At 70.2% G+C, this 56436-nt stretch carries 54 protein-coding genes, 1 tRNA gene and 1 pseudogene (1 of these 56 running past the window's edge); 28 read left to right on the top strand and 28 right to left on the bottom strand.

The window, feature by feature from the left end; translation table 11 throughout:
* Positions 1-780 carry the 3' portion of a LacI family DNA-binding transcriptional regulator gene (locus tag ACL00U_RS03540; RefSeq protein WP_042537884.1) on the top strand. Its footprint begins 264 nt before the window's first position, so 780 of the gene's 1044 nt are visible here — the last part of the coding sequence; the start codon falls outside the window, past its left edge; its stop codon occupies positions 778-780.
* Between the two features lie 13 nt (positions 781-793).
* On the opposite strand, the gene ACL00U_RS03535 is transcribed toward ACL00U_RS03540, so the two are convergent.
* Positions 794-1777 (bottom strand): AraC family transcriptional regulator, encoded by a 984-nt coding sequence (locus ACL00U_RS03535; RefSeq protein ID WP_140448392.1) that lies wholly within the window; start codon positions 1775-1777, stop codon positions 794-796.
* Positions 1778-1898: 121 nt separating this feature from the next.
* Between ACL00U_RS03535 and ACL00U_RS03530 the strand changes: the two genes are divergently transcribed.
* Positions 1899-2345, top strand: a complete 447-nt coding sequence (locus ACL00U_RS03530; RefSeq protein ID WP_017886796.1) for a MarR family winged helix-turn-helix transcriptional regulator — start codon at positions 1899-1901, stop codon at positions 2343-2345.
* Between the two features lie 95 nt (positions 2346-2440).
* Here ACL00U_RS03530 and ACL00U_RS03525 read toward each other — a convergent pair whose 3' ends face one another.
* The 4 genes from ACL00U_RS03525 to ACL00U_RS03510 form a co-directional block, all read right to left on the bottom strand.
* Entirely contained in the window at positions 2441-3289 is an 849-nt protein-coding gene (locus ACL00U_RS03525) for a carbohydrate ABC transporter permease (RefSeq protein WP_027464448.1), read from the bottom strand.
* A complete protein-coding gene (locus tag ACL00U_RS03520) occupies positions 3289-4257 on the bottom strand; it encodes a carbohydrate ABC transporter permease (RefSeq protein WP_175470757.1) in 969 nt (322 codons plus the stop codon). The genes ACL00U_RS03525 and ACL00U_RS03520 overlap by 1 nt, the downstream gene beginning before the upstream one ends.
* Positions 4254-5573 (bottom strand): ABC transporter substrate-binding protein, encoded by a 1320-nt coding sequence (locus ACL00U_RS03515; RefSeq protein ID WP_412873831.1) that lies wholly within the window; start codon positions 5571-5573, stop codon positions 4254-4256. Before ACL00U_RS03515 ends, ACL00U_RS03520 begins: the two co-directional genes overlap by 4 nt.
* A 167-nt stretch (positions 5574-5740) precedes the next feature.
* Positions 5741-6757: a LacI family DNA-binding transcriptional regulator gene (locus ACL00U_RS03510; RefSeq protein ID WP_017886800.1), complete on the bottom strand. Its 1017-nt coding sequence runs from the start codon at positions 6755-6757 to the stop codon at positions 5741-5743.
* A 153-nt stretch (positions 6758-6910) separates the two neighbouring features.
* Here ACL00U_RS03510 and ACL00U_RS03505 point away from each other — a divergent pair, with 153 nt between their 5' ends.
* The 5 genes from ACL00U_RS03505 (at position 6911) to ACL00U_RS03485 (ending at position 12049) form a co-directional block, all read left to right on the top strand.
* On the top strand, positions 6911-8143 hold the full coding sequence (locus ACL00U_RS03505; RefSeq protein ID WP_042537758.1) for a sugar ABC transporter substrate-binding protein: 1233 nt from the start codon (positions 6911-6913) through the stop codon (positions 8141-8143).
* Between the two features lie 148 nt (positions 8144-8291).
* Positions 8292-9152: a carbohydrate ABC transporter permease gene (locus tag ACL00U_RS03500; protein ID WP_017886802.1), complete on the top strand. Its 861-nt coding sequence runs from the start codon at positions 8292-8294 to the stop codon at positions 9150-9152.
* Positions 9149-10036: a carbohydrate ABC transporter permease gene (locus ACL00U_RS03495; RefSeq protein WP_017886803.1), complete on the top strand. Its 888-nt coding sequence runs from the start codon at positions 9149-9151 to the stop codon at positions 10034-10036. Before ACL00U_RS03500 ends, ACL00U_RS03495 begins: the two co-directional genes overlap by 4 nt.
* Before the next feature lie 49 nt (positions 10037-10085).
* Positions 10086-10949, top strand: a complete 864-nt coding sequence (locus ACL00U_RS03490) for a ThuA domain-containing protein (RefSeq protein ID WP_017886804.1) — start codon at positions 10086-10088, stop codon at positions 10947-10949.
* Between the two features lie 5 nt (positions 10950-10954).
* Complete coding sequence (locus ACL00U_RS03485; RefSeq protein WP_412874076.1) at positions 10955-12049, top strand: Gfo/Idh/MocA family protein; 1095 nt, start codon at positions 10955-10957, stop codon at positions 12047-12049.
* Positions 12050-12121: 72 nt separating this feature from the next.
* Here the strand turns inward: ACL00U_RS03485 and opgC are convergent, their stop codons facing one another.
* The 4 genes from opgC to ACL00U_RS03465 all read right to left on the bottom strand — a co-directional run bounded on the left by opgC (position 12122) and on the right by ACL00U_RS03465 (position 18087).
* A complete protein-coding gene (gene opgC / locus ACL00U_RS03480; RefSeq protein ID WP_412873830.1) occupies positions 12122-14638 on the bottom strand; it encodes an OpgC domain-containing protein in 2517 nt (838 codons plus the stop codon).
* Complete coding sequence (locus ACL00U_RS03475) at positions 14635-15045, bottom strand: ATP-binding protein (protein WP_017886807.1); 411 nt, start codon at positions 15043-15045, stop codon at positions 14635-14637. Before ACL00U_RS03475 ends, opgC begins: the two co-directional genes overlap by 4 nt.
* A complete protein-coding gene (locus ACL00U_RS03470) occupies positions 15042-17114 on the bottom strand; it encodes a glycosyltransferase (protein WP_412873829.1) in 2073 nt (690 codons plus the stop codon). The genes ACL00U_RS03475 and ACL00U_RS03470 overlap by 4 nt, the downstream gene beginning before the upstream one ends.
* Positions 17115-17301: 187 nt before the next feature.
* Positions 17302-18087, bottom strand: coding sequence for a TetR/AcrR family transcriptional regulator (locus tag ACL00U_RS03465; RefSeq protein WP_412873828.1), 786 nt, complete (start codon positions 18085-18087; stop codon positions 17302-17304).
* Positions 18088-18212: 125 nt separating this feature from the next.
* Here ACL00U_RS03465 and ACL00U_RS03460 point away from each other — a divergent pair, with 125 nt between their 5' ends.
* Positions 18213-19136 carry an NAD-dependent epimerase/dehydratase family protein gene (locus ACL00U_RS03460; protein ID WP_274006970.1) on the top strand — a complete coding sequence of 308 codons (924 nt, stop codon included), beginning with the start codon at positions 18213-18215 and terminating at the stop codon, positions 19134-19136.
* A gap of 70 nt (positions 19137-19206) precedes the next feature.
* Here ACL00U_RS03460 and ACL00U_RS03455 read toward each other — a convergent pair whose 3' ends face one another.
* From ACL00U_RS03455 to ACL00U_RS03445, 3 genes are all read right to left on the bottom strand, one after another.
* Positions 19207-20544, bottom strand: coding sequence for a fibronectin type III domain-containing protein (locus ACL00U_RS03455; RefSeq protein WP_412873827.1), 1338 nt, complete (start codon positions 20542-20544; stop codon positions 19207-19209).
* 316 nt (positions 20545-20860) lie between these two features.
* The gene (locus ACL00U_RS03450) at positions 20861-22669 is read right to left on the bottom strand and encodes a DEAD/DEAH box helicase (RefSeq protein WP_017886812.1); all 1809 of its coding nucleotides are present in this window, start codon (positions 22667-22669) and stop codon (positions 20861-20863) included.
* A 91-nt stretch (positions 22670-22760) separates the two neighbouring features.
* A complete protein-coding gene (locus tag ACL00U_RS03445) occupies positions 22761-23225 on the bottom strand; it encodes a MarR family winged helix-turn-helix transcriptional regulator (protein WP_042537769.1) in 465 nt (154 codons plus the stop codon).
* A gap of 96 nt (positions 23226-23321) precedes the next feature.
* Here ACL00U_RS03445 and ACL00U_RS03440 point away from each other — a divergent pair, with 96 nt between their 5' ends.
* From ACL00U_RS03440 to ACL00U_RS03430, 3 genes are all read left to right on the top strand, one after another.
* Positions 23322-25511, top strand: coding sequence for an MDR family MFS transporter (locus tag ACL00U_RS03440; protein ID WP_412873826.1), 2190 nt, complete (start codon positions 23322-23324; stop codon positions 25509-25511).
* Between the two features lie 76 nt (positions 25512-25587).
* Positions 25588-26175 carry a TetR/AcrR family transcriptional regulator gene (locus ACL00U_RS03435; protein WP_017886815.1) on the top strand — a complete coding sequence of 196 codons (588 nt, stop codon included), beginning with the start codon at positions 25588-25590 and terminating at the stop codon, positions 26173-26175.
* Between the two features lie 357 nt (positions 26176-26532).
* Positions 26533-26955 carry a VOC family protein gene (locus ACL00U_RS03430; RefSeq protein WP_259575718.1) on the top strand — a complete coding sequence of 141 codons (423 nt, stop codon included), beginning with the start codon at positions 26533-26535 and terminating at the stop codon, positions 26953-26955.
* 31 nt (positions 26956-26986) lie between these two features.
* Here ACL00U_RS03430 and ACL00U_RS03425 read toward each other — a convergent pair whose 3' ends face one another.
* Positions 26987-27256, bottom strand: coding sequence for a hypothetical protein (locus ACL00U_RS03425; RefSeq protein ID WP_042537772.1), 270 nt, complete (start codon positions 27254-27256; stop codon positions 26987-26989).
* 94 nt (positions 27257-27350) lie between these two features.
* Here ACL00U_RS03425 and ACL00U_RS03420 point away from each other — a divergent pair, with 94 nt between their 5' ends.
* The 3 genes from ACL00U_RS03420 (at position 27351) to ACL00U_RS03410 (ending at position 31740) form a co-directional block, all read left to right on the top strand.
* Positions 27351-28226, top strand: coding sequence for a DUF808 domain-containing protein (locus ACL00U_RS03420; protein ID WP_262118425.1), 876 nt, complete (start codon positions 27351-27353; stop codon positions 28224-28226).
* Positions 28227-28505: 279 nt separating this feature from the next.
* Positions 28506-29186 (top strand): hypothetical protein, encoded by a 681-nt coding sequence (locus ACL00U_RS03415; protein WP_042537774.1) that lies wholly within the window; start codon positions 28506-28508, stop codon positions 29184-29186.
* A 130-nt stretch (positions 29187-29316) separates the two neighbouring features.
* Positions 29317-31740, top strand: coding sequence for an excinuclease ABC subunit UvrA (locus ACL00U_RS03410; RefSeq protein ID WP_071251563.1), 2424 nt, complete (start codon positions 29317-29319; stop codon positions 31738-31740).
* A 54-nt stretch (positions 31741-31794) separates the two neighbouring features.
* Here the strand turns inward: ACL00U_RS03410 and ACL00U_RS03405 are convergent, their stop codons facing one another.
* The 3 genes from ACL00U_RS03405 to ACL00U_RS03395 form a co-directional block, all read right to left on the bottom strand.
* Positions 31795-31950, bottom strand: a complete 156-nt coding sequence (locus ACL00U_RS03405; RefSeq protein WP_412873825.1) for a hypothetical protein — start codon at positions 31948-31950, stop codon at positions 31795-31797.
* A gap of 235 nt (positions 31951-32185) precedes the next feature.
* Positions 32186-32893, bottom strand: coding sequence for a 5'-methylthioadenosine/S-adenosylhomocysteine nucleosidase (gene mtnN, locus ACL00U_RS03400; protein ID WP_082509451.1), 708 nt, complete (start codon positions 32891-32893; stop codon positions 32186-32188).
* A 57-nt stretch (positions 32894-32950) separates the two neighbouring features.
* Positions 32951-33889, bottom strand: coding sequence for a serine hydrolase domain-containing protein (locus tag ACL00U_RS03395; RefSeq protein ID WP_262118424.1), 939 nt, complete (start codon positions 33887-33889; stop codon positions 32951-32953).
* A gap of 65 nt (positions 33890-33954) precedes the next feature.
* On the opposite strand from ACL00U_RS03395, the gene ACL00U_RS03390 reads away from it, so the two are divergent.
* The 4 genes from ACL00U_RS03390 (at position 33955) to ACL00U_RS03375 (ending at position 36732) form a co-directional block, all read left to right on the top strand.
* Positions 33955-34287 (top strand): hypothetical protein, encoded by a 333-nt coding sequence (locus ACL00U_RS03390; RefSeq protein ID WP_056069193.1) that lies wholly within the window; start codon positions 33955-33957, stop codon positions 34285-34287.
* A gap of 107 nt (positions 34288-34394) precedes the next feature.
* Complete coding sequence (locus tag ACL00U_RS03385; RefSeq protein WP_056069196.1) at positions 34395-35522, top strand: NAD(P)/FAD-dependent oxidoreductase; 1128 nt, start codon at positions 34395-34397, stop codon at positions 35520-35522.
* Complete coding sequence (locus ACL00U_RS03380; RefSeq protein WP_162243005.1) at positions 35522-36544, top strand: arsenic resistance protein; 1023 nt, start codon at positions 35522-35524, stop codon at positions 36542-36544. Before ACL00U_RS03385 ends, ACL00U_RS03380 begins: the two co-directional genes overlap by 1 nt.
* Entirely contained in the window at positions 36541-36732 is a 192-nt protein-coding gene (locus ACL00U_RS03375; protein WP_017886152.1) for a hypothetical protein, read from the top strand. The genes ACL00U_RS03380 and ACL00U_RS03375 overlap by 4 nt, the downstream gene beginning before the upstream one ends.
* A gap of 121 nt (positions 36733-36853) precedes the next feature.
* Here the strand turns inward: ACL00U_RS03375 and ACL00U_RS03370 are convergent, their stop codons facing one another.
* Entirely contained in the window at positions 36854-37456 is a 603-nt protein-coding gene (locus tag ACL00U_RS03370) for a TetR/AcrR family transcriptional regulator (protein WP_412873824.1), read from the bottom strand.
* A 154-nt stretch (positions 37457-37610) separates the two neighbouring features.
* On the opposite strand from ACL00U_RS03370, the gene ACL00U_RS03365 reads away from it, so the two are divergent.
* The 4 genes from ACL00U_RS03365 (at position 37611) to ACL00U_RS03350 (ending at position 41525) form a co-directional block, all read left to right on the top strand.
* A complete protein-coding gene (locus ACL00U_RS03365; protein ID WP_040419100.1) occupies positions 37611-38537 on the top strand; it encodes an alpha/beta hydrolase family protein in 927 nt (308 codons plus the stop codon).
* Positions 38534-39511 carry an SDR family NAD(P)-dependent oxidoreductase gene (locus ACL00U_RS03360; protein WP_017886155.1) on the top strand — a complete coding sequence of 326 codons (978 nt, stop codon included), beginning with the start codon at positions 38534-38536 and terminating at the stop codon, positions 39509-39511. Before ACL00U_RS03365 ends, ACL00U_RS03360 begins: the two co-directional genes overlap by 4 nt.
* A gap of 61 nt (positions 39512-39572) precedes the next feature.
* Complete coding sequence (locus ACL00U_RS03355) at positions 39573-40028, top strand: GNAT family N-acetyltransferase (protein ID WP_152427159.1); 456 nt, start codon at positions 39573-39575, stop codon at positions 40026-40028.
* Positions 40029-40058: 30 nt separating this feature from the next.
* On the top strand, positions 40059-41525 hold the full coding sequence (locus ACL00U_RS03350; RefSeq protein ID WP_017886157.1) for an SDR family oxidoreductase: 1467 nt from the start codon (positions 40059-40061) through the stop codon (positions 41523-41525).
* A gap of 204 nt (positions 41526-41729) precedes the next feature.
* Here the strand turns inward: ACL00U_RS03350 and ACL00U_RS03345 are convergent, their stop codons facing one another.
* Entirely contained in the window at positions 41730-42116 is a 387-nt protein-coding gene (locus ACL00U_RS03345; RefSeq protein WP_412873823.1) for a hypothetical protein, read from the bottom strand.
* A 397-nt stretch (positions 42117-42513) separates the two neighbouring features.
* Between ACL00U_RS03345 and drt3a the strand changes: the two genes are divergently transcribed.
* Together drt3a and drt3b are read left to right on the top strand one after the other, a co-directional pair.
* Positions 42514-43848, top strand: a complete 1335-nt coding sequence (gene drt3a / locus ACL00U_RS03340; protein WP_412873822.1) for an antiviral reverse transcriptase Drt3a — start codon at positions 42514-42516, stop codon at positions 43846-43848.
* Positions 43841-45901, top strand: coding sequence for an antiviral reverse transcriptase Drt3b (gene drt3b, locus ACL00U_RS03335; protein ID WP_412873821.1), 2061 nt, complete (start codon positions 43841-43843; stop codon positions 45899-45901). The genes drt3a and drt3b overlap by 8 nt, the downstream gene beginning before the upstream one ends.
* Positions 45902-46136: 235 nt before the next feature.
* Here drt3b and ACL00U_RS03330 read toward each other — a convergent pair whose 3' ends face one another.
* Both ACL00U_RS03330 and ACL00U_RS03325 read right to left on the bottom strand, forming a co-directional pair.
* Positions 46137-46733 (bottom strand): hypothetical protein, encoded by a 597-nt coding sequence (locus tag ACL00U_RS03330; RefSeq protein WP_412873820.1) that lies wholly within the window; start codon positions 46731-46733, stop codon positions 46137-46139.
* A 487-nt stretch (positions 46734-47220) separates the two neighbouring features.
* Positions 47221-47292 (bottom strand) — tRNA-Gln (locus ACL00U_RS03325).
* 79 nt (positions 47293-47371) lie between these two features.
* On the opposite strand from ACL00U_RS03325, the gene ACL00U_RS03320 reads away from it, so the two are divergent.
* Both ACL00U_RS03320 and ACL00U_RS03315 read left to right on the top strand, forming a co-directional pair.
* Complete coding sequence (locus ACL00U_RS03320; protein ID WP_017886164.1) at positions 47372-47866, top strand: MarR family winged helix-turn-helix transcriptional regulator; 495 nt, start codon at positions 47372-47374, stop codon at positions 47864-47866.
* A gap of 47 nt (positions 47867-47913) precedes the next feature.
* A complete protein-coding gene (locus ACL00U_RS03315; RefSeq protein ID WP_412873819.1) occupies positions 47914-48390 on the top strand; it encodes a VOC family protein in 477 nt (158 codons plus the stop codon).
* A 15-nt stretch (positions 48391-48405) separates the two neighbouring features.
* Here ACL00U_RS03315 and ACL00U_RS03310 read toward each other — a convergent pair whose 3' ends face one another.
* The 8 genes and pseudogenes from ACL00U_RS03310 to ACL00U_RS03275 all read right to left on the bottom strand — a co-directional run bounded on the left by ACL00U_RS03310 (position 48406) and on the right by ACL00U_RS03275 (position 54259).
* Complete coding sequence (locus tag ACL00U_RS03310; protein ID WP_411512263.1) at positions 48406-49761, bottom strand: ABC-F family ATP-binding cassette domain-containing protein; 1356 nt, start codon at positions 49759-49761, stop codon at positions 48406-48408.
* Between the two features lie 23 nt (positions 49762-49784).
* A pseudogene (locus tag ACL00U_RS03305) lies at positions 49785-50253 on the bottom strand (ATP-binding cassette domain-containing protein); the annotation flags it as partial.
* Between the two features lie 204 nt (positions 50254-50457).
* On the bottom strand, positions 50458-50856 hold the full coding sequence (locus tag ACL00U_RS03300) for a PLDc N-terminal domain-containing protein (protein ID WP_042537802.1): 399 nt from the start codon (positions 50854-50856) through the stop codon (positions 50458-50460).
* Positions 50853-51530 carry a hypothetical protein gene (locus tag ACL00U_RS03295; protein WP_412873818.1) on the bottom strand — a complete coding sequence of 226 codons (678 nt, stop codon included), beginning with the start codon at positions 51528-51530 and terminating at the stop codon, positions 50853-50855. The genes ACL00U_RS03300 and ACL00U_RS03295 overlap by 4 nt, the downstream gene beginning before the upstream one ends.
* Positions 51527-51967: a molybdenum cofactor biosynthesis protein MoaE gene (locus tag ACL00U_RS03290; RefSeq protein WP_082509455.1), complete on the bottom strand. Its 441-nt coding sequence runs from the start codon at positions 51965-51967 to the stop codon at positions 51527-51529. Before ACL00U_RS03290 ends, ACL00U_RS03295 begins: the two co-directional genes overlap by 4 nt.
* A complete protein-coding gene (locus ACL00U_RS03285) occupies positions 51964-52476 on the bottom strand; it encodes a MogA/MoaB family molybdenum cofactor biosynthesis protein (protein ID WP_259551823.1) in 513 nt (170 codons plus the stop codon). The genes ACL00U_RS03290 and ACL00U_RS03285 overlap by 4 nt, the downstream gene beginning before the upstream one ends.
* Positions 52473-53000 carry a cyclic pyranopterin monophosphate synthase MoaC gene (moaC, locus tag ACL00U_RS03280; RefSeq protein WP_017886171.1) on the bottom strand — a complete coding sequence of 176 codons (528 nt, stop codon included), beginning with the start codon at positions 52998-53000 and terminating at the stop codon, positions 52473-52475. Before moaC ends, ACL00U_RS03285 begins: the two co-directional genes overlap by 4 nt.
* Positions 52997-54259: a molybdopterin molybdotransferase MoeA gene (locus ACL00U_RS03275; protein WP_412873817.1), complete on the bottom strand. Its 1263-nt coding sequence runs from the start codon at positions 54257-54259 to the stop codon at positions 52997-52999. The genes moaC and ACL00U_RS03275 overlap by 4 nt, the downstream gene beginning before the upstream one ends.
* A 106-nt stretch (positions 54260-54365) precedes the next feature.
* On the opposite strand from ACL00U_RS03275, the gene ACL00U_RS03270 reads away from it, so the two are divergent.
* Positions 54366-55325 (top strand): MTAP family purine nucleoside phosphorylase, encoded by a 960-nt coding sequence (locus ACL00U_RS03270; RefSeq protein ID WP_412873816.1) that lies wholly within the window; start codon positions 54366-54368, stop codon positions 55323-55325.
* Positions 55322-56392 carry an NAD-dependent epimerase/dehydratase family protein gene (locus ACL00U_RS03265; RefSeq protein WP_071251549.1) on the top strand — a complete coding sequence of 357 codons (1071 nt, stop codon included), beginning with the start codon at positions 55322-55324 and terminating at the stop codon, positions 56390-56392. Before ACL00U_RS03270 ends, ACL00U_RS03265 begins: the two co-directional genes overlap by 4 nt.
* Positions 56393-56436 lie beyond the last annotated feature (44 nt).

The following is a 56436-nucleotide window of genomic DNA, read 5'->3' as shown; positions in this document are numbered from 1 at the left end:
CTCCGCGGCATCTCGCGGGCGGCCACCGGCACCGGCTACGAACTGCTCGCCTACGCCGGCCTGATGACCGGCGCCGACCGACCCGGCTGGGAACGCCGGTCGCTGTCCCGACTGTCCGGCACCCTGATCGACGGCGCGATCGTGGTCACCCCGACCACGGCCCTGTCGAGCTCCTCGATCCCCGTCGTGGCGATCGACCCGCACACCGGGCCGGAGGGCCACGCCACCGTCGACGCCGACAACGAAGCCGGAGCCGTCCAGGCCGTCGAGCACCTGCTCGCGCTCGGGCACACCCGCATCGCGCACCTGCAGGGTCGCGCCGACCTGGCGTCCGCCCAGCTCCGGGCCGCCGGCTACCGTTCCGCCCTGACCGCCGCCGGCATCACCGTCGACGAGTGCCTGCTGCGCGACGGCGGCTACCAGGAGGACCAGTCCGCGGCCGTCACCCGGGAACTCCTGGCCCTCGACGACCGCCCCACCGCGGTGTTCGCGGCGAACGACTCGTCGGCGATCGGTGTGCTCCGCGCCGCGGCCGAGGTCGGGCTCCGCGTTCCCCAGGACCTGTCCGTCGTGGGCTTCGACGACGTGCCGCAGGCCTCCACCACGACCCCGCCGCTCACCACGGTGTCGCAGCCGCTCGACGAGCTCGGGTCGCACGCCGTGCAGATGCTCCTGACCATGCTCCGTGGCGAGCCGACCACGGACCACGTCCGGCTCCCCACGACCCTGCGGGTGCGGGCGAGCACCGGCCCGGCGCCGCGACCCACGGCAGGCCGCTGAGCACCCGTCGTCGTCAGCGGCGCAGGGTCTGCTTCGGGTACTCGCCGAACCGGGCCGCGTACGCCGCCGAGAACCGGCCGAGGTGGGCGAACCCCCACCGTCGGGCGACGTCACCGACGACCCCGGCCTGCGGGTCGAGCTCGAGCAGTTCGCCGCGGACCCGGTCGAGCCGGACCTCGCGCAGGTAGGTCAGCGGCGACACGTCGAAGACCCGGCGGAACGACTCCTGCACCGACCGCACGCTCAGGCCGGCGACCTCGGACAGCTCCTGGACGGAGACCGGCTCGGCGGCGTGGGCGTGGATGTACTCCACCGCGGCCCGCAGCCGGGCGTTCCGGGGGAGATCGAGCACCGCGGGCAGGTCGTCGGCCTGCGGCGGGAACGTGTCCAGGAACGCGGTGGCGGCCGACCGCTTGGCCTCGTGCCACGCGTCGGAGTCGGGCCCCTCGGCTCGCAGGGCACGCGACAGCGCCACGAGCGCCTCCTGCCAGCGCTCCGCGGTGTCGGGCTCCGGCACCCGGGTCGGGTCGAACCGCAGCGGCGCCGTCTCGACCTCCAGGTGCTCGTACGCGACGCGGTGCACGTAGTCACGCCCGAAGTGCACCAGCCGCTGGTCGTGGTCCTCGGCCGTGAACACGAAGTCGTCCTCGGGCGGCAGGAGCACGGGGACGTCGCGGCGCAGCTGCATCCGCGCACGCCCGGAGTCGAGCGACGCGGTGCCGCTCGTGATCCAGGTCACGACGTAGTCCGCCCCGACGGGCACCGAGCCACGCACGGCACCGCGGAGCCGCGAACGCCGGATGCTCACCTCGGAGTCGCCGACGGCCGTGTACCGGTACGAGAAGTCGTCGTCGATGCGCCGGACGGACCACCGATCGGCACCGTGGACGGCGGCGAGGTCGCGCTCGGCGGCGTAGGGGTCCCCGCCGGCGACCTCGAACCGCACCGGTTCGCCGGCCCGGTCGGCACCCTGCGGGTCCGGGACGGGGTCAGCCACGGCGCCCTGCTCCCGACGCCGCCACCCGGACCGTTCCACGAACCGCGCTATGTGGATACGCTGGGGTGGTGACTGCGGCGTATCGTGACCCGGACGAGACCCGTGCAGAGGGGGCGCTGTCGTGAGCGATGTCGACCTCGACGCAGCGCTGACCCGGCTCGAGGCCGCGGTCTCCGAACTCCGCGGGCGGCTGCGCGACGAACTCGGCGTCTCCGGCGGCGACCTGACGCTGCTGCAGTTCGTGTCCCGCGCCGAAGCAGCGGGCCGGACCGTGCGCGTGAAGGACCTGTCGAAGCACCTGGGACTCACCGGCCCGGCGGTCACCGGCATGGTGGACCGACTCGAGCACAGCGGACACCTCAGTCGCGTCCCGAACCCCGACGACGGCCGGAGCCGGTACATCGAGCTGACCGATGCCGCCCGCCGCGACTACACGCGCGCGATGGACGGCACGAACAAGCACCTGCACGACCTGATGGCCTCCTTCTCGGAACGGGAGCGGGCCAGGTTCGTGCGGATCATCGACCGCATCGTCGCAGCCGTCGATCTCGGCGCACCGAGCCCCTGACGGCAGGGTACGGGCGGTCAGCGCGACGCTCGGACGAATGTCCAGCATGCGCAGCTAGGTAAGTTCTCTACCTATCTCCGCATGCCGGACACCCGTCACCCCTTGACGGCGCCGGAGGTCAGACCGGACACGATCGAGCGGCGGAACACGAGCACCAGGATCACGATCGGCACCGTGGCGGCCACGCTCGCGGCGAAGATCTGCGCGAACGGCACCGTGAACTGCGTCCCGAAGAGCGCGATGCCGACCGGGATCGTCCGGAACGAGTTCTCGCTGTTGAAGGTCAGCGCCATCAGGAACTCGCTCCACGATGCTGTGAAGGTGAAGACGCCGACCGTGAACAGGCCCGGCTTGGCCATCGGCAGGATCACGCTCAGCACGGTGCGCCACGCCCCGGCCCCGTCGATCTCGGACGCCTCCTCGATCGTCGACGGGATCCCCTGCAGGTAGTTCCGCATGATCCAGATGGCGAACGGCAGGTTGAACGCGACGTACGGCACGATCAGACCCGGGTACGAGTTGAGCAGCCCGAGGTTGCGCTCGAGCAGGTACAGCGGCGTCAGCACCGCGATCGCCGGGAACACCGACAGCATGAGCAACGAGGTCATGATCGCCGTGCGGCCCCGGATGAACCGGCCGGCCAGCGCGTACCCGGCCAGGAACGCCAGCGCGAGCACGATCACCGTGGTCGACACCGACACGATGACGCTGTTCACCATGTACTGGCCGAGCGCGTTGTCACGGAAGGCCACCACGAAGTTGTCGAAGGTGAACGACTGCGGCCACACGGTGGGCGGCGACTGCCCGATCTCGGACGCCGGCTTGAGCGACGTCGTGACGAGCCAGTACAGCGGCAGCGCCGTGAGCACCGCGATGACGACACCGCTGACGTTCACGGTGTTGACCCACTTCCGCCAGCCCTTGCGCACACGTTGACGGGGCATCAGTCGTCCCCTCCCTTCGCCTGGTTCCGGAACGCCCGGAGGAACAGCAGACACCCGGCCGCGACGATGATCGCGGTCGAGGTCGCGATCGCGGCGCCCGGACCGATGTTGATGTCCTGGAAGAGCACCTTGTAGCCCATGATCGCGAGCGACTGGGTGGCGGTGCCCGGTCCGCCGTTCGTCAGCACGAACGGCAGGTCGAAGACGCCGAACGCCTGCAGGATGCGGAACAGCACCGCGATCGTCAGGGTCGGGGTGAGCTGCGGCAGCACCACGCGCCAGAACGTCTGCCAGGTGCTCGCGCCGTCGAGCTCGGCGGCCTCGTAGTGGTCCTCGGAGATCTGCACCAACCCGGCGAGCAGGATGATCGCGACGAACGGCGTCGTCTTCCAGATGTCCGCGACCATCAGCCCGGTGATCGCGGGCACCGGTTCACCGAGGATCACCGGAGCGTCCCCGAACAGACCGAAGAACCACGTCGCGACGCCGTAGGTGCTGTCGTAGATGTACTTCCACAGCTGCGCGTTGACGATGGTGACGAGCGACCACGGGATGAGCATGAGCGCGAGCATCCAGCCGCGGGTGGCCCCGAGCCGCTCGAGCACCAGCGCGACGAGCATGCCGAGCACGAGCTCGACCGAGACCGTCACCACCGTGTAGAGCACCGTGAACCCGAGCGCCCGGTACCAGTCGGCACTCTGCAGCAGGGCCGCGTAGTTGTCGAACCCGAACGACTGGATGGTGAAGCCCTCGTAGCCGACCTCGACGTCCGCGAAGCTCAGGACGACCGAGTACACGACCGGGAAGATCGTGACCGCGGCGACCACCAGGAGCGCCGGGGCCGCGAAGCCCCACGCACCCCGCGAGCGGATGCGGTCGAGACGCGACCGCCCCGTCGGCCGGGGCGGCGGATCGACGCGCCCCGTGCCTCCAGGCCGTGCCGGCCGTGTCGCGGTGCCGGCGCTCACAGCGCTGCTCCCTGCAGTGCCAGCGAGATGGCGGAGGCCATCGCGCTGGTGCCGCCGTCGACGGACGCCTGCCCACCGAGGATGCTGTTGCCGTTCTGGTAGATGCCCTGCGACACCTTCGGGTAGTAGGCGGTCGAGGTCGGGCGGGGCACGAGCGTGATGCCCGCCGCCGTGTCGTAGGTGGGACGCTCCTGGCGCTTCGCGTCCTCGCTGACGAGCGAGGTGCTCCGCGCCGGCAGGACGCCGCCCTCGCGGGTCAGGAACTGCTGCGCGGTCTCGCTCGACATCCAGCGCGCGAAGGTCAGTGCCGCCGCGGGCTCCTGCGTGTGCGGGTTGATGTAGTTCCCCCACCCGCCGATCGTCGAGTGGTGCTCGTCCATGCCGTCGAACGTCGGCCGGGCGGCCAGACCCACCTTGCCGGCGACCCGGCTGTCCGGACCGTTCGCGATCCCCCACGCGTACGACCAGTTGCGGAGGAACGCCGCACGGCCGCCGGAGAACGCGTCGTTGGTGTCCTGCTCCTGGTACGTCAGGGTGGCCCGCGGCGACGCCCCCTCGGTGATCAGCGAGCGCATGAACTCGAAGGCGCGCTTCGTCTCGGAGCTCGTCGTCTCGGGCTTGGTCAGGTCGTCGTTGAGCAACGACCCACCAGCGTCCGCGACGAACTCGGTGACGTTGCAGGTCAGCCCCTCGTACACGTCGCCCTGGAACGCGAACCCGTAGCTGACGTCACCGGTGTCGACGAGCTTCGCGGCGGTCTCGCGCACTTCCTCCCACGACGCCGGCACCTGCAGGGAGTGCTTCGCGAGCAGGTCCTTCCGGTACAGGAAGAACGACTCGTCGATGTAGAGCGGGAACATGTAGTACGTGCCGTCGACGCTCGCCGCGAGCCGGAGCCCCTCGGGGAACTGGTCGAAGAAGTCCTCACCGACGAGCTGGTTCACCGGGGTCGCGAGCTTGTTCTTCGCGAACTGCCCGGGCCACGCGACGTCACCCAGGTAGACGTCCGGCGTGCTGCTGCCCGCCGCGATCTGGGTCGTCAGGCTGGTCCGGTTCGTGTCGGTGTCGCTCGGGGCACTGACGATCCGGACCCGGATGTTCGGGTGCTCCTTCTGGAACTCCGCGATGAGCCGACGACGCAGGTCACCCCCGTCCTTCGAGGCGACCTGGCCGGCCCACCAGCTGATCGTCGCCTCACCCTCGGGCGGTTCGGTGGGCCAGTCCTCGACCCGCGTGCGCTCGGGTCGGGTGGAGCAGCCGGCGAGCAGCAGCACCCCCGCTCCCCCGAGCATGAACGTCCTCCGGTCGATGGCCATCCGTCCTCCTCGACGTGTGGTGCTGCGAACCTGTGCATCCACACAACCAGGCGGAGCCTGGGCTGTCCGCAGGGATCTGTCGCTTTCGCTGGTGGCTCCGTGGGGCCGGGGCCGACGGCCTGGAGGCGCGTGGCAGGGACGACCCGCGCCTCCGGACCGGCGGGTGGTCAGGCCGGGGCGGGGGCCGTGGACTCGGCGATCCGCAGCGTGCACGGCAGCAGGAAGTGCGGCAGGTCCTCCGAGGTGCCGTCGAGCTGCTCGATGAGGGCGTCGGCGGCCCGCACGCCGAGCTCCGGGCCGGGGGCGACCATCGTCGACAGCCGCGGGTAGTGCTGGTCCGCGTTCGCCTCGGACGACGCGATGCTGAGCACCGAGACGTCCTCGGGGACCCGCCGCCCGGCGGTGTACAGCCCGACCAGGACGCCGGCGGACGAGTCGTCCTTCATCACGAGCACAGCGGTGACGTCGGGGTCCGCCGCGAGCAGGTCACTCGTGGCCTGCCGGCCGCCGTCACTGCCGGGCCCCGCCGTGACGATCGTCCCGGTCAGTCCGCGCTCGAGCATCGCCTGCCGGAACGTCGACTCGACGCGCAGGTGCGGTGCGTACCCGGCCATCGGGGTGCCCTCGAGGTCCTCGAGGACGAGCCCGAACCGCCGGTGCCCGAGGGCCTGGAGGTGGTCGAGGCTGTCCTCGATCGTCGTCTCGAAGTCGATGTCGACGAAGGGCAGCCCGCTGCTGTCGCGGGTCCGGCCGATCAGGGTGAACGGCACGTCGAGGTCGGTGAGGACGGCGACGCGGGGGTCGTCCATCCGCACCTCCATCAGGATGACGCCGTCCACGAGTCCGCCCGAGACGAGGTCGTCCAGGTCGTCGCCGGCGGGGTCCACGGGCCAGAGCACGAGGTGGTACCCCCGCTCGGACGCACGCTCCGCCGCGCTCATGAAGAACTGCGAGGTGGTCGGGCTGAAGCGGTTGCCGGTGGTCGGGAACAGCAGCGCGATGATCCGGGTGCGTCGGCTCGCGAGCGCACGGGCGACGACGTTGCCACGGAACTTCAGCTCGCGCATCGCAGTCCGCACCCGCGCCGTGGTTCCGGGAGTCACGTACTTCGTCCCGTTCACCACGAAGGACACGGTGGCGATCGAGACCCCCGCCCGATCGGCGACCTGCTGCATCGTGGCCATGCCGCTGATCCTAGCGCTCGCCGTGTCAGAAAAGCGCTTTACAGGTGAAGCGCTTATCTGTTAGCTTCTCGCCCCAGGAGCACAGCGACGATGACGTCAGCGGCCTCGTCGATGCGTGCCTGTCCCAGCATCCGTCAAGAGAAGAGCTCTGCAATGAAGCAAAGATTCCCCTCCCAGTCGCGCCGGACCCGCGCCCTCGTCGGCGCCGTCGCCGTGCTCGCCACGGTCCCCCTGGTCCTGTCCGGGTGCTCCGGCTCCGGATCGGCCTCGTCGGGCGGCAGCAAGGCCCTGACGATCGAGGACTACTACGACGCGAACTACAACCCGGTCTACAAGCAGTGCGCCAAGGAGGTCGGCGCGACGGTCACGATCAACCACGTCGCCGGCGCCGGCCTCATCTCGAAGGTGCTGCAGCAGGCGTCGTCGAAGACGCTGCCCGACGTCCTCATGCTCGACAACCCCGACGTGCAGCAGATCGCGTCGTCTGGTGCGCTGTCCGACCTGTCGGCCTACGGGCTCGACGCCGACGGCGACGTCCCCGGCGTGAAGGCGGCGAGCACCTACAAGGGCAAGCTCTACGGCCTGCAGTCGAACACGAACTCCATCGCGCTCTACTACAACAAGAAGCTGCTGGCGGACGCCGGTGTCCAGCCGCCCAAGACGTGGGACGAGCTCAAGGCCGCCGCGAAGCAGCTCACCAAGGGCTCGACCTACGGCTTCGCGATGAGCAACATCAACACGTACGAGGGCACCTGGCAGTTCCTGCCGTTCTTCTGGTCGAACGGTGGTGACGAGAAGAACATCGCCACCGCGGACGCCACCCAGGCCCTGCAGCTCGTCGAGGACCTGCAGGACGACGGCTCGATGTCCAAGAGCTCGATCAACTGGGCCCAGGCGGACGTCAACAACCAGTTCCTGGCCGGCAAGGCCGCGATGATGATCAACGGCCCCTGGCAGCTCCCGGCGCTCAACGAGAAGAAGAGCCTCGAGTTCGACAGCGTCCCGATCCCGACACGCACCGGCGAGGCCACGGTCGCACCGCTCGGCGGCGAGGCGTTCACCGTCCCGCAGACCGGTGACAAGGACAAGATGCAGCTCGCCGGCAAGTTCGTCGGCTGCCTGCACACGCAGAAGATGCAGAAGGCCCTGTCCGAGGTGAGCGGCAACGTGCCGACGAACCTCGAGGCCGGCGCCGCGTGGGCGAAGGACCACCCGCAGGTCGCGTCCTTCGTGACCACGGTGCAGACCGCTCGCGCTCGCACCGGTGAGCTCGGACCCGACTGGCCCAAGGCCGCCACGAAGATCTACACCGCCGTCCAGCTCGCCCTCACCGGCAAGGCCAGCCCCGAGGCAGCGCTCAAGCAGGCGCAGTCCCAAGAGCAGTAGTCCACGGGGAGCCGGCCGACCGGTCGGCTCCCTCCGGCGACGAGGAAAGGACCCCGGCGTGAGCGCCTCGACACAGACACGACCATGGACGATCCCGCCCGTGACGACACCCCGACCCGGGCAACGACGAGCCCGGTTCCGATCCGGCGTGACCCGATGGCTCTTCGTGGTGCCAGCGGCGGTCTTCGTGGCCGTCTTCTTCGGCTACCCGGTGGTGAAGAACATCGTCATGTCCTTCCAGGACTACACGACGGCGACATTCTTCACCGGCGAGGCCCCCTGGGTGGGACTCGCCAACTACATCTCGGTGTTCCAGAGCTCGGTGTTCACGACGAGCCTCGTGAACACCGCGCTGTTCACGGCGGGCTCGATCATCCTGCAGTTCGTCATCGGGCTGAGCCTGGCGCTGTTCTTCCGCCGGCACTTCCCGCTGTCGGGCTTCCTGCGGGGACTGCTGCTCCTGCCGTGGCTGCTGCCGCTCATCGCGTCCAGCGCGGTGTGGAAGTGGCTGCTCGACCAGGACAGCGGCGCGCTCAACCAGCTCCTCGGTGTGGTCGGCATCGCCCCCGTGCCGTGGCTGGTCAGCCCGAGCCTGGCGCTCATCGCCGTGATCGGCGTCAACGTCTGGCTCGGCATCCCGTTCAACACGACGATCCTGTACAGCGGTCTGCAGTCCGTGCCGCCGGAACTCTACGAGGCCGGCTCGCTCGACGGCGCCACCGGGTTCAAGGCGTTCTGGTACATCACCTGGCCGAGCATCCGGTCGGTGGTCAGCGTCGTGATCGTGCTCGGGGTCGTCTACACGTTGAAGGTCGTGGACATCATCCTCGGCTTGACCGGCGGCGGCCCGGCCAACTCGACCCAGACCCTGGCCACGAACGCCTACCACCAGTCGTTCATCAACTTCCAGTTCGGCATCGGAGCCGCGGTCAGCAACGTGCTCATCGTCGTCTCGTTCGTCTTCGCGATGGTCTACATCGCGATCTCACGGAAGGCGGTCGACGAATGAGCGTCGGACTCGCGAACCAGACCGTCACCGCCACCCGCGCGATCACCACCAAGAGCGCCCGTGCCCCCCGGCCACGCGGTTCGGCGAAGGGGATCCCGTTCACGATCCTCGGCTGCGTGTTCCTCGCGATCATGGTGTTCCCCGTCTACTGGATGGTGAACACCAGCCTGCAGGCGACGTCCGGGGCCGCCACGGCCACGTGGTTCCCGTTCTCCCCCACCTTCGCCGGCTACCAGGCCGCGTTCGCCCAGCAGGGGCAGAACTTCGTCTCGAGCATGATCATCGGACTCGGCACCGTCCTGCTGACGCTCGCCATCGCGACACCGGCCGCGTACGGGCTCGCACGGTTCCGGATGCGCGGCGGCCGGGTGTTCCTGCTCGTGCTGCTGATCACGCAGATGATCCCGGCGATCGTCATCGCGAACGCGCTGTACACGCTGTTCAACAACATCGGGCTGCTCAACAGCTACGTCGGGCTGATCCTGGCCGACAGCGCGGTCCAGGTGCCCTTCGCCATCCTGCTCATGCGGGCGTTCATGGAGTCGATCCCACCGAGCCTGGTCGAGGCGGCACTCGTCGACGGCGCCAGCGACTTCCGGGCGTTCGTGTCGATCGTCGTGCCGATCAGCCGGAACGCCATCGTCACCGCGGCGCTCTTCACGTTCCTCGGCGCGTGGGGCGACTTCCTCATCGCACTGACCCTGACGTCGACGACCGCGGTCCGACCGATCACGCTCGGCATCTACAACTACATCGGCTCGAACGTCACGGACTGGGGCCCCGTCATGGCGACCTCGGTGCTGGCGTCCCTGCCCGCTGCCGTCCTGCTGATCTTCGCGCAGAAGTACATCTCCGCCGGTGCCCTCGGCGGTGCCGTCAAGTGACGGCACCGGACCGAAGCCGCCACGCATCCCAGCCAGAAAGGCACACACCATGACCACCACCCCGCTCCGCATCACCGTCTGGGGCGAGAACGTCCACGAGCAGGTCGAGCAGCACGTCGCCGAGCGGTACCCCGACGGCATGCACGGCGCGATCGCGGACGGCATCCGCGAGCACCTGCCCGAGGCCGTCGTCCGGACCGCCACCATGCAGGAACCGGAGCACGGCCTCACCGACGAGGTCCTGGCGGACACCGACGTGCTCACCTGGTGGGGGCACGCCGCACACCAGGACGTCGACGACGCCGTGGTCGACCGGGTGCACCGGCACGTGCTCTCCGGCATGGGGCTGCTCGTGCTGCACTCCGGCCACTGGTCGAAGATCTTCGGCAAGCTCATGGGCACCACCTGCACCCTGCGGTGGCGCAGCGAGCACGACCAGGAGCTCGTCTGGACCGTCAACCCCCAGCACCCGATCACCCGCGGGGTGCCGAACCCGATCGTCATCCCCGAGCAGGAGATGTACGGCGAGTACTTCGACGTCCCGACGCCCGACGAGCTCGTGTTCATCTCGGGCTTCACGGGCGGCGAGGTGTTCCGGAGCGGCATGACGTACCGCCGCGGCCTGGGGAAGATCTTCTACTTCTCCCCCGGTGACCAGGACTTCCCCGTCTACCACCACCCGGACGTCCGCCGGGTGATCGCGAACGGCGCCGAGTGGGCACGGCCGGAGCGCGAGCGCGAGATGCCGACGCTCCGCCGCTACGACCTGGGCGAGTACTTCGACGGGCAGCACTACCGCGGCCCGTTCGACGACGCCGAGCCGGAGACGGCCGCCCCGGCGGCCGCCGAGCCCGCGGTCACCGAGCCGGCAGCCAGTGCGCCCGCTGCCGAGCGCGACGGGGCGCAGGCGTGAGCCCCTTGCGCGTCCTGCAGGTCGGCGCCGGCGGGATGGGGCGGGCCTGGCTCGCCACCGTCGCCGCCGACCCCGAGGTCGAGCTGGTCGGCATCGTCGACCTCGACCTCGACGCCGCGCGTGCCGGCGCCGCACACGCCGGCGACCCGTCGATCCCGGTCGGCACGGACCTGACCACGCTGGCCGCCGAGACCGGGGCCGAGGCCGTGCTCGACATCACCGTGCCGGTCGCGCACCACCCGGTCACCATGCAGGCGCTCCGGGCCGGGCTCCCCGTGCTCGGCGAGAAGCCCGCCGCGCAGACCGTCGCCGAGGCGCTGTCGCTCGCGGCAGCCGCCGAGGCCACCGGCCAGCTGTTCATGGTGTCGCAGTCCCGCCGCTACAACGACCAGCTCGTCGCGTTCCGGCAGCACGTCCGCGACCTCGGTGTCGTGGGCGGGCTGAGCACCCGGTTCGCGAAGGCACCGCACTTCGGTGGCTTCCGCGAGGAGATGGACGACGTCCTGCTGCTCGACATGGCCATCCACGCCTTCGACTCGGCGCGGTACGTGCTCGAGCGCGATCCGGTGTCGGTGTACTGCGAGTCGTGGAACCCGTCGTGGTCCTGGTACCGGGGCGACGCGGCCGCCGCCGCCGTCTTCACGTTCGAGGACGACGTCCGCTACGTCTACGACGGCTCCTGGTGCGCGCCGGGTGCGGAGACCTCGTGGAACGGCGACTGGCGCGCCTCCGGAGCCGCCGGCACGGCACTCTGGGACGGCGACCACGACCCGTCGAGCGACCTCGACGGCACACCGGGGTCCCCGGTCACGGCACCGTCGGTGGGACACGAGATCGCCGGGTCGCTGGCGTCCTTCGTCCGGGCCGTCCGCTCCGGCGAGGTGCCGGACGGCGAGGTGCACGGCAACGTCATGAGCCTCACGATGGTCGACGCCGCGATCACGTCGGCGCGCAGCGGGCGCCGGGTCGTCATCGACGAGGTGCTCGAGCAGGCACACCGGGACGCCCTGGACACCGAGCAGGACGACGCGGTCCGCGACCGCCTGGCGGCGTGGGAGTCGGTCCGTGGCGCGCTCCGTGCGCGCCTGCCCGCGTCCTGAGACGCGACCGCAGGACGGACGGGAGGCCCGTGGCGACACCGCCACGGGCCTCCCGTCCGTCGGAGCGCGCGATCAGCGCGGGATGACGGAGAACAGGAACTTCTTGCGGACCATGTACCAGGCCAGCAGGATCAGCGCCGTGTGCACCACGAACCCGATCCAGAAGTCGCCCCACGGCACACCGGGGATCGACGCGATCGCCAGGGCGAAGAACACCTGCCAGACGAACACGTACAGGCTCGCCTGCCCGAGCGGGATCCAGAGCCAGCCGATGGCGGCGGCGATGGGCTTCCAGAACACCGTGAGGATCGCGTAGGACACGACCGCGAAGAACGCGATGTCCGCCAGGCGGCCCCACTGCAGGTCCACCCGCTGGTACGCCGTGTTGTACAGCGACTGGTACATCTCGGCCGGGAACGGCACCGGGGTGAACCCGAAGTGGTCACCGGCCCAGACGTAGACCAGGAACGCCGCGTACCCGCCGACCGCGATGCCGACCAGGACCTTGCCGAGCCGCCCGGTGAGCGCGCCGACGATCTGCCGCCGGTAGTACCCGAGCACGAGCCCGTGGGTGAACACGACCTGCCAGGTGAACAGGGGGAACACCGCCTCGAACTGCGAGTTCAGCGGGCGGAAGTCCGGGTTGAGCGCCTGGAACACGTAGAGCGCCCAGCTGGCGGCGAGGAGCGCCCACCAGAACCCGCGGCGGATCACCCAGATGAACGCCGGGATGAACAGGCTCAGCACCACGAACAGCCCCATGATGTTGAACGGCCACGGCCCCATCTCGAGCAGCAGGAACTGCCGGATCGCGTACCAGGGCGGCGGGTACGCGAGCAGCTGCATGACGTTCGGGTACAGGTCGTAGACGCGTCCCTCGGCGTCGACCCCACCGAGGCCGGTGCCCCGGTCGGTGAAGGTCGTGATGGCGTCGGTGTTCAGGAACGGCACGAAGCTCAGCACGAACACGACGGCGATCACCACGAGCGTGACGACGTACTGCTTGCGTGCGCGCTTCCACGCCCCGATCGCCGCAGCCCACTCGCCGAACTTCTTCACGGCGAACGGGTACGTCATGCCGAGCACCATGCCGGACAGGAACACGAACATCTCGGCGCCGGTGATCGCCCCGACGGCGTGCAGCGTCAGGTACGAGTACGGTCCGCCGATCTCGATGTGGGTGATCACCACGGCGAGGATGATGAACCCGCGGAACAGGTCGAGGCGCAGGTCACGGCCTGGCTTGCCGTCGTCGGGGTAGCGCCAGCTCGGCAGCAGCCGCCCGAAGACCCCGCTCAGCAGGAAGACGATCGCCAGGCCCGCGGCCAGCCAGACGATCCACGCCATCTGGTCGCCGCCGGTCTCGTACTCCTGCGAGATCGCGGCGTTGCCCTGCTGCACGGTGACGCGGTCGGTGACCGGTCCGAAGGCGAAGTCCCCGGACCGCTCGAGGTCGGCGCGGAAGGCCTTCGCGACGTCCGGGTCCGCGGTGAGTCGCCAGTCGGCCACGCGGTTGCCGGCTTCGGGCTCGCGGCGCTCCGCCTCGAGCACGGTCATGCCCCGGATCAGCGGACGCTCCTGCACGGCGGCGAGCACCTGCCGCCACCAGCTCCGCTTGACCTGGAGCTCGGCGTCGCCCTGCAGCTCCCGGTTGTACAGGGCTCCGGTGTCGAGCAGCATCGGGCGGTCGTCGGCCACCGCGAACCGGTCGTAGAACGTCTCCGACTGGGGTTGGTCGTAGCCCCAGTCCTCGTCGAACCGCGACTCGACCTCACCGCTGCGGGTGAGTGGCACGGCACGACCGGCGGCCTCGGTCGGGTCGCCCTTGCCGTACGAGAACATCGACAGCCCGACCCAGTCGACGGCCTCGGCCCCCGGCCAGTAGGGGCCGTACGGGTCGTCGGCACCGGTGAGCTGTCCGTCGCCGTTGGTGTCCGCCTTCGCGACGTCGATCACCGACAGGTCCCGCAGCCGCCCGGCGGACTCGCCGAACGGGTAGCCGGCACCGTACCCCGGGGACCACACCATGAGCGCGTCCGACGCGCCCGCGTGCACGGTCGTGGCGAGCGCCCGGAACGCCCGGACGAACTCGGTCGGCTGCTGCCCCCACCGGACCCACGTGCCGTTCATCTGCGGTGCGAACCGGACGAGCACCTGGGTGTCGTACTGGTCGTGCAGGTCCTCGAACACGGAGTTGACGGCGCGTGCGTCCCCGGTGTCGAGCGACCGCAGCCTGCGGTCGGGTTCGAGGCTCACGACGAGCACCGCACCCTGGGTCGCCGCCGCGCGCGCCGACCGGAGGAGTTCCTGCTTGGCCGGGCCGTCGAGCGGGTAGTCGACGGAGACGCCGTACATCGACGGCGTCGCGCCGAGCCGTCCCTCGTAGCCCTCGGGCGAGTCGCTCGCCCAGTCGAGGTCGGGGCCGAACCACGTCGAGCCCCCCGCCGGCTCGACGGCGGCGGCCCGCTGCACGGGTGCCGCCGACGCCGCGGACGCCGCGGACGCCGCGGACGCGGGCAGCGCACCACCGAGCAGGAGCGTGGCGATCGTGACGAGGAGGGCGAGAGCGCGGGCCACCTGCTGCTTCACCGGTCGCACGCGAGGATCCAGACGTTGTGGCCGGACTCGTGCCGGTGCTCGAGCCGGTCGAGCGCGGCGATCGCGAGCGCCAGCCCACGCCCGCTCTCCTGCTCGACGTCGGCCATGGTGACGGCGCTCAGGTCGATGTCGACGGGCATCCCGTTGTCGGTCAGCACCGCGGTCAGGGCCTGGTCGGTGGCCTGGAGGCGCACGGAGTACCGGCGCCCGGTCCCCCGGTCGGCGCGGACGGTGTGCTCGACGATGTTCGCGGCGACCTCGGCCAGGGCGGTCTCGAGTGCGAAGCGGAGCCGCACGTCGTCGATTCCGAGCCCGTCCCACCACGCGGCGAAGCGGTCCTGCACCTCGTTGAGGGAGTCGGGCGTCGCGGCGACCTCGAACGTGGTCTCGGTGCTCACAGGGGCCCTCCGGCGGTGCTCGACTCGTGTTCGGACTGTGCGGGGGTGGCCGGGCCGCGGTACCGGACCGCGCGGATGACGATGCTGAAGATGAACAGGTCGAAGACGACCCACGCGGTGTTGACGAGCGGCGCGATCCCCTCGGCCTGACCGGTCAGGTACCGGATGACGATCATCACCAGGGCGGCGACCAGGGCACCCATCGCCCAGAGCTGCGGCTTGACCAGGTCCCACCGCGGCTTCTGCTCGGTCTCGTCGCGCACCTTCGGGGTGACGCGGAACCCGAGCGGCTTGCCCCGGAAGACGTTCTGGAAGGCGCTGGTCACCGACTCGATCCAGATCGGGAACAGGGCGAGCGAGTACTGCTGCCCGCGCCAGGTCGGTCTGCCGGCGGCCACCACCCAGAACAGCAGCTGGTTGCACACCAGGAACGGGATGAGCCGGGCGAAGAAGTCGACGCTGTAGGCCTGCACGGGCACGACCCCGAACGACAGGCAGAGCACCGGCGCCGCGATGTAGACGATCGCGGCGAACCCCGACAGGTAGCTCCACATCGTCGAGAAGTACATGAGCCGCTGCCCCCACGACAGCCCCTTCTGCACCAGGGGGTTCTCACGGAAGAACACCTGCATGGTGCCCTGCGCCCAGCGCAGTCGCTGCACGAGCATCGTCGGCAGGTCCTCGGGGGCCAGGCCCGTCGCCAGGATCTCGTCGTGGTACGCCGACTTCCAGCCGAGGCCGTGCAGGCGCATCGCGGTGGCCATGTCCTCGGTCACCGAGATCGTCGCCAGCGGCATGATCGGCTGGGCCTCGTCGTCACGGTTGACGTCGAGGGCACGGGCGAGCACGGCGATCGACTCGATGGCGGCGACCGGCGAGGCCTCGCGCCGCCCGAGCACGTCGAGGGCGGCGTCGTCGAGTCCGGCGAAGGTGTTCGCGTCGGTGGACATCGCCGCGAGCTCCTGCAGGTCGTTCCGCACCGATTCGAGGTCGGCGGCGGCGAACCGGAACGCGATGGCGTCGATCCCCCGCTGGAACGCGTAGGTCACGTCGCCCAGGGGTTCGCCGGACCGGACCTGCTCGCGTGCGCGGTCGACCACGCCCTCGGCGTCGTCGAGGGCATCGAGCACGCGCTGGTCGGTCTCGGTCTCGCGGGAACGGGCGAGGAGCTTGCGCGAGGTGGCGAGGGTGCGCTGCACGGACGCCTCGACCTCGGCCACGTAGCGCGAGATGCCGAGCTGCATGAGTGCCTCACGCCGCAGGATCGCGTTCGACCCGCAGAAGAACGCGGCGTTCCAGCCGTCCTTCGACTGCTGGATCGGGCCGTAGAAGAGCGGCGCCTGGCTGCCGAAGGGGTCGGCAGCGGGGACGTTCTCGAACCACTGCGGCGTCTGCACGAGCGCCATCTGCGGGTCCTTGAAGTAGCCGAGGGTGCGGTCGAGGATCGCCGGGTCCGGCACCTGGTCGGCGTCGAGGATGAGCAGGAACTCGCCCTGGGTCGCGAGCAGGGCGTTGTTGAGGTTGCCGGCCTTCGCGTGCCGTGGCCGGTCCACCCAGTCGGCGCCGCGCGTGATGACGCCGATGCCGAGCGCTTCGGCCGCCGCGCGCATCTCGGGGCGGTTGCCGTCGTCGAGGATCCAGGTGGTGTGCGGGTGCGTGATCGCCTTCGCCGCGCGGGCGGTGCGCTCCACCAGGTCGACCGGCTCGTTGTAGGTCGTGATGAAGACGTCGACGGTGACGTCGGTGGACGGCTTCGCCGGCGGTTCGCCGCGCTCCCGGAGCCGCCAGGCCCCGAGCGCGAAGAGCAGCGAGTCGATGACGCTGTAGGTCTCGGCGAGGATCAGCGGCACCGCGATCCACCACGAGTGCCAGTTCACCGAGGCCGCCCAGCGCCACACGATGTAGTTCACCCCGGCGAGGGACGCCAGGAGCGCCACGGTCCGCACGGTGACCAGGCGCCGGCGGGCCGTTCCGGTGGTGAGTCGGCGGCGGTCCTGTCGGCTGACGTCGAGCGCGGTCACCGGGTCGCCCCGACCGTGGTGCCGTCGCACGTGCTGCGTCGCAAGCATGCCTCCTGATCCGCGGGCCCCGGCCGCAGCGCACGCCCGAGAGTGGTTCCGTCCGGCAGCTGACCCGGGGGCCACCGTGCCGGTCGTCCGCTTCGGTCGTCGGGCACGACCTGGGCGTGACGACCTGTCTACCGCACGGGTGGGGAGTCTGTCAGGTTGCTCACCCGATCTGGGGACAGCACGCGCGTCAGAACGTGGCGGTGAACCCCAGGTCGTCGGCCAGGCGTGCGATGACCTGGTCGAAGTACGCCGCACCGTCGGACACGGACCCCACGAAGTGCCCGAAGAGCTCGAACGAGATCGTCCCGAACACCGTCGTCCAGGCCATCAGCGTCCGGACCAGGACCTCGTCGGGCAGGGAGATGCCGAACGAGCGCAGGGTGGCGACCCCGTCCGCGACGGCGGGACCGGCCACCCCGGGAGCCGCCGTGGGCGCGGTGGGTGATCCGGGCCTCCCGGCCGTCCCCGGCGTCGACGTGACGGGCGAGCCCGACGTACCCGATCCGCCCGACGCACCCGACGCACCGGGCGCACCGGAGCCGACGGCGTCCGCGACCACGCGCACCAGGGCGAGCGTCGTCCGTGTCGCGGGTGCGACCGTCTCGCGCGGCGCGGCGTAGCCCGGTACCGGCGAGCCGAAGAGCAACGCGAAGTCCCCCGGGTGCGCGATCGACCAGTCCCGGATCGCCCGGCACATCGCGACCCAGCGCGCCCCGGCATCGGGTCCGGCTGCCGCACCGGCGGCCTCGACCGCGGCACCGAGCTCGTCGTAGTCGGTGATGAGCAGGGCGGTCAGCAGGTCGTCGCGGCTCGGGAAGTACCGGTACACGGCCGACGAGACCATCCCGACGTCACGGGCGACGGCACGCAGGCTCAGGGCCGCCGGACCTTCGTCGGTCAGACGGGTGCGTGCCGCGGCCAGGATGTCGGCCGTGACCGTCTGCCGTGCGAGCGCTCGGGCGGTGGGTGCCATCCGTCGATCCTGGCACGAGAGAGCAGCGCACACAAAGGAGAGCAGTGCTCTTGCTTTTCCGCGCAGGAGCGGTCATGCTCGCTTTCGAGAGCACTGCTCTCGCATCGACCAGGAAGCAGGAGACCATGTCCCACCACATCGTGATCGGCGCCGGCCCGGTCGGCCGCCACGTCGCCGGACTCGTGAACGCTCGGGGCGACCGCGTCACCGTCGTCTCCCGCTCCGGGCGCAGCACCGGCGTCGCCGGGGTCGAGCACCTCGCGCTCGACGCCTCCGACGCCGACGCGCTCACCCGCGCCGCCGAGGGAGCGGCCGTCCTGTACAACTGCGCGAACCCCGGCGACTACACGCAGTGGGAACGCACCTGGCCCCCGCTCGCCGCAGCGCTGCTCACCGCGGCCGAACGGACCGGTGCGACGTACGCCATCACCGGGAACCTGTACCCGTACGGCCCGGTCGACGGACACATGCGCGCCGGACTGCCCGACGCGGCCACGGACCGCAAGGGCGTGCTCCGGGCGCGGATGTGGGCCGACGCCCTCGCCGCGCACGACGCGGGCCGGATCCGCGCCGTCGAGGTCCGCGCCTCGGACTACCTGGGGCCCGGGATCGGCGCGAACGGGCACGTCACGCGCGTGCTGCCGGCGGCACTGCGGGGCCGGGCGGTGTGGATGGTCGGCCGCACAGACCTGCCGCACACCTTCACCGACGTGCTCGACGTCGCCCGGACCCTCGTGGCCGCCGCCGAGGACGAGAGCGCCCACGGCCGCACGTGGATGGTGCCGAGCAACCCCGCGCGAACGCAGCGCCAGGCCCTCACCGACGTCCTCGCGGCGACGGGGAAGCCCGCGGTGCCGGTACGCCGGATGCCCGCGGCCCTGTTCCGCGTCGGCGGGCTCGTGTCGCCGATGCTGCGCGAGCTGGCCGACCTGACCTACCAGTGGACCGCGCCGTACGTGGTGGACGACGCCGAGAGCCGCACCCGCTTCGGCATCGAGCCGACCCCGTGGGACGAGGTGTGCCGCCGCACGGCCGCCGGCGTGGCCTGACCGCGAGCCACACACGGAAGGGGGTAGGAGGCACCATTGCGTCCCACCCCCTTCCGCCTCGCACCGCCGGTCAGATCACCAGCAGCCTCGAGTACTGCGCCACGTCGAGCTGCTGCGCAGCTCCACCCGCGGCGGGGACCTTCCACAGCCCGACCGAGGGGCCGCTCTCGATCGAGACGAACACGTCCCCGTCGGCGGAGGCGGCACCCAGGTGCTCGCCACGCGACCCGGCGGTCAGCCCGGTCACCGGCACGGTCGACGTCCCGCCGCTGCCGACCACGAGCTTGTCCGGGATGCCGCGGTCGATCGTGCACCCGCCCGGCCGGTACTCCGACGGGGCGGGGCAGAACTGCGCCGACTGCAGGAGCGAGAAGCCATCCGCGTTCGCGGCGGCGTAGTCGAACGCGTACCGCGGTTCGATCTTCGTCAGTTCGGTCGCACCGGGCTTGAGCTGGTACCAGATCCACGACCCGGCGGCACCGGTCGATCGGATGTCGACGTAGACGTTGCCCTGCGAGTCCGCGAGCACACCGGCGGGGTAGCCGACGATCATGCCGCTCGGCCCGGTGAACGTGCGGGGTGCGATGCCGGTGCCCTTGACGTACGGCTGGCTGACCGTTCCGCCGAGCACGACGACCTTGCCGTCCGGGGTGACCGTCCAGAAACGCTGATCACTCCCGACGGCTTTGCCACCCAGGTCGAGCACGGTCTTCTGGGTCGAGGTGCCGACCGGCAACTGCTGCACCGCACCGGTCACCGAGTCCACCCAGTACAGGTTGCCCTCGGCATCGGAGCGCAGGTCCGGGGTCAGGTGCAGGCCGGACGCGATGATCGAGATCCCACCGCCGTCGGCCGGGTGCAGCAGGATCGAAGTGCCGTCCGCCGTCGGGGTGAACACGTCACCGTCGGCATTCGCGGCGAAGCCCTCGACGTCCCTCGCGACGACGGTCTTCGCACCGCTGCCGGAGTCCGCGAACCGCACGACGTCACCGTTGCCGTCGAGCCCGAACAGCGACTGCGTCGTCTCCGGCTCGGGTGCGGGTGGTGCCGTCCAGCGCAGCGTGATCGTGCGGCCGGTCCCCCGGTGTCCGAGGGCACGGAGCGAGAACCGGTACGTGGTCGCGGGCGAGAGCTCGTCGAAGCGGTCGGAGCGGGCACGCTGGTGGAGTCGGTCGGCCTGACGGTCGTGCCGGTTCGCGACGGCGGCGACCGCGACCTTCCAGCCCGTCACCTTCGCGCCGTGCTTCGGGCCACGCCACGTCAGCGTGGCGCTGTCCGCGTCGCCGGTGACGCGGACGGCGGTCGGCGCTCCCGGCACCGACGACCAGGAGGTGTGCGCCGTCGCAGGCGCCACACCTCCGAAGACGAGCGCCGCGGCGGCGACCGCGGTGATGAGTGCTCGGTACACGATGTTCCCCTGCCTTCTCCGCGGCTCCCTGCGTCACGGCTCCGGGTATCACAGCACCGTGCCGACCGCAGGGGAACGGTTGCGGGCGGGATGTGCGGTTCCCCGCACCGCAAGATGCCGCCTGGTACCCCCGCACACGCCGTCGTGTTCCCGAGACGCCGCGGAATCCGGCGGCGTCTCGCCGACTCGGCGGCGTGGAAGCGACACGACGGCGTCTCGCGGGCCCGGAACGCGCACCGACGACGGACGGGAGGCACGGTGCCAGCTGGCACCGTGCCTCCCGTCCACAGGGGTCGCGTCTCGGACGCGGCGCGTCTCAGTAGCGCGGCTTGCGCTCCGGACGCTCGTCGCGGTCGTCACGGCGTCCGCCACCACGGCGATCCGCACGGATCTCGATGAGCTTGCCGCTGATCCGGGTGTCGGTCAGGCGGTCGAGCACACCGGGGTCCATGTCGGCCGGCAGCTCGACGATCGAGAAGTCCGGACGGATCTGGATCGCACCGAAGTCGTCGCGGCGCAGGCCGCCTTCGTTGGCCAGCGCACCGACGATCTGGCGCGGCTCGACGCGGTGACGACGGCCGACCTCGATGCGGTACGGGGACATCGGCTGCGAACGGCGCGGGGCGCGGTCGCCACGGTCGCGGTCGCCGCCACGGTCGTCGCGGGCACCGCGGTCGTTGCGGCCGCCGCGGTCGTCGCGGGCACCACGGTCGTCGCGCTCGCTGCGGCGGGCGTCACGCTCCATCTGCGAGCGGAGCGCGTCGTCGGCTGCGGTGAGCAGCAGCGGCGAGTCACCCTGCGCCACGACGGCCAGGGCGGCAGCGACGTCGTCCGACGGGACGTCGTGGTGCTCGACGTAGTGCGCGATGACGTCGCGGAACGCCGCGATCCGGCCCTGGTCCTCGAGCGCCGCGGTGATGGCGTCGTCGAAGCGGGTCAGGCGCGTCTCGTTGACGTCGTCGATGGTCGGCAGCTGCATCTGCGTGAGCGGCTGCTTGGTGTGGCGCTCGATCGCGGCGAGCAGGCGACGCTCACGCGGGGTGACGAAGCTGATCGAGTCACCCGAGCGGCCGGCACGACCGGTACGACCGATGCGGTGCACGTAGGACTCGATGTCGACGGGGATGTCGAAGTTCACGACGTGCGTGATGCGGTCGACGTCGAGACCACGGGCGGCGACGTCGGTGGCGACCAGGATGTCGAGCTTGCCCGACTTCAGCTGGTTGACCGTGCGCTCGCGCTGGGCCTGGGCGACGTCACCGCTGATCGCGGCGGCGGCGTACCCGCGGGCGCGGAGCTTCTCGGCCAGGGTCTCGGTCTCGCTCTTGGTGCGGACGAAGATGATCATGCCCTCGAAGTCCTCGACCTCGAGGATGCGGGTGAGCGCATCGACCTTCTGCGGGTACGAGACCATCAGGTAGCGCTGCGTGATGTTCGCGGCGGTCTTCGTCTTGGTCTTGACGGTGATCTCGGCCGGGTCGGTCAGGTACTGCTGCGAGATGCGGCGGATCTGCGCGGGCATCGTCGCCGAGAAGAGGGCGACCTGCTTGTCGTCCGGGGTGTCGGCGAGGATCGTCTCGACGTCCTCGGCGAAGCCCATCTTGAGCATCTCGTCGGCCTCGTCGAGGACCAGGTACTTCAGCTCGGACAGGTCGAGCGTGCCCTTCGCCAGGTGGTCCATGATGCGGCCGGGGGTACCGACGATGACGTCGACGCCACGGCGCAGGGCGGAGAGCTGCACGCCGTACGCCTGGCCGCCGTAGACGGGCAGGACGTGGACGTTCTTCATGTGGGACGCGAACTGCTCGAACGCTTCGCACACCTGCAGGGCGAGCTCGCGCGTCGGGGACAGCACGAGCGCCTGGGGCTTCTTGCTGCCGGACTCCATGCGGGACAGGATCGGCAGCGCGAAGGCGGCGGTCTTGCCGGTTCCGGTCTGCGCCAGGCCGACGACGTCGCGCCCGGCGAGGAGGGTGGGGATGGTGGCTTCCTGGATGGCGGAAGGGGTCTCGTAGCCGATGTCCTTGACGGCCTTGAGCACAGCGTCGCTCAGGCCGAGATCGGCGAACGTCACCACGGGCCCGTCGTCGAGGGTCTCAGTGGTGGGGGTGGTGTCCGTGCTCATACCACCAACGGTATCTCGAATGCGCGCTCCGCAGGGACGGGAGGCCCGTGGCGGCGCCGCCACGAGCCTCCTGTCCGTCCCCTCGGTCACGTCAGGAGCGCGTGGTGCCGATCCCCAGGACCGTGTCGGCACGGTCGTTCAGCCGCGTCAGCATCTCGGCGAGCGCGCGCAGCTCGTCCGAGGCGAACTCCCCCGTCAGGTCGTCGAAGACCTCGGCGCCGGCGGCGTCCAGCTCGTCGAGCAGCCGCCGGCCGGCGGGGGCGAGCGTGACGAGCGTGGCGCGGCCGTCCGCGGGATCGGGCGACCCGATCAGGTGCTCGGCCTCGATCAGTGAGGCCACCCGCCGGCTGATCACCGGGCGGGACAACCCCGTCGCGTCGGCGATCGCGGTCGCCCGGACGGGGCCGTGGCCGGCGACGGCACGCAGGATCACGCGGGCGGTCGGGTCGAGCCCGCCGCGCGACTCGATGAGCGAGGAGCGCAGGGTCTGCCGGACCCACAGCCGGTCGAGCTGGGATCGCAGGAGTCGCTCTGCGGCACGCCGGTCGTCGGTCACGCGCCAAGCGTAGCGGGCACATTTAGTTGCTTGCCGGAAGCAACAGATGTATCGTTGCGCGGTCTGCAAAGTTTCACAGCCAGAAAAAGGAGTTCGATGACCGCCACCGCACCCGTCTCGGTGCAGCACGGTCGGCACACCGCCGAGGCCCCCGCGGCCTCCGGAGGCGCCGGCCAGCAGCCGCTGATGACCCACCGTCAGATCCTCCTGGTGATCTACGGCCTGATGGCGGGCATGTTCCTGTCCTCGCTCGGCCAGACGGTGTTCGGCACGGCGATCCGCACGATCGGCGACGACCTGCACGGGCTCGACCAGCAGGCCTGGGTGACCACCGCGTACCTCATCACCTCGACGATCGCGACGCCGATCTACGGCAAGCTCTCCGACATCTTCGGCCGCCGTCCCCTCTACATCTTCGGCATCGTCGTCTTCATCCTCGGCGCCGTCCTGTCGTCGATGTCCACCTCGATGCTCATGCTCGCCGCCTTCCGCGCGGTGCAGGGCATCGGTGCCGGTGCGCTGATGTCGCTGCCGCTGGCGATCATGGGCGACATCCTCGCCCCGCGTGAGCGCGCCAAGTACCAGGGGTACTTCCTCGCCGTCTTCGGCATCTCGTCCGTCATCGGCCCGCTCGTCGGTGGTCTGCTCGCCGGTTCCTCCGAGATCCTGTGGATCACCGGCTGGCGCTGGGTCCTGCTGATCAACGTGCCGATCGGTGTCGCGGCGCTGCTCATGGTCATCGTGTTCCTGCACCTGCCGAAGGTGCACGGCGCCGGCGACGCGAAGCCGAAGGTCGACTGGTGGGGCGCGACCGCCGTCATCGTCACCCTCGTGCCGCTCCTGCTCGTCGCCGAACAGGGCCGCATCTGGGGCTGGGGCTCCCCCGCCGCCGTCGCCTGCTACGTCGTCGGTGTCGTCGGGCTGATCGGTCTGCTGCTCATCGAGTCGAAGATGGGCGACGCGGCGATCATCCCGCTCAAGCTGTTCCGCTCGGGCACGTTCTCGATGGCCACCGTCATCGGGTTCCTGGTCGGCTTCGCGATGTTCGGTGCGATGCTCACGATCCCGCTCTACCTGCAGATCGTCGTCGGGCTCACCCCGACCGAGTCCGGCTTCGCCACGCTGCCCCTGGTCGGCGGTCTCATGATCGCCTCGATCACCTCGGGTCAGATCGTCGCCCGCGTCGGCCGCTACCGGATCTTCCCGGTCATCGGCACCGCGCTCGTCTCCGCCGGCTACGTCGTCCTGACCTTCATGTCGATCGACAAGCCGCTCTGGTTCCTGATGATCGGCATGTTCCTCATCGGTCTCGGCCTCGGCTCGGTCATGCAGTCGCTGACCCTGGCGTCGCAGGGCTCGGTGGAGGCCCGTGACATGGGCGTCGCCACGTCGTCCGCCACGTTCTTCCGCCAGATCGGGGGCACGCTCGGCACCGCCGTGCTGCTGTCCATCCTGTTCTCGGTGATGCCGGCGAACATCCTGACCGCGACCGCGAACCAGAAGGACCTCGGTCCGGCACTCGACGCCGCGCTCAACCCGACCGTCGCCAGCGCGAAGGCCAACCAGGGCGCCATGGACAAGATCTGGACGCCCGTCGTCACCCCGCTGACGAAGACCGTGCAGTCACAGCTCGACGCCGCCTCGGCCAAGGCGAAGCAGGCCGCCGACGCCGCGGTCACCGAGCAGGTCACCGCGGCCGTGCAGCAGCAGGTCGCCGCGGGTGCCGTGCCCGCAGCGGCAGCGCAGACCGTGATCGACCAGCAGGTCGCCGCGGCCACGCCGGCCGCCGAGCAGTCCGCACTCGAGCAGGTCGCCGACCAGGCGCACGCCAGCGTGCAGGACGGCACCGTGTCCGTCGACTGGTCGAACGCTGCGCAGCGCTCCTACTGGGTCGACGAGCTCACCCCCGAGCTCGCGAAGAAGATCGACGACGGCAACACCACGAGCGACAGCGCCACCAGCACGAACGACACCTCGTTCCTGACCGGTGCCGACAGCCGCCTGACCCGGCCGTTCATGGCGGGCTTCAACGCCTCGTCCGTGACGATCTACTGGGTCGGTCTCGGCGTCATCCTGCTCGCGTTCGTGCTGACCTGGTTCTTCCGGGTGCCGCCGCTGCGCCAGCGGTCCGCGCTGCAGGAGCAGGCCGACATGTCCGCCGAGGCGCAGCTCGAGGCCGAGGCGGGCGCCGCCGCAGCCGAGGCCGGCTCGTTCACGGGCCCGATGACCGGGTCCGTGCCGACCGGCTCGGGTTCGACCGGATCCGCGCCGACGCACCGTCGGTGACCGACCGGGGCGTCCGCCCGTGCCCCCTTTCCGGGCGGGCGCCCCTCCCACCCACATCGATCCACCAGGAGTCCACGTGATCACCACCCCGGCAGCGGCTGCGGCAACGGAGCCGTGCACGCTGCGTGAACGGAAGAAGCAGCAGACCCGGCAGGCGCTGCACGACGCGGCGCTGACGCTCGTGTCCGCGCACGGGCTCGACGGCGTGACGGTCGAGCAGATCTGCGCCGACGCCGACGTCTCGCCCCGCACCTTCTTCAACTACTTCTCGTCGAAGGCGCACGCGGCACTCGGGCTCGACTCGGTCGAGGTGCCGGAGCGCGCAGCGGCCTGGTTCGCCGAGGCCGACGGGGCCCTGGTCGCCGACCTGTGCACCCTGGTCGCCGCGACCGTGCCGCTCTCGCAGGACCGCAGGCGCATGAAGGAGCTGCTCGTGCTCCGGCCGGAGATGTCGTCGATGGTGATGCAGTGGATGGCCGAGTCGCGCCAGTCCCTGCTCAGCGTCGTCGGCACCCGCACGGACGCCCAGACCGCCCGCACCGCCGTGACCCTGGTGATGTCGGCACTCAGCGAGGTCGCGCACCGCGAGACCGTGCGGAGCAACGAGGAGCTCGCCGACCGGCTCCGTGCGGTCGTGCGCGAGATGGCCGCGCTCGCGTCCTGAGGCGGGGGCGCAGGGCGTACCTGGTCGAATCGGGCGTACCTGGCAGGAACTTCCCGCCAGGTACGCCCGTTTCCGCTTTCCAGCGCAGGCGCAATGGGAAGGAACGTCGCGCCGTGCGCGTGCCCCGGTGCCGGACGGGAGGCCCGTGGCGGCGTCCCCACGGGCCTCCCGTCCGCACCGTGGCCGGGTGCGAACACGCCGTCGTGTCCGCCCGACGCCGGGAAGTCCTCGAGACACCACCGTTTCCGGAGGCGTCTCGACGTGACGACGGCGTCTCCCAGCCGTCGCGCACTCGCACTGCTCGGCTGACGAGCCCTGGGGTTTCCCCAGTCCGCACTCCGGAGTACCTTGCCGGGCATGCACACAACGGGACCCGCGCCGTACTTCCAGTTCGCCGGCACCGCCAGGCAGGCCCTCGAGCACTGGCAGCGGGTGTTCGGTGGCCAGGTGCAGATCGCGACCTACGCCGACTTCTCCCGCACGGACGGCCCGGCCGACGCCGTCGCGCACGGCCAGCTCACCGGCGAGCTGCAGCTGTTCGCCGCGGACGCGAGCGAGGGCGAGGGCGAGGGCGACACCCCGTTCTCGGCGACGGGGCTGCTCTTCTCACTGCTCGGCGCCGCGGAACCGGACGTCCTGCGCCGGTGGTTCGACCAGCTCGCCGAGGGCGGCACGGTCGTCGACCCACTGCAGCAGCGACCGTGGGGCGACTGGGACGGCACCGTCCGTGACGCCTTCGGGGTCGCCTGGCTGATCGGGTTCGAGGACTCGGCGCGCTGAGTCCCGCGCTGAGTCCCGCGCGCAGCAGCGCCTACTGCTGGTCGGACGGCAGCAGCGGCGCCCAGAAGGCGTCGGGGCCATCGGCCTGCACGGCGTCCGGCTCGAACCGGAAGCCGTACTCGCGTACGAAGTCGAGTGCCGCGGCCCGCTCGTCCTCGGCGTCGTCGTGCGCTGCGTCGAACAAGTAGACGCCGTGGCCCATCGCGACACCGGCGTCGCTGATCACGGAGAGGTCCCAGCGGCCCTGCTCGGAACGCTCGATCCGGACGACGGCGGCCTGGGATGCGGTGAAGTCAGCCATGTCGCGAGCCTACGGACGCCCCGCGGCTGGCGTTCAGGATGCTCCGCGGCCACTACGCTGTGCACGGTCACAGGTCAGACGAGTGGAGAACGCATTGTCAGTCGGATTGCTCGCCGTGGTGGACGACATCCTCTCCGCAGCCCTCAAGGCCAGCGCGAAGACCGCGGGGGTCGTCATCGACGACGCCGCCGTCACACCCCAGTACGTGCAGGGCCTGGAGCCCGCCCGCGAACTGCCGGTCGTCGGGCGCATCGCCCTCGGCAGCCTGTTCAACAAGTTCGTCATCATCATCCCGCTGGCCCTGCTGCTGACGGCGTTCGCCCCCGGGGTGCTGCCCTGGCTGCTGCTGCTCGGCGGCACCTACCTGTGCTTCGAAGGTGCCGAGAAGGTGACCGAGTGGTTCGGTGTCCACCACGAGGGCGGGTCCGACGAGGCCGTCACCGAACCGAAGCTCGTCTTCGGCGCCATCCGCACCGACCTCATCCTGAGCACCGAGATCATGCTCATCGCGCTGGCAGGCCTCGACCCCGACCTGGGGCTCTGGCCGACGCTCGGCGCCCTGATCGTGATCGGCCTGGTCATGACGGCGGTCGTCTACGGCGCCGTGGCGCTGCTCGTCAAGGTCGACGACATCGGCCTGCAGATGATGAAGAACTCGGTCCGCCGCACCCGCCGGATCGGTGCCAGGATCGTCCGCGCGATGCCGATGGTCTTCCGGGTCATCAGCGTCATCGGCACCGTCGCGATGCTCTGGGTCGGCGGACACCTGGTCATCGCGAACCTGGCCGAGACGATCTGGCACGGACCGTACGACCTGCTGCACGTGATCGAGCACGCGCTCGAGGCCGCCGGCCCTGTCGTCGTCTGGATCGCCGACACGGCCGTGTCGGCCGTGGCCGGCCTCGTGCTCGGCATGGTCGTCGTCGGCATCGTGCTCGGCATCGGCCGCCTGCGCGGCGGGCAGCACTGACGCGGCTGCGCGACGGACGGGAGGCCCGTGGCGGCCTGGCACCGCGCCTCCCGTCCGGTAAGGCGTCCTGACCCGCAGCAGCCGAAAGGTCACAGAGCGGTAACGACGTCAGATCCGTCCAAACCCTTCGCCAGAGGGTGCCGAATCACCTGCAACGACCGGGAACCACCCGGAGCGCTCACCAGCCGCACACCGCTGGTTCTCCACCCTGCACCAGGGTGTGTTCGGCGCGCACACAGCAGCCGCGCCGAGCGCGACAACAGCAAAGGACTGATCACGATGCGTAAGAGCCTCAAGACCTCCATCACCCTCGCCACCACTGGCGCCCTCGTGCTGGGCGGTGCCGCGTTCGGCATCTCCTCCGCCCAGGCCGCGACCCCCGCCATCCACACGGTGTCCTCGTCGTCGTCGAAGATCCCCGCACCGGTCGCTTCGGTGCCCGAGGTCCTCGGTGGCTCCACCGCCGTGAAGCTCGACTCCGGCTTCACCGACGCCCTCACCTCCCTCAAGCTCACCCCCGGCGTCTCCGGCACCGCCAAGCTCGCCGACGGATCCGTGTCGTTCCCGATCACCGCCGGATCGGTCACCTACTGGTCCCCCGACGGCAACTACCGCCCCTACGTCCAGGGCCTGCTCAACCACGACGACTCCGGCCTGACCCTCAAGGGCGGCGACACCACCGTCACCCTCGAGAACTTCGTCGTGAACCCCGGCTCGTCCAAGCTCTACGGCGACGTCCTGGTCAACGGCAAGGTCGCTGTCAACAACGCGTTCCTGTTCGAGCTGCACGGCGGCTCCCTCAAGCCCCTCCAGCTCGAGGGCGACAACGCCATCCTGACCGGCACCACCGTCCACATCAGCGAAGACGCCGCCGGCCTGCTGAACAAGACCTTCGGCACCGACGCCGTCAAGCGCGGCCTCCTCGTCGGCACCGCCACCATCACCGCACAGATCAAGTAACACCCCGCACCACCAGCACCACGCACGACACGGAGAGTCGCTCCGCCGATCAGGGCGGAGCGGCTCTTCGTCGTTCCCGGTTCCGCCGGCGGCACTGCTTCTCCCAGTGGCCGAGCCTACGATCGAGCGAATGCCCGCTCCTCGCTCGACCAAGACCGACGACCGACCCGGGCCGGACGACTTCATCCGCGTCCGTGGTGCCCGCGAGAACAACCTGCGCGACGTCGACGTGGACATCCCCCGCGACCGGATCGTCGCGTTCACCGGCGTCTCCGGGTCCGGCAAGTCCTCGCTCGCCTTCGGCACCGTCTTCGCCGAGGCCCAGCGCAGGTTCCTGGAGTCCGTGGCCCCGTACGCACGGCGCCTGATCGCGCAGGGCTCGACCCCGCACGTCGACTCGATCACCGGACTCCCGCCCGCCGTCGCCCTGCAGCAGCGTCGCGGCGCCCCGAGCTCCCGCTCCACCGTGGGCACCATGACCACGCTGTCGAACTCGATGCGCATGCTCTACTCGCGCGCCGGTACCTACCCGTCCGGCGCGGACCGGCTCGAGTCGGACTCCTTCTCACCGAACACCGTCGCCGGAGCCTGCCCCCGGTGCCACGGCATCGGGACCGCGCACGAGGTCACCGAGGCCTCGGCCGTGCACGATCCGTCGTTGAGCATCCGCGACGGTGCGATCACCGCGTGGCCCGGTGCGTGGCAGGGCAAGAACCTGCGGGACGTCACCGCGGTGCTCGGCTACGACATCGAGCGCCCGTGGCGTGAGCTGTCACGCGAGGACCGTGACTGGCTGCTCTTCACCGAGGAACAGCCCGTCGTGCAGGTGCAACCGAAGCGCGACCGCGTGGCGAAGCCCTACAAGGGCCGGTTCTGGAGCGCCCGCCAGTTCGTGCTGCACACCCTCGCCGACTCGCAGAGCGAGACGCAGCGCAAGAAGGTGCTGCAGTTCGTCGAGTCCGGCCCGTGCGGGCTGTGCGGCGGAACGGGTCTGACCCGTGCGGCCCTCGCGGTCACGATCGGCGGCCACTCGATCGCCGAGCTGAACGCCCTGCCGCTGACCGGCCTGGCTGACGTCCTGCGCCCGATCGCCAGCATCACCGACGCGGCAGCGGCGACGTCACGGGCGTCGTCCGGCGAGCACACCGAGGTCGCCGTGGCGATCTCCCGCGACCTGCTCACCCGCGTCGACGTCCTGGTCGGCCTGGGGCTCGGCTACCTCGCGCTCGACCGCGCCACGCCGACGCTCTCCCCCGGTGAGAGCCAGCGACTGCGGATCGCGACGCAGCTGCGCTCCGGCCTGTTCGGCGTCGTCTACGTGCTCGACGAACCGAGTGCCGGACTGCACCCCGCCGACGCCGAGTCGCTCGTCGACGTCCTCGACGACCTGCGCGCCGGCGGCAACAGTGTCTTCGTCGTCGAGCACGACATGAGCATCGTGCGCCGAGCCGACTGGATCGTCGACGTCGGCCCCCGGGCGGGCAGCGGCGGTGGCACGGTCCTGTACAGCGGACCGGTCGCCGGCCTGGCCGAGGTCGAGGCCTCGGTCACCCGGCGCTTCCTGGAACCCCGGCAGCCGACCGTCGACCGCGCCGTCCGCGCCCCGATCGGCACGCTCGAGCTCCGTGACCTCACCCTGCACAACCTGCGGGGGCTCGACGTCGACCTGCCGCTCGGTGTCCTGACCGCGGTCACCGGGGTGAGTGGCTCGGGCAAGTCGTCGCTCGTGGGTGGTGTCCTGCCCGGCGCCGCGACGTCGCACCCGATCATCGACCGGGTCGTGCAGGTCGACCAGAAGCCGATCGGCCGCACGCCCCGCTCGAACCTTGCCACCTACACGGGCCTGTTCGACGCGGTCCGAGCCGCCTTCGCCCAGACCGACGAGGCCAAGGCCCGCGGCTGGGGCGCCGGACGGTTCTCGTTCAACGTCGCCGGCGGCCGGTGCGAGGTCTGCCAGGGCGAAGGGTCGGTGTCCGTCGAACTGCTCTTCCTGCCCGGCAGCTGGGCCCCGTGCCCCGAGTGCCACGGCTCCCGGTACACCGCCGAGACGCTCGAGGTCCGGTGGAACGGGGCGTCCATCGCCGACGTCCTCGGCATGACCGTCGACGAAGCGGCGCCGTTCCTGGCGCCGCTGCCCGCAGCCGGGCGCGGACTCGAGACCCTGCGCGAGGTCGGGCTCGGCTACCTGCGCCTCGGTCAGCCCGCCCCGGAGCTGTCCGGCGGCGAGGCGCAGCGCATCAAGCTCGCGACCGAACTGCAGCGCGCGCGGACCGGGCACACCCTGTACCTGCTCGACGAGCCCACCACCGGTCTGCACCCGGCCGACGTCGAGCTGCTGACCGCCCAGCTCGCCCGTCTGACCGACGCGGGCAACACCGTCGTCGTGGTGGAGCACGCGATGGACGTCGTCGCGAGTGCCGACCACGTCATCGACATGGGCCCGTCCGGCGGTGTCGAGGGTGGCCAGGTGGTCGCCTCCGGCACGCCAGCCGAGGTCGCCGCTTCGACCACCAGCCGGACCGCGCCGTACCTGCGGGACCAGCTCGGTCGCTGACGCAGAAGTGCCCGCCAGGATCGCTCCTGACGGGCACTTCGTCGCTGCCGCTGGTTACCGCTGGACCGCTTCCGGCGCGTCGTCGCGTAAGAAGTCGCTGCCGCTGTGCGTGTAGCCGACCTCACCCGTCCGACGCCACTGCTTGCGGACGCGCTTGAAGGTGGTGATGCGTGCTGGTTCGACGCTCTCGTCGCTCGTGTAGGCGCTCATGGCTGATCTCCCTGTGTGATTAACCGTGGTTCCTCGGCCCCCCGAGATGGAGGCTAACGAGCGGTTTCCACCCGGGTTCGCGATCCGTCCCGGAACGTCCGTCGAACGCAGTTCCGCCCGCGGGATGGCCGCGGAACGCGGCTCACGCGACCCACGGGGACGGACGGGAGGCCCGGATCACCGCCGGCAGACCGGCGGGGGCGAGTCGCGCCTCCAGACCGGTGCCCGGGCCGACTCAGGAACGCAGGCCGAGCACCAGGTCGTGGACCACGCGCGCTGCGCGCGCCGCGGCGTCGTCCAGGTGCTCACGGAACTCGGCACCGTCCGGCGCGCAGAGGTCACTGATGCACCGGACCGACACGAACGGCATGTCGTGGACGTGGGCGAACTGCGCGATCGCCGCCGACTCCATGTCGACCGCGGCCACCTCGGGGAAGGCGACACGGAGGGTGCGGGCGCGGCCCTCGGTGACGAAGACCTCGCTGGACCCGATCGTCGCCGACCGCAGTGGCCACGCGATGTCGGCCCCCATCGCGAGCTCGACGAGCCGGGCGTCCGGCGCGTAGCCGGTCGGCATGCCGGGGACCTGGCCCAGGGCGTAGCCGAACGCCGTGGCGTCGGCGTTGAGGTTGACGTACCGGTCGCCGACCAGGACGTCACCGATGGCGACACCGTGCATGAGCCCGCCGGCGGTCCCGACGCTGATGACCGGGATGCCCGGGCCGAAGTCGTGGAAGCCGTGGGCGACCGCGGCCGTGGCGTTCGTGAAGCCGATGCCGCTGCGGCGCACGACGACCGTGGCGCCGCCGATGTCGAGCAGCTGGTGCGGGTCGTGGCCACCGACGGGGCCGTCGAGCACGGGGACACCGCCGAAGAGGTCGGCGAAGGCCGAGACCTCTTCGCTCATGGCCGCGATGATGATCGCGACGGGTTGCTGCTGCACTGACCGATCCTCCCACGCCGGGCGCGCTCGGACGTGCAGGTCGGGTCGTCGGAACCGCTAGCAGCGGGGGACCTGCCGGGACAGCTCGTCGGCGACGAAGGCGGCGAGCGCGTCGGCGCCGGGGTGGTCGTCGGCAGTGACGGTGACGACGGTGCCGGTGTCGGTGTCGGTGCCGGTGTCGCCCTCGGTCTGGTCGAACAGGAGCATCTGGCCGTACGCACCGTGCAGCCGCCAGAGCCGCCCGGGGCCACCCCACCCGGCCATGGCGTACCGCTCGTAGCCGGGGCCGGTGCCCTCGCGCTCGACCCAGTCGGTGTGCATCGCGTCGCACCACCGCGCGCTGACGATCGGCTGTCCGTCGATGATCCCGCCGTCGCGGATCAGGTGTCCGATGCGGGCGAGTTCCTCGGTGCGGAGCGCCAGCCCCTCACCGCCGGCGACGAACCCGTTCGGGCAGCGTTGCCAATCGACGTCCTGGATGCCGAGCGGCGCGAACAGCCGCTCGGAGACGAACGCACCGACGTCGCCGACCCGGGTCTCGAGCACGCGCATCGCCGTGTAGGTGCTGGCGTTCGCGTACTGGAACACCCGGCCGCGGGACGGTCGCCGCAGGAACTCGGCCGCCAGGTCCGGCCAGTCCGTCAGCTCGGTCGCCGACCAGGGCATGTCGATCCCGCTGGTCATGGTGAGCAGGTGGCGGAGGGTGACCCGGTCGACGCCGTCGCCGAGGGCGAGGCCGGTGCCGGTCAGGTACCCGGCGATCGGTTCGTCGACGTCGACCAGGCCGTCGTCGGCGGCGATGCCGGCGGCCAGGACGCAGACGCCCTTGGCGACGGAGTGGACCTCGCGTCGGACGTCGGGGGTCCAGCGGTGCTCGGCGACGTCGTCGGTGTCCGTCGCCCCGGTCCGCGTGCGCACGTGGATGCCGTGTGCGGCGAACCCCGTCGCGTCGACGTGGGCGACGACGGCGTCGAGGATGGTCGCGGCGGTGTGCACACCCCATCCTCTCGTGTCCGAGCGGCTGCGGGCACGGGCAGGGTCCGCCGCGTACCGTCCGGCTCGTGTCCGACGAACAGCCCCGCCGCCCCGATCCCACCCGCGTCGGCGACCAGCCCGCACTCCGCACGGCCTCGGGCTCGAACTGGCTCGTGTGGGGCGCCGTCACGGCCGTGATCGTCGCCGCCGTGATGGTGCTCATGGCGATCCGGGCGCCGGCGATCGGCTGGCCCGCCCTGGTGCTCGTGGCCCTGTTGTTCGTGACGATGGTCGTGGTGCGAGCCGCCGTCCGGCCGAAACGGGCCCGACTCGTCACCCTGGCCGTCCTCGACCTCGGCATCGTGGTCGTCGGGCTGGTGGCGACCCTGGCGGTGCTGTACTCGTCGCCGGTCGGCTGATGCCACGATGGCATGTTGATAACGGTTCTCACTAAGATGGTGCGCATCGGTCACAGCACGGTGGCCGTTCCACCGACGCAGCCACAGCTGCTGGGAAGACCGACCCCATGCCAGCACCACACCCCACCGAGACCCTCGATGCCCTCGTGGTCGGAGCCGGACCGGCCGGCATCGGCACCGGCCTGGCGCTCCACGCCGTCGACGGCCTGCTGTTCGGCGTCGTCGACCGCGGCGTCGTCGGGGACACGTTCCAGCGATGGCCGGAGCACCAGCGGTTCCTGACACCGTCCTTCACCGGCAACGGGTTCGGGGCCACCGACCTCAACGCGGTCCACCCGCGCACCTCACCCGCCTACAGCCTGGCGACGGACTACCCGTCGGGGCCGGAGTACGCCCGGTACCTGCGTGGCGTCGTCGCCGCCTTCCACCTGCCGACCCTGCCGGACACCGAGGTCGAGCACATCGAGCCGGACGACGACGGCTTCCGCGTGGCCACCAGCCGCGGCCCCGTCGTCGCCCGGAACGTGGTCTGGGCCGGCGGCGAGTTCTCGGACCCGACCCTGCCCCGCTGCGCCGGTACGTCGCTCGGGGTGCACGCCTCCGCCGAGACAGCCTGGGTGGCACGGCCCGGGCACGTGGTGGTCGTGGGCGGGTTCGAGTCCGGCATCGACCTGGCGTGCCACCACGTCGAACAGGGGGCGACGGTGACGGTCGTCGACCCGTCCCACCCCTGGGACGCCGGCAGCGGATCGGACCCGTCGTTCCGACTCGCCCCGCGGACCCGCCAGCGGCTCGCCGTCGCGCGGGCCAGCGGACGCCTCACCCTGGTCGACGACGGCCAGGTCACCGGCATCAAGCGGTCCGGCGACGGTTTCTCCGTCGGGGTCGCCGGACGAAGCGCCCTGGTGGCGGACGCACCACCGATCCTCGCCACCGGGTACGGCCCGGGGCTCGGGCCGGCCGCGAGCCTGTTCGACACCCGCGCGGACGGGTGGCCGCTGCTCACCGAGGACGACGAGTCGACCACCACGCCCGGGCTCTTCCTGGCCGGCACAGCGCTCCGGCACGGTGGGCTGCAGTTCTGCTTCGTGTACAAGTTCCGGCAGCGGTTCGCCCACGTCGCCCGCGTCATCGGCGAACGGGCCGGACGTGACTGCGGTGCGCTGCAGGAGTGGGACGACGCCGGGATGCTCACCGACGACCTGAGCTGCTGCGGTGTCGAATGCGCGTGCTGATGCCGGCACAGCGGCCCGCCCGCCCCGCCGGTGCACGACTCTGGGCCACCCCCGCGATCGTCGGCGGTGCCATCCTGCTCGGGTCGGTGATCGGCGGCGTCTCGCCGTCGAGCGGTGACGCCATGGGCTCCGTGGTGGACCTGCTGGTGATCACCCTGGTCGTCGCCCTGTTCGTCGACGTCCCGCTCCACCGCCTGCCCCGGACACCGGGCGCGTGGAAGGTCATCGGCATCGCCTGGAGCATGAACTTCCTGCTCGCCCCGCTCGTCGCCTTCCTGCTGACCCGCGTGGCCCTGCCCGGCCACCCGGCCGTCCAACTCGGCGTGATGCTGTACTTCCTGGCGCCCTGCACCGACTGGTTCCTGGCGTTCACCCGCCTGAGCGACGGTGACACCGCCGTGGGCGCGACCCTGCTGCCGATCAACATGGTCACCCAGCTGCTCCTGTTCCCGGTGTGGATCACGGTCCTCGGCGGCAACGCCGGCATCGATGCCGTGGGAACCGTCGGCACCCTGCTGCAGTGGTTCGTCCTGCCCGTCGCGATCGCCGTGGCGATCCGCCTCGGCATCGCACTGCTGCCGACCGGCACTCGAGCCCGCGCCGCGGCGCTGCCCGGCCGGGCGATCCCGTGGATCGTCGGGGCGATGGTCGCCGGCCTCTTCGCCTCGCACATCCGGCTGCTGCTGGCGAACCTGCCGGTGTTCGTCGCCGTGCTGGGGTGCGCAGTGGTGTTCTTCGCCGTCATGTACGTCGCCGCCGAGTCCGCGTCACGCCTCGCCGCCCTGTCGTACCCGAGGACAGCACTGCTCGCGATGACGACGGCGGCCCGCAACGCGCCCCTGATGATCGGGCTGACGAGCGCCGCGCTCCCCCACCAGCCCCTGGTCACCACGGCGATCGTGGTCGGGATGCTCGTCGAGTTCCCGCACCTGCTCGCGGTGCGGCACCTGCTGCTGCGTCGGCGACGTGGTCAGCGCACCGGGCGACGCCTGCGCGGCACCGCAGCTTGGGGGCACCCGTGACGCACCGGGTCCGGCTCGTCGTCGTGCCGACCGAGCGGCGGGTGATCGAGACCGAGCACGACGACCGGCGGACGGCGCTCCTGCTCGCGCTGGGCCAGGTGCCCCTCGGGTACACGGTCACCGACGTCGACGTGCTGCCGGAGCACGAGGACACCGAGCACGACCCCGCGGAGCCGGGCCGACGCTGAGCGGGGCGCTCCGACGGCGCTGGTACGGCCCGAGACGGTCACGATGCCGGACGGGAGGCCCGTGACGGGCCCGCACCGCGCCTCCAGTCCGGTGCCGGTCGCGACCGGTGCACGTGGCCGGCTACGCGCTGTCGGTCACCGTCGGCTGCGCCTGCCGCAGCCCGGTGACCAGGAGGGTCACGATCGTCCGGACGTCGTAGTCGGGGTCCTGGGGACTCCACGCCACCAGGTCACCGACGGCCCGGAGCAGCTGGTACGGCGGGGTCGGCGCGGCCACCTCGCCGGACGCCCGCGCGGCGTCGAGCAGTCGGCCGAGCACGGGCACGAGCTCGTCGACGAACAGGGTGTGCAGCGCCGTGAAGCCGTCGGCGTCGCCCTCCCAGACGCGCGCCAGACCGTTCTTGGTGCCGAGGAAGTCGACGAACTGGTGCACCCAGCGCAGCAGGGCGGCGAACGGCGTCGGCTCCGAGCCGAGCAGCGCGGGCCCCGCGTCGACCAGGGCCTCGATCTGGTGCCGGTAGACGGCGACGACCAGGTCCGAACGGGTCGGGAAGTGCCGGTAGAGCGTGCCCACCCCGACCCCCGCGGCGGTGGCGACCTCGCGCACCGGTGCGCCGACGCCCGAGGCGGCGAAGACCCCGGCAGCGGCGTCGAGGATCGTGCGCTCGTTGCGCTCCACGTCGCGACGGCGACGCGGCGCGGGGTCGGTCGACGGGGTGCTCATGCCTCGATCATCGCACGACACCGACGCGATGCGGAACAGTGCTCCGCTTCCCCTTGCAATCCGGATCGCTGTTCCGTATCGTTCCGGAACGTCGCTCCGTTTCGGACGACAGTCGCTCCGTCCGCGGGCAACACCGCATCCCGGAAAGGCCCCCATGGCACCCACAGCACCCCGACCACAGGTCATCAGCGTGCGCCCCGTCACACTCCCCGCACCCTCGCGCGGTCAGGACCTCGAGGTCCGGATCACGGCACCGACGACCGGCACGGACCTGCCCGTCATCGTCTTCGCCCACGGCTTCGGCCAGTCCATGACCGGCGGCGACCCCCTGGTCGACCACTGGACCGCGAACGGCTTCGTCGTCGTCCAACCGACGTTCCTCGACGCGAAGTCCTACGGGCTGACGCTCGACGACCCGCGCTACCCGACCATCTGGCGGACGCGGGTCGACGACCTCGAGCGCGTGCTCGACGACCTCGACCAGATCATCGACGCGGTCCCCGGCCTGAGCGGGCGCGTCGACACCGCACGCCTCGCCGCGGTCGGACACTCGTGGGGCGGACAGTCCGTGGGCATGCTGCTCGGGGCCCGCGTCCTGGACGCCGACGGACAGCCGGGCGAGGACCGCACCGACCACCGCGTGCGCGCCGGGGTCCTGCTGTCCACCACCGGGATCGCGCGCGGCGACCTCGTGCCGTTCGCGCAGGAGCACTTCGCGTTCATGAGCCCCGACTTCAGCCAGCTGCACACCCCGTCACTCGTCGTCGCCGGCGACCACGACCAGTCCCAGCTCTCGACGCGAGGCCCGGACTGGTTCACCGACGTCTACCACCTGAGCCCCGGCGCGCGGCACCTGGTGACACTCCACGGCGGCGAGCACCTGCTCGGCGGGATCCAGGACTACGAGTCGACCGCCACCACCGACGAGAGCCCCGAGCGTGTGGACCTCGTCCGCCAGACCACGACGGCGTTCCTCCGGACCGCGCTCGGCCTCGACCCCGACGCGTGGTCGGCGATCGCCGACGCCGTCGGCCCTGCCACCGCCGCCGGCCACATCGAATCGAAGGAGCACCACTCGTGATCACCGACCAGCACCCCCTGCCCAGCGGCTTCACCGCCGCGTCCACCGCCGCCGACGTCCTGCACGGCGTCGACCTGACCGGCCGGAACGTCGTCGTGACCGGCGGCCACAGCCGCCTCGGCCGCGAGACCAGCCGCGCCCTCGCGGCGGCCGGCGCCGACGTCACCGTCGCCTCCCGTGACGTCGACCGGGCATCCGCAGCAGTCGCCCACATCCCGGGCATCCGCGTCGAGGCCCTCGACCTCACCGACCCGTCGTCGGTCGACGCCTTCGCCGCGCGCTGGTCGGCCTCCAGCCGCCCGCTGCACATGCTCGTGAACAGTGCTGCGATGCTCTTCACCCCGGACCGCCGGCTCGACGGCCGCGGCAACGAACTGGCGTTCTCGACGACGCACCTCGGGCACTTCCAGCTCACGCGGGCGCTCCTCCCCGCCCTCCTGGAGGCCCGTGGTGCGCGGGTCCTGACCGTCACCTCCGGTGCGGCGCGGTTCGGGCAGATCCGGTGGGACGACCTGACGTTCACCCACGGGTACGACCCGGTCACCGCGTACGGGCAGTCGAAGCGCGCCAACGTCCTGTTCACGGTGGAGCTCGACCGCCGGTACGCCGGCCAAGGCATCCGTGCCTTCGCCGCGCACCCGGGCGTCATCATCGGACCCGGCCCGCACGACGCCTCGCAGATCGCTTCGTACCGGGAGCAGGGACTGGTCGACGACCACGGGGTGACCGTCATCGACCCCGAGGTCGGCAAGAAGACCGTCGAGCAGGGCGCAGCCACGCTCGTGTTCGGTGCCGCGAGCCTGCTGCTCGACGGCGTCGGCGGGGTCTACCTGAAGGACAGCGACGTCGCCGTGATCGACGACCGGGTCCTGCCCCTCACCGCGGACCGCATCCCGTCGAACGCGAACTCGGCCATGCTCGACGCCGGCGACGCGCGCCGGCTGTGGGAGGTCAGCGAGGGACTCCTGGCCTGATCGCCGTGGGCCGGGTGCCTCGTCTGCTCACTGTTCTCGTCGTCCTCGCTACTGTGTGACGGTGCTGACCGTGCGGATCGAGAGCCCCCGGCAGGACGACGTCCTGCACCTGCTGCAGCAGGGCGACGACTACGGACTGAGCCTCTACCCGGCCGAGAACTACCACGCCCTGGACGTCGACGACCTGGACCAGCCCGACGTCGCGTTCCTGGTGGCGCGTGAGGACGGCACCGCCCTCGGCACGGTGGCGCTCGTCGACGCCGGCGACGGCACCGGCGAGGTCAAGCGCATGTTCGTGAGCGACGCCGCGCGTGGGCTCGGCGTGGGGACGCGGCTGCTCGACGCCCTGCACGACCGTGCCCGCGCGGTCGGCATCGGGACCGTCCGGCTCGAGACCGGCCTGCCGCAGGCCGCGGCCATCGCGCTCTACCGGAAGGCTGGGTACGCGGACATCCCCCGGTTCGGCCCGTACGTCGACGACCCGACGAGCGTGTGCATGGAGCGGCAGCTCGTCTGATCGACGCTGCCTCCCGACGTAGGATCGCGTGTGAGCTCCGAGCACCCCGAACCCAGCGGCATCGACCCCGACGACCTGACCGTCGCGCTCCGGGTGCTCGAGCAGCTGCCGTCGATCGACGAGACGCACCCGGACTTCATCCGGGTGCGCCAGGCCACCGCGAAGATGTTCAAGGCCGTCAAGCGTGCGCACCGGCTCGAGAAGCGCGGCGTCATCGCCGAGGCCGACCGCCGGGTGATCGCCGCCACCGCCACCGGGGCCGCCGACCGGATCGACGACGAGACCCGCGGCGTCCCGATCAGCGCCTCGACCGCGTCGACCACCGCGGGCACGCTGCTGAAGTCGCGCCCCTGCTACATGTGCAAGCAGCACTACACGGTCGTCGACGCGTTCTACCACCAGCTCTGCCCGGCGTGCGCCCGCATGAGCCACGCGAAGCGCGACGCCCGGACGGACCTGACCGGCAAGCGGGCGCTGCTCACCGGTGGCCGCGCGAAGATCGGCATGTACATCGCGCTCCGGCTCCTGCGCGACGGGGCCCACACCACCATCACCACGCGGTTCCCCCGCGACGCGGTGCGCCGGTTCGCGAGCCTGCCCGACTCCGCCGACTGGATGGACCGCCTGAAGGTCGTCGGCATCGACCTGCGCGACCCCGCCCAAGTGATCGGGCTCGCCGAGGACGTGGCCGCCTCCGGCCCCCTCGACATCCTGATCAACAACGCCACGCAGACCGTGCGCCGGTCGACCGGCGCCTACCAGCCGCTCGTCGACGCGGAACTCGCGCCGCTGCCCGACGGACCGCTGCCCGAACTCGTGACCTTCGGGCACACGAACGACCAGCACCCGCTGGCGCTCGCCCGTTCAGTTGCCGCGCACCCGATCCTCGCGGCCGCCGCAGCCCGTGCCGACGAGCTGACCGAACAGGCCATGGCCCCGGGCTCGAGCTCGCTCGAGCGGCTCGCCCTGGGCACCGCGATCGACGCCGGTGGCCTGGTCCCCGACCTGCACGACGAGAACTCGTGGACCCAGCAGGTCGACGAGGTCGACCCGCTCGAGATGCTCGAGGTCCAGCTGGCCAACACCACGGCGCCGTTCATCCTGATCTCGAAGCTCCGCCCCGCGATGGCCGCCAGCACGGGACGCCGCACCTACGTGGTGAACGTCAGCGCCATGGAAGGGGTGTTCGGCCGCGCCTACAAGGGGCCGGGTCACCCGCACACGAACATGGCGAAGGCCGCCGTGAACATGCTCACCCGCACGAGCGCGCAGGAGATGTTCGAGACCGACAACATCCTGATGACGAGCGTCGACACCGGCTGGATCACCGACGAGCGGCCGCACCCCACGAAGGTCCGGCTCGCCGAAGAGGGCTTCCACGCGCCGCTCGACCTGGTCGACGGGGCAGCCCGTGTCTACGACCCGATCGTCCGGGGTGAAGCGGGCGAGGACGTGTTCGGCGTCTTCCTGAAGGACTACGCGCCGAGTTCGTGGTGACGAGCGGCTGACCGGGTCGGTTCCGTCAGTGCTTCGACGCAGCCGCCTCCTGCGGCAGCACCTCGCCGAAACGGAGCAGGAAGTCGCGAAACACTTCGTCGTCGTGTGGCTGCCTTGACGCCGCTAAGTCGAAAGAGGTGTCCCCCTATTCGCGGACGCCAGTGGTGCCGCGGATCGTCCCAATAACGTCTAGCGTTCCCCGGGTTACGGAGATCTGTTCCAACGGCCCTCGGCCTTGCCCCACTCCAAGAGGGTCACGCCGTAGGCAGCACAGGTGTACCGGACATTTCCCTCGTCCTCGGTGTCGCGCATGACGTCAGCGAGAGCGTACGGTGCAGTGACTGCGCCTTCGAGGACTGCCAACACCTCCGGCGGGTTGACAAGCCAGTCCCTACTGTCCAGGTGGTACTGGCGCGTAGGAGGCTGTTCGGCCAGGAGTGACTCCAGCCGCCCTCGCTCCGACGCGACGAAGGCTCCAGCCTGATCCGCTGCCTCCCGAGGATCAACATGGAGATACAACGCGAACAGCACTGTGGCGAGTTCGAGGTCGGCTAGCGGCACGGCGTGCTCTCCAAGGAGCCCCTCGTACATGCCTTCGAGTAGCTAGTAGCACCGAGCCGGGCAGTATGCCGCCTGCTTGCGGCGCTTCCGAAACGTCCGTTGCACGTCGTGGTCAAACATCTCTACCAGCACCGTCAGCCCGGGGATGACACACCGCATCCCCTCGGACCATTAGCGAGCCCCTTGTAAAGCAGCTTGTGACACACCACTGACCACGTCAGTCATCAAACAGCCCGGTTCAGGCGGGGACTGTGGCCACCAAGACCTCGGCCACGTGCCTAGTGCACCTCCTTGCCGGTGACCGCTTCGAGGCGCCCCCGGGAGCAGCAGTCCCCTAGGCTGGCCTGAGGAAGGCTCGAGGAGCTCCGCATGTGCGCTCACCTGCCAACGATGTCGACCACCCGGAAGATCTACAACGCACGCTCCTATGGAACAGTCTTTCTCTACCAGCAACCTCAAGCGCATCTGGGACCTCCAAACTCGGAAGGGCGACGATCGCCTGCTCGAGCTATTTCCTGACGTGAAAGAGGCGTTTCTTAACCGCCGCGATGCGCGCCGAGAGCTTCGAGCGGCGTCGCGCCTGCCTCTGATTGGGGACGCAGAGACGGTTCTTGCGCGAAGAGCCGAAACCGCTTCGAAGTCCGCGGAAGAAGCTCGTGACGCGGCGCTCGCCGACACGAGCGACGCCCTAATCACCGCTGTTGAAGAGCGCAAATTCTCCTGGGGTCTACGCGAGACCGCACCGGTGAACGGACGTCGTACGTTTGCTATAGCTCGAACCCCAGGAGCATTTTTCGCCGAGCAAGTGCTCCAACGTGCCGTCGGCGACATCACCGCACATCGCCCGACTGCGCGCCAAAGTATTATCGCGAACGTCACCCGGGTACTCGATTCAAATATACCGAAGCTGGTCATTCGCACCGACTTCGAACGGTTCTACGAAAACATTGACCATAGAATGCTCAGAAGACGCCTGGCCCAAGACTTCCTCTCCCCGACATTTCGCGGCCTCGTCGAAGCACTCTTACAGGAGACCCACGCGATTCTCGGCACGGACCGCGGCCTCCCGACCGGAGTTGGGCTGAGCGCAAAACTTGCAGAATACTTTCTCGCCGACTTCGATCGCCAGATGTCCGGCATTCCTCGGACCCTGTACTACGGCCGATATGTTGACGATGTTGTTCTTATTCTGGGTGAAGTGAAACACGGTGAGCTTGATGCCGGAACCGAATTGACTCGGATCGGAGAGACGGCGCGGAAAAACGGGCTGAGCCTGTCGTCAACGAAGACCACTGTTGCCCGAACGAGTCCTCAATGGATCCTCGCCCCTTTCGAGTTGTTGGGCTACAAGCTCAGCAGTGGGCCGCGTGCAACGGTCAGCTTGACCGACGGGCGGCAAGATGAACTGAAAAGGCGTATTGATTGTGTATTCTCTTCATGGTCGAACTGCGATCAGAACAATCACGGGAATAGGCGGCTATTGATAGACCGCCTGCGTTATCTCACTGGCAACTTTCGACTCGCAAACAACAAGCGTAACGCCTTTATTGGCATATACTTTTCGAACCCTCACCTGCGCGATGCGGATCTCCTCCAAGACTTAGACCGCCACCTGGCCACGGCCCGCAATGCAGCGATGCTAGACCCGGGACTAGATGTGCTAGTCAAAACAATCACTTTTGCAGACGGCTTCGAGAGCCGTCGGCTACACCGATTCACTTCTCACCAGCTACGACGCGTCAGGAGAGCCTGGGATGCCTAAGCACACGCGTGGTATCCGCAAACACGGAGCCCGTGTACTCCTCAGTGACGTCCTGCCGTACGAACTCCCTCCGAGTTTCAACAATCGCGGGTTTCATGATTTCGTCCAACGAAATCACTTACGAATCAGCGATAGCGGACCTTCGCAGGCGCACGGAGACGACCTCTCACGCATCTTGATGGCTATTACGTTCGGACGGAAACTGCAGTCACAAGGGAGCCCGACCAAAAAAGAGTTGGTAGTCGCTGGCCCGGCGCACCCGATCCCCACCGTGCCCTTTCAGTTCACGGTCCAGCACCGGGCGAACGATTTCCGTACGCTCACAGTCCCCCATCCCGCCGCGCAACTCGAGATCATCGAGTTTTACGATAACAATGCTGACCTCATTCTCTTCCATACGGCCAAGAGCAGCTTCACACTCCGTCGGCCACGTCGGGTTGCTCGCTACTCAGTGATGAGAGATTGGCTTTTCGGGAAAAACCGTCGCGAGCACTTGGATTCAGTGGAGGAAGACGCTCACGAATACGAATGGATTCGATCCTACTTCACCTATGAACAGTATTCGAACATCTACAAATTCTACGACTCCCCTCAGTATCGCGCGTGCGAGCGACGCTTTGCCTACCTCGTCAAAGTAGACGTCGCAAAGTGTTTTGATAGCATCTACACTCACTCCGTAGCCTGGGCGACGGAGGGTCACGAGGTTACAAAGGCACATATCAGCCGCCCACGCGGACAGAAGCCGAAAAAGGGGCGCGAGCCATTCGGGGACGACTTTGACAGACTTATGCAGCGTCTGAATCACAATGAAACCAGCGGCATCACGGTTGGCTCCGAGGTTTCGCGGATCTTTGCTGAGATCATCCTCCAAGCCGTCGATGTCGACGTGCAAAAGGCCCTCGCACTCGAAGGCCTCACTCTTGGCGTTGACTACGAGATTCATCGCTATGTAGACGACTACTTCGTATTCCTCGCGGACGCACACCGTAGGCAGCTCGTGGTAGCGACGCTCGCCGAGAAGCTGCGGGTCTACAAACTTCATCTCAACGCGTCGAAGGAGCAGGGCGAGCACACGCCCTGGCTTTCCCCTCTGTCAGTTGCCAAGCAACGAATCATGATGCTCATGAGCGAGCACATTCACAGTGGAGTGCCGGAGCCCGAAAGCACGTCAGCACTGCCCGCCCCATTCATTCGGACCGCGTCGTTGATACTTGGATATAAGGCAATCCTCCTCGACACAGGCGTTAGCCACTACGATTTAGCAAACTACGCGCTTCTGCAATGTGAGCGACAGCTTGAACGGTTGCTGCGGAGCTCCCGGGAACACATTGGCGCAGCCGCAGTAAGCGAACGCGAAGTGCGAACGCACACTAACCGTGTCGCAACAGCACTGTTGTGTCTGGTCGACTTTGCGTTCTTCGTCTATTCCGGGGCGCCTCGGATGAGCCCCGCGGTGAAGATCGCACGGGTCGTAAGCACAACACTCCGATTCGCGCGAGAGGCTAGCGTCGCTGCGCACGACCGAGAGCGCGTCGAGATGCGGATCCGGAGTGAACTCGTGCAACAGCTACGTCGCGCTAGCCGATCAGAAACGCCGGGAGTCGTCACGGCGACGCTATTGGACTGCCTGACCGACCTCGGGGAGCCTCACGGGTGCACCGAGGACGAGCTCGCGGCATGGTGTGGGTTCGACGTTGCCGAAGGCGCTCTCGTCGCGCCCGCGTCGATGAACGCTCTACTACTGTTCAGCTTGGTGCTGCACATCAAGGATCGGCGCGAGTACCGACGCCTGCGCGCCGAATGCATGCGCTGGGCCCTGACGACGCAAGAGCGGGCAGAGACGGACGCCGAGCGTGCGCTGATCGCTCTCAACCTGCTGACCTGTCCGTGGGTGCCGGGGAGCATTCGCTCGTCCATCGTGCACGCATACGGTTTCACGGCGACCACCCCACGGCCGAGCACGCGTCGGCCACCAAGGTCCTGGAACATCGACTGGTCCGGATTCGACCTCTACGATGCTCTTCAAGCCAAGCGCCTATATGAGGTTTACTAGTACCTGCGCCCAGGTAACGTCCTTCGGGACCCACACACCAGCGCAGAGCGTGACACCTGGTGAATCGCCAGTTCCGGCGTCGCAGACACGTGCATGTGTCGGCGACGCCGGAACGAACTCGCCGCGGCGCTCAGCCTGCTCGTCCGCGTCGAGCCACGTAGCGCGGGCTTGTGCCGCTCGTCTTGACACCTTGGAGCTTTACGCTCCGCAGCGATATGGACTAAGTCCTCAAAGGTCAGCGCTTCCAACTAGTAACACCGTAGCCCGAGGTGCGCTGGATCAGGACGCTTCGCCACCGATTCTGGAACTCACCGTAGAAGCCTCCTACAGGGAGACGAGGCGCGCCGCTGAGGTTCTCGTCGTCGGGCAGGTACATGCCTGGGCCACGGACCGCCGCGAGGTGCCCCTCAAGAAGGCCCACGGCGCGGTAGCAACGCTGACAGTCCCGTGCCGCTTGAAGTATAAAAGTCGCATCGCGAGTCACATGATCGTGGAGCACGAGTTGAAGCCGCGAGCCGGCAATCTCTTCTAGATGGTCGTCCAGATCGAACCGCTCAAGCTCGAGTAGACGAGGCCGGATCACCTTCAGCCACCTGCGGCCAATATCTGGTCCGCCCGCCGCGGCGAGGACGAAGGCCTCTTCTATGTGCCCCGGGACCACCAAAGACCGAACCGCTCTGCGGACCGCCTCGCTTCGCGCGGGCGTCTCAACGCCATTCAACAATCCGAGCGCACGGAGGTCGAACCACACGCCTCGATCTCTAAGAGGGAGCCCCGCGGCATCGAACGCTCGCAGCACCTCACGCTGCACCGTGCCCAGTCCGGTCCCCATAGGGGGAGCGTAACTGCTCGTCGAGCCGTTAAGCGTTGTACGACTCCCTACATCGTTGTGCGTGAGGGCCAAGCGTTGCACGTTGGGGTGTCCGAGCTGACCTGCTGCTGAAAGCTGAGCGATGAGACTTAGAGGAGGCGATCTGTGGCGAAGAAGAGCAAGAGTCAGCGGCGCGGGGCGGCGCTCGGCGCACTGCGAACCGAACACCTCCACGTTGCGCTCGCCGGCCTGAGCATTAGAGTTCCAGCCGCTTTAGCGACAGTCCTTCTTTTATGCGGCTCAGCGTTGATCGCATTGACGGTGTCACTCCTGGCGGCACTCCTGTTTGCTGGTGTAATCACCAGCGCCGACGTTGTCGATATGTTGCAGGCAATTCACGCAGGAACCGTAACTTGGCGCCGATGACGCTCACCATGGATTCGAACCCGGATCTCACGGCTTCGAGCTGCACGGTCGAGGTGAAGCGACCTGACCGGCGTGGTCCCCGCTCCGCCTCCAGGATTCGAACCCGGACCTAACGGCACCAAAGGCCGTCGTGCTGCCATTACACCAAGGCGGAACGCACCCGCAGGTGCTCCTCCATCCTCCCACGACCGACGAGGCTGGCTGTCCGCTCCGGGTTCGGCCAAGATGGAGGGATGCCGCATGAGGACGAGGTCGATCGCATCGTCGCGGCGTGGGGTCGTGAGCGTGCCGACCTCGACTTCGGCCCGCTCGAGGTGCTGTCCCGCGTGGACCGGCTCGCCCGGCACCTGGACCGCGCCCGGCGGACCGCGTTCGACGCGAGCGACATGGAGCCGTGGGAGTTCGACGTCCTGTCGGCCCTGCGGCGGGCGGGTGAGCCGTATGAACTGAGCCCGAAGACCCTGCTGCAGCAGACCCTGGTGTCGAGCGGCACGATGACGAACCGGGTGGACCGTCTGGCGGCACGGGGGTTCGTGGGCCGACGGACCGACCCGAAGGACGGCCGCGGCATCCTCGTCTCGCTGACGAGCCAGGGCCGGGTGGCGGTGGACGCGGCGATCGCAGACCTGCTGGCCGCCGAGCGCGACATCCTGTCCGGGGTCTCCGCCGACGAGCAGGGTCAGTTGGCCGGGCTGCTCCGCCGACTCATCCTGGGTCTCGGGGACTGACCGAAAGCGGGACGCGGGCCGAGCGGACCCGGCGTAGCGTGCGGCGCATGCACGCGATCACCCTCGCCGTCGCCGACGTCGCTCGATCGGCCGAGTTCTACCGCGCGCTGCTCGGCATCGAGGGCAGTGGCGTCATCGGCACCGAGTACCCCGCCACCGAGACGCAGGCCGGCGGCACCACGGCGATGTTCACCCTCGACGACGGGCTGATCGTCAGCGTCTACGCGCGTGACGACATGGCGAAGGACTCCGGCGTGCAGCTGGCCACGGCACCGAGCAGCACGATCGGGCACTTCACGAGCAGTCAGGCCGAGGCCGAGGCGTTCCTCGAGCGGGCGCAGGCAGCCGGCGCCACGATGCTCGAGCCGCCGTACACGCGCCCGTGGGGCATGTGGTCTGGCTTCTTCCAGGACCCGGACGGGCACCTGTGGGAGGTCGTGGCGAACCCCGGCGGTGGAGCCCCCGAGGACGCCACACCGGCGGACAGCGACCAGGACGCGGTCGACCCCGCGTCCGTCGAGTAGTCCGCTCAGTCCGGCTCAGACCCCGAGCAGCTCCGCGACCTCGAGCCAGCGCTCCTCGAGCTGCTCGACCTCGGCCTCGAGCGCACCGAGCTTCGACTGCAGTTCGCCGAGCCCGGCGTAGTCGGACTGGTCGTGCGTCGCGAACTGGTCGAGGAGCTTCTTGCGGTCCGCGCCGACCTTCGCGATCTTCCGGTCGAGCGCCGACATCTCCTTCTCGGCCGTTCGCCGGTCCGCGCCCGACAGGGCGGACGCACCAGCGGCAGTGGACCCGGCCACGGCACCGGCCGAACCGGTCCCGCCCACGGTGTCGGGCCTCCCGGCAGACGCGGCGGCAGCCGCAGAGGCGGTCCCTCCACCGGTGCCGGCCTCGCGCAGACGCATGTACTCGTCCACGCCGCCGGGCAGGTGGCGCAGGTGCCCGCCGAGCACGGCGTACTGCTGGTCGGTGACGCGCTCGAGCAGGTACCGGTCGTGGCTGACGACCAGCAGGGTGCCGGGCCAGGTGTCGAGCAGGTCCTCCATGGCGGCGAGCATGTCGGTGTCGAGGTCGTTCGTGGGCTCGTCGAGGATCAGCACGTTCGGCTCGTCGAGCAGGATGAGCATGAGCTGCAAGCGCCGCTTCTGCCCACCGGACAGGTCCTTGACGGGCGTGGAGAGCTGCTCCGAGGTGAAGCCGAGCCGCTCGAGCAGCTGCGACGGCGTCATCTCCTTGCCGTCGGCGACGTAGCTCGTCTTCTTGCGGGCCACGACCTCGCGCACGCGATCGTCGGCGAACTGCTGCAGGTCGGCGAGCTGCTGGTCGAGCACCGCGACCTGCACCGTCTTGCCGGTCTTCACCCGACCGCTCGTCGGCTGCAGCCGGCCGGAGACCAGGTTGAGCAGCGTCGACTTGCCGGCGCCGTTCGGGCCGAGGATGCCGGTCCGCTCCCCCGGTGCGATACGCCACTCGATGCGGTCGAGGATCTGCGTGCCGTCGAACGAGACGCTCACGTCGAGCAGGTCGACGACGTCCTTGCCGAGGCGCGCGGTCGCCGTCCGGGACAGGGCGACGGTGTCGCGGATCGGCGGGACGTCGTCGATCAGGGCGTTCGCCGCGTCGATGCGGAACTTCGGCTTGCTCGTGCGGGCCGGGGCGCCGCGGCGGAGCCACGCGAGCTCCTTGCGGGCCAGGTTCTGGCGACGCTGCTCGATCGTGGCAGCCTGCCGGTCACGCTCGACGCGCTGCAGGATGTACGCGGCGTAGCCACCTTCGAAGGGGTCGACGACGCCGTCGTGGACCTCCCACGTGTCGGTCGACACGGCGTCGAGGAACCACCGGTCGTGCGTCACGACGACCATGCCGCCCTGGTTCGACGACCAGCGGCGGTTGATGTGCCCGGCGAGCCACTCGATGCCCTCGACGTCCAGGTGGTTGGTCGGCTCGTCCAGGAACAACACGTCCCAGTCGCCGACCAGCAGCCGCGCGAGTGCCACACGGCGACGCTGCCCACCGGACAGCTCGTCGACGCTGACGTCCCACGGGATGTCGGAGACCAGACCGCCGATGATGTCGCGGATCTTCGGGTCACCGGCCCACTCGTGCTCCTCGAGGTCGCCGACGACGGTGCTGCCGACGGTCGCTCCCTCGGGCAGGATGTCGCGCTGGTCCAGGTAGCCGATGGTCAGCCCGCGGCGGTGCGTGACGCGGCCGCCGTCCGGCTCGAGGCGCTGGGACAGCAGTGCGAGGAGGGTCGACTTGCCGTCGCCGTTCCGGCCGACGACGCCGATCCGGTCGCCCTCGTCGATGCCGAGGGTGACGTTGTCGAAGACGACCTTGGTGGGGAACTCGAGATGCAGGTTCTCGGCGCCGAGGAGATGTGCCACGCGTCAAGGGTAGGTGGCGCGGCGGGGTGGTGGGTGCGGGGCGGGTGATTGGAGCGGGTCGTTGGGGCCGACTCGTCGCACGGTGCGCGCTTGCTCGAGTGGTGCGAGGTGGCCCGCTCGGTGCGAGCTTGTAGCGGCACAAGGAGCGCGCAACCTCGCACCAGTCGACAGACCGCGCACGGTGCGTCGGCCTGGAGGGCCGCGTCAGCTCGCGGGAGCGGTGTCGCCCTCGCCCGCGGCTTCCTTCGCGCGCTTCAGGCGGGCCTGCGCCTCCCAGTACTCGATCTCGCGCTCGAGCTCGGCGAGCTCCTGCTCGGTACCGGTGACGCGCTTGGCGCCGTGGGCACTGCGGGCGTCGCCGAGGGTGGCGTAGCGGTCCTCGTGGCGGGTCGGCTCGATGTAGCGACCGTGGTTCCGTTCGCCCGGAGCCCAGTCGTGGCCGATGGCGAACCAGACGATGCTGCCGACGACGGGGACCAGGATCACGAGGATCACCCACGCGATCTTCGGCAGGCCTCGGATCTGGTCATCCGTCTTCGTCAGGATGTCGATCAGGGCGAAGACCAGCAGGATGACGGTGATCCCGGGCAGCAAGACGCTCATGTTCGCGATTCTATGGATCCGCTTGGAGTGTCACCATTCCCCGAACGAGCGTCGTGGTTGCGAAGGTGCACAGGGTCGGCGTCGAGGTACCGGCGTGCGAGCACCGCGGACCGTGCCGTCCATGCGAGCTGCCCCGCGGCGGCGATGCCACCCGCCAGGTAGACGGGCCAGAACGTGACGCCGGAGAACGCGACCGCCGCCCACACGGCGACGAGTCCCACGGTCAGCTGGAGGCCGGTGCCGTCGGCGAGTTCGACGGCTCGAGCCCGCACGATCGCCAGCCGGTCGGCGGGGGCAGCGCGCCGCCCGGTTGCAGCCGCGGTCACCGCGCGCTGTTCGCGTTGCTGCAACGGCGCGAGCATCGGCGCAGGACGAGCTGCCACCCCGTTCCGTCTCCGGCGGATGCCGACCTGCACGGCCTCACTGATACCGGCCACGAAACCCAGTGCGGCGACCGCCGCCGAGAGGGCGAAGCGCGCGTCGGAGCCGGTGGGTAGGACGATCGCCCCGACGCCGAGCACCACCAACACCAGCACGGTCGCCAGGACGAACCAACGGACCTGCAGGACGGCACCCGGGGACTTCGCCGAGACGGCGCGAGCGCGTTCTTCGGCCTCGACCCACCGGCGTTCCACCGCTGTCAGTCCGGCGTTCGGCCGTTCGGCAGATGTCACAGCGCCGCGACCCACTCGTCCGTCCCGTCGGTGAACCGCTGGTGCTTCCAGATCGGCACGCGCTCCTTCACGAGATCGACCAGGGCACCGCACGCCGCGAACGCCTGCGCCCGGTGCGACGACGACACCGCTGCGGCGAGCGCGACGTCCCCGATGCCGAGCGCCCCGACGCGGTGCAGGACGGCGATCCGGACGTCGGGGTGGTCCTCGGCGATGGTCCGGGCGACCGCGGTGATGACGTCGTCGGCACTGGGGTGCCGCTCGTAGTCGAGTGCGGTGACGCCCTTGCCACCGTCGTGGTCTCGGACGATGCCGGCGAAGGTCACCACGGCGCCGTCCTGCTCGGTGGCCACCACGGCTGCGACCTCGTCGACGCTGATGTCGCGGTCGACGACGTCGGCGAGCACGACCCGTGCGGCGGCCTCGGTGCTGCTCACGAGGCGCTCCGCGGGGCGTGGCCCTCGCCGTGCACCTGGGCGACGACGTGGTCGAGCACACCGTCGAGCACGGCGAGCCCGTCGGACACCCCACCGCGCGACCCCGGCAGGGTGACGAGCAGGCAACCGGCGTTCGTGACCCCGGCGACGCCGCGGGTGAGCAGCGCGGTGGGGCCGGCACCCGTGAGCCCGCGTCGACGGATCTCCTCGGTGATGCCGGGTAGTTCGAGGTCGATCAGCCCCGCCACCGACTCGGGGGTCCGGTCGGTCGGGGTGACCCCGGTGCCGCCGGTGGTGATGACCACACGTGCGTCGGCCAGGAGTTCGGCGGTGACGGTCTCGGTGATCGCGCCGCCGTCGGGGACGATGATCGGGTCGCTCGTGGTGAACCCGCGGTCGCGCAGCCAGTCGACGATGACGGGTCCGGTGCGGTCGAGTGCGGGGTCGGCGGCGGCCTGCGTGGACACCACGACGACGGCGGCCCGGCCCCTGGTCGGCTCGGCGGTCATCGATTGCTCCAGTCCCCGGAGCGCCCGCCGTGCTTCTCGAGCACGCGCACGTCCGTGATCACGGCCGCTCGGTCGACGGCCTTCACCATGTCGTACACCGTCAGGGCGGCGACGCTCGCCCCCGTCAAGGCTTCCATCTCGACGCCGGTGCGCGAGGTCGTGCGGACCGACACCTCGATCAGCACGCGGTCGTCGGAGCCGGTGATGTCGACCTGCACGCCGGCGATCGGCAGCGGGTGGCACAGCGGGATCAGGTCGGAGGTCTTCTTCACCGCCATGATCGCGGCGATCCGGGCGGTGCCGACGACCTCGCCCTTGGGCAGCGAGCCGTCGAGGATGCGTGCGACGACGTCGGGGCGGGTGACGACGGTGGCGGTGGCGGTGGCCGATCGGTCGGTGACGTCCTTCGCGGAGACGTCGACCATGTGCGCACTGCCGTCGGCGCGGACGTGCGACAGGCCGTCGGACTCGGCGTCGGCCTGGGCTCGGGACGAGACGGGGTCGGACAGGGACTGCTCGGTCATCGGAGGCTCCAGACGGTCAGGGGGTCGCCGACCTCGACGGTGTCGACGCCGACGGGGACGTGCACCAGGTGGGTGGCGGCGGCGTAGTGGACGAGCAGGTGCGAACTCGGCCCACCGACGAAGTGCACGGCCCCGTCCTGCACCCGGCCGCGACGGACCTGGTGCTTGCCGGCGGGTGACCCGGCAGCGGACGCTGCGGGCAGGACCTGCGTGGGCCGGTCCGCCGTGAGCCCGACGGCCGCGGCGAGCAGGGGGCGCAGGAACACCTCGAACGAGACGAGCGCCGACACCGGGTTGCCGGGGAAGGACACGACCGGAACGGCACGACCAGCAAGAGCGTCGACGCCCCCGCCCGCACCGAACACGACGCTGCCGAACGCCTGCGGCCCACCGGGCTGCATCGCGACCGGCGTCACCGCGAGCCCGCGGGGTTCGAGCGCCTGTCGCACGACCTCGTATGCCCCGGCGCTGATGCCCCCGGTGGTCAGCACGAGGTCGGCCCAGTCCCCCACGGCCGCATCGAGTGCCTGGTCGAAGGCAGCGACGTGGTCGGGCACCCGGACGGCCCGGGAGTCCGCTCCGACCTGGGCCAGGGCGGCCCGCAGCGCGATGCCGTTCGCGTCACCGATGGTCGCCGCGTCGGCATCGGCACCCTGCAGCTCGGACCCGGTCGACACGACGAGGACCCGCAGCGCTCGGCGAACCGAGACGGTCGTCACCCCGGCAGCAGCCAGTGCCCCGAGCAACGCCGGCGTGATCGGAGAACCGGCCGGAGCCAGCTCGGCGCCGGCGGGCAGATCGCTGCCGGTGACCCGCACGAAGGTGCCGGCGGTCAGGTCAGCGGGCACCGTCACCCGGGGCAGCTCGAGCGCCGCCGGGAACGCGCCCGGCTCGGTCGCCTCGACCGGGAACACCGCGTCGGCGCCGGTCGGGATCCGCGCTCCGGTCATGATCGGCGCTGCCGTGCCGGGTTCGAGCGGCTCGGGCATGACGCCGGCCGGGATCGGGGCGACGACCCGGACCTGCTGCCCGGCGTCGGCGACCCGCACGGCGAACCCGTCCATCTGACTGTTGTCGAACGGCGGCAGCGGAACGGGCGACAGGACGGCCGCCGCGAGCACGCGGTGTGCGAACCCGGCACCCGCACCGGCGCCCGCGCCCGCAAGTTCGTCGAGCGGCAGTTCTTCTGCTCCGAGGCCCGCCACCACCGGCGCGAGCAACGCCGCCAGGTCGTCGCGGTGCTGACCGATCGTTCGCACAGGTGCCTCCGAACAGGGGTTGGTGGCGCCGCTCCCGGTTCGCCCGGTGGCGCCGTCAGTAGCGTATCCAGCGCGCAGCCCGCGCCGACGACCAACCGGAGGACCTGTGGAGAACGACGAAGCCGTGACGATCGGTGTCATCGGAGGCTCCGGCCTCTACCAGCTGTTCGAGGAGGGCACCGCCGACGAGCTCGACGTCCCGACCCCGTTCGGCCCGACCTCGAGCCCGATCAGCATCGGCACGATGTCCGGACGACGGGTCGCGTTCCTGACCCGCCACGGCCGAGAGCACTCCGTCGCCCCGCACCGCATCAACCACCGTGCGAACGTCTGGGCGCTCCGCTCGCTCGGCGTCCGCGCGATCGTGTCCTCGAGCGCCGTCGGCGGCCTGCACCCCGACTACGCCCCGGGCACCTTCGTCGTGACCGACCAGCTCATCGACCGCACCTGGGGCCGCGCCGACACGTTCTTCGAGGACGACGTGCAGCACCTGTCCTTCGCAGACCCGTTCGACCCGACGCTCCGCCGTGCGGCTATCGACGCCGTCGCCGGACTCGACGTGCCGTTCCGCCCGACCGGCACGTGCGTCGTCATCCAGGGTCCCCGGTTCTCCACCCGCGCCGAGTCCGTCTGGCTCCGCCAGGCCGGCGGCCACACCATCAACATGACGATGACGCCCGAGGTGCCGCTCGCCGCGGAACTCGGCATCGCGACCGTGAACCTGTCGTTCGTGACCGACGCCGACGCCGGCCTGGCCCCGACCGAGGACGAAGCCGCAGCCGACGCGGCAGCTGCAGCCGACACCGCAGCCGCAGCCAGCGGCCCCGGCGTCGACGACGCCGGCGCCGTCGTCACCCACGCCCTCGTCATGGAACGCCTCGCTCGCGCCAACGAGGTCATCGTCCGCGCCATCGGTCAGATCGTCGCCGCGATCCCCGACGACTTCACCCCGCGCGAACTCGTCCCCACCAGCGCGAGCGCCAGCATCATGCAGACCCAGCCCACGGGTGCGACACCCACGCAGGCCCAGCCCGCTGCCACCGCCACCACGGGCGCGACCGCATGAGCCGCCTCCTCGTCACCGGCGGCGCGGGCTTCATCGGCTCCGCGATCGTCCGTCGTGCCCTGGCCGACGGCCACGAGGTCCGCGTCCTCGACTCCCTGCGCGACGACGTGCACGGCGACCCCGCCGAGGTCATCCGCGCCCACCAGCAGCAGGGCATCGTGTTCGTGCACGGCGACGTCCGCGACCGGGTCGCCCTCGACGCTGCGCTCGACGGCATCGACGTCGTGTGCCACCAGGCCGCCAAGGTCGGCCTCGGCGTGGACTTCCAGGACGCCCCCGACTACGTCTCGTCGAACGACGCCGGCACCGCCCACGTCCTCGCCGGCATGGACCGGCACGACATCGGCCGGCTCGTCGTCGCCAGCTCGATGGTCGTCTACGGCGAGGGTGCGTACACCACCGCGTCCGGCGAACCCACCCGTCCGCCGGCCCGCCGCCGCGAGGACCTCGACGCCGGCCGCTTCGACCCGATCGGGCCCGACGGTCAACCCCTGCTGCCCGGCCTGATCGACGAGTCCGCCGCGCTCGACCCCCGCAACGTGTACGCGCAGACGAAGGTCGCGCAGGAGCACCTGGCCTCGAGCTGGGCGCGTGCCACGGGCGGCCGAGCAATCGCGCTCCGGTACCACAACGTCTACGGACCGGGCATGCCGGCGAACACCCCCTACGCCGGTGTCGCGTCCCTGTTCCGCTCGGCGCTGGCCCGCGGCGAGGCACCCCGTGTCTTCGAGGACGGCGCCCAGCGACGCGACTTCGTGCACGTCGACGACGTCGCCGGCGCGAACGCCGCCTCGATCGCGGCGACCGCCGACCTGCCGTCGGACACCTTCCGCGCGTACAACGTCGGCTCGGGCACCGTGCACACCATCGGCGACATGGCCGCGGCGATCGCCGGACCCGACGGCCCGCAGCCGGTCGTCACCGGCGAGTACCGACTGGGCGACGTCCGCCACGTCACGGCGAGTTCGGCACGCATCGCCGCCGAGCTCGGCTGGCACGCCGAGGTGGACTTCGAAGCAGGCATGCGCGACTTCGCGACGGCTCCGCTCCGCAGCGCCGTCCGCTAGCCGGAACACGCGAGCGGGTCGCGCGCCGCGAGCGGCGCCTGAGA

This window comes from Curtobacterium poinsettiae (assembly GCF_047226435.1).
Lineage (GTDB): Bacteria > Actinomycetota > Actinomycetes > Actinomycetales > Microbacteriaceae > Curtobacterium > Curtobacterium poinsettiae.
This window is presented reverse-complemented; position numbering and strand designations above follow the sequence as displayed.

What these genes read in the sequence shown, in the direction of transcription:
- ACL00U_RS03380 (WP_162243005.1), top strand. Translation starts at nt 35,522, where the DNA reads ATGCCGGCACAGCGGCCCGCCCGCCCCGCCGGTGCACGACTCTGGGCC.
- ACL00U_RS03265 (WP_071251549.1), top strand. Translation starts at nt 55,322, where the DNA reads ATGAGCCGCCTCCTCGTCACCGGCGGCGCGGGCTTCATCGGCTCCGCG.
- ACL00U_RS03450 (WP_017886812.1), bottom strand. Translation starts at nt 22,669, where the DNA reads ATGAGCACGGACACCACCCCCACCACTGAGACCCTCGACGACGGGCCC.
- drt3b (WP_412873821.1), top strand. Translation starts at nt 43,841, where the DNA reads ATGCCTAAGCACACGCGTGGTATCCGCAAACACGGAGCCCGTGTACTC.
- ACL00U_RS03495 (WP_017886803.1), top strand. Translation starts at nt 9,149, where the DNA reads ATGAGCGTCGGACTCGCGAACCAGACCGTCACCGCCACCCGCGCGATC.
- ACL00U_RS03440 (WP_412873826.1), top strand. Translation starts at nt 23,322, where the DNA reads ATGACCGCCACCGCACCCGTCTCGGTGCAGCACGGTCGGCACACCGCC.
- ACL00U_RS03430 (WP_259575718.1), top strand. Translation starts at nt 26,533, where the DNA reads ATGCACACAACGGGACCCGCGCCGTACTTCCAGTTCGCCGGCACCGCC.
- ACL00U_RS03405 (WP_412873825.1), bottom strand. Translation starts at nt 31,950, where the DNA reads ATGAGCGCCTACACGAGCGACGAGAGCGTCGAACCAGCACGCATCACC.
- ACL00U_RS03365 (WP_040419100.1), top strand. Translation starts at nt 37,611, where the DNA reads ATGGCACCCACAGCACCCCGACCACAGGTCATCAGCGTGCGCCCCGTC.
- ACL00U_RS03510 (WP_017886800.1), bottom strand. Translation starts at nt 6,757, where the DNA reads ATGGCCACGATGCAGCAGGTCGCCGATCGGGCGGGGGTCTCGATCGCC.
- ACL00U_RS03425 (WP_042537772.1), bottom strand. Translation starts at nt 27,256, where the DNA reads ATGGCTGACTTCACCGCATCCCAGGCCGCCGTCGTCCGGATCGAGCGT.
- ACL00U_RS03300 (WP_042537802.1), bottom strand. Translation starts at nt 50,856, where the DNA reads ATGAGCGTCTTGCTGCCCGGGATCACCGTCATCCTGCTGGTCTTCGCC.
- ACL00U_RS03370 (WP_412873824.1), bottom strand. Translation starts at nt 37,456, where the DNA reads ATGAGCACCCCGTCGACCGACCCCGCGCCGCGTCGCCGTCGCGACGTG.
- ACL00U_RS03465 (WP_412873828.1), bottom strand. Translation starts at nt 18,087, where the DNA reads ATGGCACCCACCGCCCGAGCGCTCGCACGGCAGACGGTCACGGCCGAC.
- ACL00U_RS03470 (WP_412873829.1), bottom strand. Translation starts at nt 17,114, where the DNA reads ATGCTTGCGACGCAGCACGTGCGACGGCACCACGGTCGGGGCGACCCG.
- ACL00U_RS03315 (WP_412873819.1), top strand. Translation starts at nt 47,914, where the DNA reads ATGCACGCGATCACCCTCGCCGTCGCCGACGTCGCTCGATCGGCCGAG.
- moaC (WP_017886171.1), bottom strand. Translation starts at nt 53,000, where the DNA reads ATGACCGAGCAGTCCCTGTCCGACCCCGTCTCGTCCCGAGCCCAGGCC.
- ACL00U_RS03320 (WP_017886164.1), top strand. Translation starts at nt 47,372, where the DNA reads ATGCCGCATGAGGACGAGGTCGATCGCATCGTCGCGGCGTGGGGTCGT.
- ACL00U_RS03505 (WP_042537758.1), top strand. Translation starts at nt 6,911, where the DNA reads ATGAAGCAAAGATTCCCCTCCCAGTCGCGCCGGACCCGCGCCCTCGTC.
- drt3a (WP_412873822.1), top strand. Translation starts at nt 42,514, where the DNA reads ATGGAACAGTCTTTCTCTACCAGCAACCTCAAGCGCATCTGGGACCTC.
- ACL00U_RS03415 (WP_042537774.1), top strand. Translation starts at nt 28,506, where the DNA reads ATGCGTAAGAGCCTCAAGACCTCCATCACCCTCGCCACCACTGGCGCC.
- ACL00U_RS03345 (WP_412873823.1), bottom strand. Translation starts at nt 42,116, where the DNA reads ATGTACGAGGGGCTCCTTGGAGAGCACGCCGTGCCGCTAGCCGACCTC.
- ACL00U_RS03330 (WP_412873820.1), bottom strand. Translation starts at nt 46,733, where the DNA reads ATGGGGACCGGACTGGGCACGGTGCAGCGTGAGGTGCTGCGAGCGTTC.
- ACL00U_RS03490 (WP_017886804.1), top strand. Translation starts at nt 10,086, where the DNA reads ATGACCACCACCCCGCTCCGCATCACCGTCTGGGGCGAGAACGTCCAC.
- ACL00U_RS03385 (WP_056069196.1), top strand. Translation starts at nt 34,395, where the DNA reads ATGCCAGCACCACACCCCACCGAGACCCTCGATGCCCTCGTGGTCGGA.
- ACL00U_RS03285 (WP_259551823.1), bottom strand. Translation starts at nt 52,476, where the DNA reads ATGACCGCCGAGCCGACCAGGGGCCGGGCCGCCGTCGTCGTGGTGTCC.
- ACL00U_RS03460 (WP_274006970.1), top strand. Translation starts at nt 18,213, where the DNA reads ATGTCCCACCACATCGTGATCGGCGCCGGCCCGGTCGGCCGCCACGTC.
- ACL00U_RS03515 (WP_412873831.1), bottom strand. Translation starts at nt 5,573, where the DNA reads ATGGCCATCGACCGGAGGACGTTCATGCTCGGGGGAGCGGGGGTGCTG.
- ACL00U_RS03525 (WP_027464448.1), bottom strand. Translation starts at nt 3,289, where the DNA reads ATGCCCCGTCAACGTGTGCGCAAGGGCTGGCGGAAGTGGGTCAACACC.
- ACL00U_RS03410 (WP_071251563.1), top strand. Translation starts at nt 29,317, where the DNA reads ATGCCCGCTCCTCGCTCGACCAAGACCGACGACCGACCCGGGCCGGAC.